Here is a 57,671-nt window from a genome sequence, read left to right as displayed (position 1 = left end):
CGGCGTACCGGGCGGGCCGAAATGGCCGAACATTCATTTGGGGTAAATGTTTCAGAGATTGATGCTCCTTACCAACTGGAAGACCGCTCGCGCGAAGAATTTCTTCACGAAGTTCGGGAAAAACTCAACAGCATCGATGGCATCTCCATTGAAGTTGGCCAGCCCATCAGTCACCGGATTGACGCCATGCTTTCGGGCTCAAAAACCAACATTGCCATCAAGCTTTTCGGAACGGACCTGAATGATCTGTTTCGCCTGGCCAATCAAATTCGCGATGAGATTCAAGACATCGAAGGCATTGGAGACTTGAGCGTGGAGCAACAGATTGAAATTCCGCAGTTGCAAATAAAGCCCCGCCGGGAAATGCTGGCGCGCTACGGCATCTCGGTCAATGAGCTTTTGGAGTTTGTGGACTACGCCTACGCCGGAAAAAAGATATCGGATGTTTTTGAGAATGAAAAAGCGTTCAATCTTGTCCTTCGCTTTGATGATGAATACCGCGACCAGATTGAGGCCATTCAGAATGGTTTAATCGACACTCCGAATGGACAAAAAGTGCCCCTTTCGTATGTAGCCGACATTCAATCGACTTTTGGGCCCAACACCATTGGCCGCGAAAATGTGATGCGCAAAATTGTGGTTGCCGTCAATGTCGCCAATCGTGATGTACGCAGCGTAGTGAACGACATTCAGGATCGTGTTGATGTAAACATCGACCTGCCGGAAAATTACCACATTGAATATGGTGGTCAGTTTGAAAGTGAAGCTTCGGCATCCCGTATTTTGCTCATTGCCTCGCTCGGAGCCTTGCTGATTATTTTCATCTTACTTTATGTGGAATTTAAAAATACACAGCTGGCTCTGATTATTCTGATTAACCTCCCGCTGGCCTTGATTGGCGGAGTGATAGCCATCTGGTTTACTTCCGGAGTAATCAGCATTCCATCCATCATCGGTTTTATTACCCTGTTTGGAATTGCCACCCGAAACGGCATCTTGCTGATTTCGCGCTACCAGTCGCTTTCCGGCCAGCTTGTTAGTCTGAAAGAGCGCATCATTGAAGGATCGGCCGACCGGCTCAATCCGATTTTGATGACGGCTTTAACTGCAGCCCTGGCATTAATTCCACTGGCCCTTGCCGGAGATAAACCGGGCAATGAGATTCAAAGCCCTATGGCCATTGTTATTCTGGGTGGCTTGTTAAGTTCAACCTTGTTGAATAGCTACATCGTGCCCATTATTTATTACTTATTTCAGAAAAAACAGGACGTAAAATCAGAATCATGAAGACCCTCATCCTATTACTATTAAGTTTCATTACACTGGCTGCTTCGGCCCAACCCGGGCTGGACAATTTTTTGCAGTTAGTGGAAGAAAATAACCAGGAATTGCAGGCTGCACGAAAACTGTCGGAGGCCGAAAAAGCTGGATTTCAGACCGAGCTCACCCCCGATAACCCGACCGTAGAATATGGTCGGTTTCCGGGAAGCAACGATGCCATGGGCACAAAAACCATTTATGGAATCAGCCAGTCGTTTGATTTCCCGACGGTTTACGGCATTCGCAAAAAACTGGCAAACAATCGCGGCGAACTCAGCGATATGGAGTATCAGGTCTTCCGTCAGGATAAACTTTTGGAAGCCAAGCTCAAATTCTACGACTATGCCTTTTTATTGAAGCAAAAGGCAGAGTATGAAAATCGCCTGGAGCATTCTACCCGAATTTACCAGTCGTATCAGGCCCGGTTTGACCAGGGAAATACTTCGGTGCTGGATGTCAATAAGGCCCGCATTCAGAATTTAATGATCAAAAGCAATTACCAGTTGCTGCTGCAATCCATTGAAAGCACGCTAAAGGAGCTGGAACTATTGGCCGGCAAAGAACTGACACCACAGGAGTTGCCTTTGCTGGACGACCAAGAACTTCCGCCGCTGGGCAATATACTGGACGAAATTCAGGGCCAACAACCGGAGCTTCGCTACCTGAAACAAGCGCAAAAGATAGCGGATATGAATGTTAAACTGGCCAGAAACAACTGGCTGCCCAACCTTGAAATATCCTATGAAGGCGAGCGTGCCCCGGACGGAACCTATCGCGGATTGAAAGCCGGAGTGGCCATCCCTCTGTGGAAGGATAAAAACAAGGTGCAGCATGCCAAAGCCCAGGCACTGTATGAAACCAACCGCTACAATGCGAGAATTGCGGCCATTCTGAACGAAACCACCAAGTTGTATCAGCAGGTGAAGAAATATGCCACCATACGCGATGAATACCAGCAAACGCTGAAAGAATCTGCCAATGTTGGTTTCCTGGACAAAGCACTTGCTCTGGGACAAATGTCCGTGATTGAGTATTTCAATGAACTGGCTTTTTATTACGAAACCATGGATGCTTATTTGGAAATAGAAAAAAACTATTACCAAACCATGGCGCGTTTGCAAGCCTTTCAGCTCTAAAATAAAAAAGTCCCAGAATGATTAAAAGTAGCTACCATAAATTGAAATAATATATCTATTTTGGCTCCCCTTTCAATACTTTTAAACTGTGTTGTCACTAAATGAAGGAGTATGTATAATTTCACCGGAGAGCTTGAAGGACAGACCAAAGAAAATGAAGATGTACAACAACTAAAGCGACAACTGGAAGAGCAGAAGCTCAAAAATTCCATGCTTGAAAAAAAGCTTTACGAATACAAGAAGAAGCAGACAAGGGTAGCCACATATAAAACCGAAAGCGAATTTAATCCTACTAATTTTGAGGATATCAATTCGCTTTCGGTTCCTGCTTGGGAACAAGATTATTCAAAAGTGTACAAACGAATGGTCGAGTTAAATCAGCAAGGGATCACCAATTTACATGACTATTTTGATCAACATCCAAAGGAATTCTTTGCACTAATCAAACAGGTTCAGGTTACTAGATGCAATCATGCTGCTGATAAATTACTGAATAACCGAAAGATTTCAACCTTATTCGACCTCTTTCATCCATCTGGCTACAAATGCATTATTGAAACACTTGAAACGATCCAACGTCATGAAAAAGAACTGATAACTGAGCTACCTGTAATAAAATCGAATGGGGAGTCTGTCTATTGTCTGATGAAATGGATAAGCCATGAAAACCATTTAAAAAGCTACAGCAATGTACATATTTCTTTATTCGATATTTCAGATCGATATCAAGTAGAAAACCAATTGAGAGAAACCAACCGAAGACTATCCACCTTGCTAGGGAACCTGCATGGTATTGTTTATCAATGTTGTCTCGATACCCACTACACCATGCTATTTTTAAGTAAGATGGTTTATTCCATAACAGGATATCAGGCAGGCGAACTGCTCATGAACCGCGATCTGGCTTTTATTAATCTTATTGTCCCGGAAGACCTGCCATCTATTCAGAAGCAACTTGAACAGGCAGTACTCAACAAGGAACGGTTTACCCTTGAGTACCGGATCAAAACTAAATCCGGAGAGGAGAAATGGGTTTGGGAACAAGGCATTGGTATTCCCAATCAAGACGGGGTTATAGACACACTCGAAGGCTTTATGGTAGATATAACCGATCGAAAGAAAGCCCAGCTAAAACTTCAAAATGAACAGTTGCACCTGCAGACTGTGTTTGAAACAATTCCGGACCTGATTTGGCTGAAAGATCCTCAAGGTACCTACCTCAACTGCAACTACCAGTTTGAGCAATTTATTGGCGCAAAAGAAGAAGATATTATTGGAAAAACCGATTATGATTTTGAGAATAAAACTCAAGCTGATTGGTTTAATAAAAATGATTTGGCAGCCATCCAAGCCAATCAATCAAATACCAATTTAGAATGGGTAACCTTTGCCAGTGACGGACATCAGGCTTTGCTTGAAACAGTCAAGACCCCCATGTTCGATTCCAATGGAGAACTCGTTGGCGTGCTCGGCATTGCACGTGACGTAACCAAAAGTAAACAAAATGAAAAAGAACTAAAAGAGCGGAAAAACTGGTACAAAACAATTTTCAACAATACCGGAACTGCTACCTGCATCCTCAACGAGAAGCATGAGATTGTGCAGATGAACGACATTTTTAAAAAGCTTTCAGGATTTACCCAGTTCGACCTGGACAACAAAATTCAGTGGATGGATTTTGTTTCTCCTCAGGATCTTCCCAGAATGATCCAATACGATAAGGAACGAAGAAGCCCCGGGGAAAATCCCCCCAGACAATATGACTGCACGCTAATTAGCAAACAGGGTACACATCATCATGTTGTAATAAGCATTGATATGATTCCCGGAACTACCATGTCAGTAGCCTCCTTGCTGGACATCACCCTTCGCACAAAAGCCTTACAAGAATTAAAACAAAGTCAGGAAAAATATCAAAACCTGGTCGAAAGTATCAATGACATTATCTATGAATTAGACGATGCCTGGAACTTTAGCTACATCAGTCCAAGTGTTGAAGCGATTACTGGCTACTCTCCTGATTTTTATCTGGGTAAACATTTTATGAGTGTGGTCTCACCCAGTGATGTTTCACGAATGCGCAAGGAGTTCGATCAGTTTTTAAACTCTCCGGATAGTACTCCCTTCGAATTTCAGCCAAACACCAAAAACAATCAAACAGTCTGGCTTCGAATTTCGGTGCATCCCAAAGTGAATAGAGGAGCCATATCGGGGCTTCGCGGTATTGCAAGCGACATTACCAAACAAAAAGCCATTGAAGCCGAACTGATTCAGGCCAAAGAAAAAGCGGAACAAGCCAACGAATTAAAGTCAGCTTTTTTGTCTATCATATCTCACGAGCTGCGAACACCATTAAATGCCATCATCGGATTTAGCCAATTAATGGACGATAGTATTTCAAAAAAAGACTTGCTGGACATGAGTAAGATTATTTTCGACAGTGGTAACCATCTGCTGTCGCTCATTGAGTCTATACTGAATTTAACCATGCTTCAGTCCAAACAAGCTAGAATAAAAGCCGAAACCTTCTGTTTCGATGATTTACTAAAGAACCTGCGTTTTTTCCTCGAAGGTGAACTTCAGAAAAATGGAAATAAAAAGCTATGCACTATATTCCCACTCCCAGATACAAACCATAAGATTGAACTCTACACCGATAAGACCAAGCTGATCCAGCTCTTATCAAACCTGCTGAGCAATGCTGTTAAGTATTCGGATGAAGGGGTCATTGAGTTCAGTTACCGGTTAAAGGGCAGCACCATTACTTTTGCGGTAAAAGATGAGGGAATTGGAATTCCGTTGGATATGCAGGAGCTTATTTTTGAGCGGTTTCGCCAGGTGGACAACTCCAATACCCGAAAATACAGCGGTGTTGGACTTGGGCTGGCCATTTGCAAGGAAATTGCCGGCTTACTGAACGGCAACGTGTGGGTAGAGTCTGTCGAAGGCAAAGGATCCACCTTCTATTTTGAGCTTCCCCAAGCAGCTAAAACACGGAAAATCAACTAACCGGGTGGTTCAAAAATCGAGGGTTAACTGCACGGCTTCCAGGCGCGGATCATCAAAATTGGAGACCGTTAACCCCAAGAGACGCACGCCCTTCACATAAGGTTCCTCGGCCTGAAGCAGCTGCAGCGCCGTTTGGTGCAATACCTGTGCCGATTCAATTTTATGCAACAAGGTTTTGCTACGGGTAATCTGCTCAAAATCGGCAAACTTTACTTTTAGGGTCAGGGTACGCCCAAACTTTTGCGCCCGCTGTAAGCGCTGCCAAAGTTCTTCCTCTATTTTCTGCATCTGCTCCTTGAGGTCAGCCAGTAAATAATAATCCGTTCCAAAGGTATGCTCCGCCCCCAGCGACTTGCGCTCGCGCGAAGGCACCACGGGCCGATCATCCACTCCCCGCACAATGTTGTAGTAATATTGACCCGACTTCCCAAACTGACGAATCAGTTCCTGCAAGCCCATTTGCTTCAAATCAGCTCCAAAGTAAATACCTTGCTTGTTGAGTTTCTCGGCCGTAACTTTCCCGATTCCAAAAAATTTGCGCACCTCCAGCCGCTCAATAAAAGCCTGAGCCTCCTCCGGGGTTATCACAAACAGGCCATCGGGCTTTTTCTCATCCGAAGCAATTTTAGCCAGAAACTTGCAGTACGAAACACCTGCCGAAGCCGTTAGCCCCGTGGCCTCCTTGATCCGTTGCTTGATCTCGCGGGCAATCAGCGTGGCCGAAGGCTTCCCTTTACGGGCAAAAGTCACATCCAGAAAGGCCTCGTCCAGCGAAAGCGGCTCCACCAGGTCGGTGTACTCAAAAAAAATCTCGCGGATTTGCTGGCTCACGGCCTTGTACTTTTCAAAGTTGCCCCGCACAAAAATTAAATCGGGACATTTGCGCTTGGCCACGACCGAGGGCATGGCCGACCGGACACCATAGCGACGCGCCTCGTAACTGGCTGCAGCCACTACCCCACGCGTATGATCACCGCCAACAGCCACCGGCTTACCACGCAGGTTCGGATCATCGCGCTGCTCAACCGATGCAAAAAAGGCATCCATATCAACATGTATTATTTTGCGTAGTGGTGTGTTCATCCTTACAAGCAGCTCAATTGCTGTCCGCAAAAGTAGAAAAAATACCGCCCGAAGGCCTAAAATACCCCTTTTGCATTAAACCAAAATGATCGTTCATGTAGCCGGAACAGCTGTTTAGGGCTTAAAATGCTTCGTTCATGAAATAAACATAGGTTTACTGGGAAATTCAAATGCGATATGCTAAATTCATCAAGCCAATGACTTAACATTTTACCTAAATGAAAACGAAGCGTGCGACTTCTTATCCATTCCCTCTGCATTTGTATGGTCAACAACAGGTATCAGGGCAATTCAAACAATTGTCAGGAATTGCTTTGCGCACAAAAGTTTACCGGAATTTTAAAGGGGCTGTAAATAAAAACTCCCACCGAAGCGGGAGTATAGGAATGTTTTCCTTCGGCATATAGCCTTATTGTGATAAGATGTAAAACAAAATTCGTTTTTGATGCTAACGAAGATAAGCAATAAAAGACATAAAAAACAAACCGAAACTAAAAAAATTTAAACCTATGGCTAAAATACTCGGACTGGACCTCGGAACCAACAGCATTGGTTGGGCAGTGGTTGAAAAAGAAAAAAATGAAGATTTCAAGCTTATCGATAAAGGCGTTCGCATTTTTCAGGAAGGTGTTGGGAAAGATTCAAAAGGCAAAGAAATCTCAAAAGCCGAGAAAAGAACAAAACATAGAGGATCCAGACGATTAAAATACCGCCGAAAATTACGAAAAATTGAGGTTCTGAAAGTCCTTTCTGAATTTGGCTACTGTCCTCCATTAACAAATCAAGAGCTTCGAAACTGGCGCTACAAGGGAATCTATCCAGCCAATCAAGCTTTCCGAAACTGGCAAAAAACCGATGAAGTTGCAAGTAAAACCCCGTATCTGTACAGAGCCCTAGCTGTAGAATCAAAATTCGACTTAAACAACGAAGTTGATCGATTTCGCTTAGGAAGGGCTTTTTATCATTTAGCCCAACGCAGAGGCTTTTTAAGTAACCGAAAAGACATAACAGATCCTGATCAAAAACCTAAAGACTTAGAAATTTTCGAAAAAGAGAAAAAACAACGAGGTGAGACTACACTTGGACAAAGTCTTTATCAAAATTATCTCAATGGAAAGAAAATCAGGCTCACCAAAGATGCTAGCGATGAATCAGTAAATTCATCTAGAATCAGTTATTTAGAAGAATTCAACCGCATTATTGATTTTCAGCAATTGCCATCCGAATTTGTCGATAAGCTCCACAAAGCTATTTTCTACCAACGTCCGTTAAAATCTCAAAAAGGATTAGTTGGAAATTGCCCGTTCGAAAAAAATAAACCCCGTTGCCCGGTATCGCATCCTCGATTTGAAGAATACCGAATGCATGCCTTTATCAATAATATCAAGCTAAAAACACCCGATGATGACCGACTTCGATATTTGAATATCGATGAAAAAGAAACAATTATCCCGCTCTTTATGCGCAAAAGCAAGGAGCATTTCAAATTTGAAGATATCGCCAAGCGGCTCACTCCAAAGGGAGCAAAATACTCTTATATAAAAAGGAAAGAACGTTCTGAGGCAGGTTACTTATTCAACCATGACATACGCACTTCAGTTAGCGGATGCCATACCACAGCTCAATTAATTGCCATATTTGGCGCTAACTGGGAACAAGAGCTTGTCAATTCTTATACATTGAAAGAACAGAAAACGGGACTCAAGTCAACAGAAGAAATCGTAACCGATATTTGGCATGTCCTTTTTTCATTCGATAAGGCGGAGAAATTGGTTGAGTTTGCTCAAAACCGATTAAGGCTGGATGAGCAAGAAATACGAGAGTTCTCAAAAATCAAGTTGAAACACGACTATGGTGCTTTAAGCTTAAAAGCCATCCGTAAAATTCTACCTTATTTGAGACAAGGCTTGATTTATTCTCACGCTGTATTTATGGCTAAGTTAGAAGATTTGGTTCCTAAAGACATTTGGAATCAAGAAGAGAATCGTAAGCTAATTCAAGATGAAATTCTTCACATCATTCAATCCCAGAGTCGGGAAAAACAGCTGGCGGACATAGTCAATGGAATAATAACAATGAACCGGAGGAAAGACATAAGCTGGGGCGACAATGAATTCTGGCAGGCGAACCTTCAAAAAGACATACTCAAAAAATTAAAAGCTGTTATTGGCAATAAAACTTGGGAAGAATATCCAGAAACCGAAAAAGAAGCCTATCAACAAAAAGTTTATGAGCTCGTGAAGCAACAAATGAGCAATAATCTTGGCCGCGGTGAATATCTGAAATCGAAAAGGACGGATGAGCGTATTCGTAATTTCATCACCGACCAATTTGATGTTGATGCCAAACAATTGGAGCAAATGTATCATCCTTCAGCAGTTGAAGTCTATAGAAAGGCTTCAAGGGCAACTGATGGAAACTACTATTTAGGAAGCCCCCTTATTTCGGCTATTAAAAATCCGATGGCCATGCGTGCTTTGCATCAACTTAGAAAAGTAGTTAATGAGTTGATTAAAAATGGAGTGATTGACTCTGATACCAAAATAAATATAGAAATGGCACGCGACCTTAAAAATGCCAATGAACGGAAAGCACTACAGCGCTGGCAAAATAAGAGACGTGACAAGCGTAAAGAATACCAAGAAGAGCTACGCCGAGATTACCTGGCTGCAACAGGAAAAGAGATGGAACCATCAGAAAACGACATCCTTAAATACCAACTTTGGGAAGAGCAAAAACACATTTGCTTGTACACGGGAGAGAATATTGGCTTAACCGAGTTTATTGGCGACCATCCCAAATACGACCTTGAACATACCATTCCTCGCAGTTTGTCATTCGATAACTCTCAGGAAAACCTAAGCCTCTGCAACAGTCATTATAACCAAAAAATAAAGCGCAACCGTATCCCCTCTGAGTTACCCGACCATGAGACCATCCTCCAGCGAATTGAGCACTGGAAAAAATACATTGAAGAGGCGAAAGAAGGAGTTGAAAAAGCCGTTCGCCAAAGTAGGGCAAATGCCGACAACAAGGAAGTAAAAGACGCAGCAATCCAACGCCGACATCTGCATCAACTAAATCTTGACTATTGGAAAAGTAAATACCATCGTTTTGAGATGAAAGAGGTTCCCGAAGGATTTAAGAACAGTCAGCTAGTTGATATCGGGATCATTACAAAATATGCAAGACTGTATTTGAAAACCGTATTCAACCACGTTTATACCGTAAAAGGAAAAACAGTTGCGGACTATCGGAAACTATGGGGAATACAAGATGAGTTTGTCAAAAAAGAACGAATAAACCACATTCACCATTGCATTGATGCCATTACCATTGCCTGTATGAGCAAAGAAGCGTACGAGCAATTGGCAAATGCTTATCACGAGTGGGAAGAATTGGAACAAATGCAAGCAACAGATATGCCCCCGATAAGTCCTCCATGGCCAAACTTTGCATCTGATTTAAAATCGATTGAACACGAAGTATTTATTTCTCATTACACCCCTGATGTACTCCCTAAAAAAACTCGAAAAATATTAAAGAAAAGAGGACAAGTCGTCCGGGACAAAAAAGGGAACTCTATCATTGTGAAAGGGGATTCGGTACGCGGAGCTTTGCATAAAGACACAAATTACGGAGCCATAAAACAAGAAGAGATCAATAAAAAAGGAGAGCTAACTGAAAAAATTGTTTACGTAGTCCGCAAGTCCATCGACGCCTTAACAGCAGGTGATGTTCAAAATATTGTTGACGACAATATCCGTTCGATTGTCGAAAAAGGCAAAAAAGAAGAAAGTAAGCTGCGTAAAGACCTCGAGAAAGCACAGAAACAACTTCGGGATGCTGAAAAACAGGAACAACTAGCAAACTGCCAGCAAACAGTTGACCAACTCTTGGATCAGCTATCAAAGATCTATGCCATCCCCAACAAAGACGGCAGCTATACTCCAATTAAGAAAGTAAGATGCAAAGCAACAACAGTTACTAATCCTTTAAAAATAAAAGCACACCGAGATCAATCAAAAAAGGAACACAAACAATACAGCTATTTTGTAAATGATGGTAACTATGCGATGGTTGTGTATGAGGGCTTAAATGAAAAAGGAGAAATTAAACGGGATTTTTCAATCGTCAACAACCTTGAGGCAGGTAAATATTTTAATGAAAAAGGATCAGATAATCCATTTCCCGACCAACATCCCAAATCAAAAAACTATTTAAAATACATTCTAAAAACAGGTTCTGTGGTTTTATTCTGGAAAGACTCTCCTGCTGAGTTAAAGAAGAAGTCCAAAGAAAGCGTATTGCTATTGTATAAAGTTGCCAAAATGAATAAAGATGGAAGAATTACATTTAAGTTTCACCAGGAAGCCAGAAATGATGAAAACCTAAAAGCTGATTATGAAAGTAAAAATGGCGATAAAGCGCCTAAATCGTTAACTAATGGAGTTTCAACGGTTAATTTTGATTTTCCCGCACCTAAATTATTATTAAGTCCTTCAAAATTCAATTTTTTGGTCGAAGGCTACGAGTTTAAAATTAGTACAACCGGAAAACTAGAATGGTTAAAGTAACCATCGACCCACTTGGTCACATCAAACGAATAAAACAACCAGTCCTTCAAGGCCATTAAAGACCTTGAAGGATTCAACCGAAACATACAAACCAAGCTTTTCCAAAGTTTACTACTTTGGAAAAGCTAAACCACTAAAAACGTGACAGCATGCTAAAAACCAGAGCGGAATACCAAAAACCAGAGCGAAGTGCCATTTCCCGGCGCGAAACGCCAAAATCGGCGGCGGAAGTGGTACAAACCACGGCGGATGAGCTATTTACCAGGGCGGAAAGCAATTTCCGGCAGCGGAGAGCAAAAAACCAACGCGGAAAGCCTCTTAACCCGGTTAAATGCCATTCCGCTGCGGTAGGAAGCATTCCGCGCCCGAATAAACCGTCTCCGCTCGGGTTTAGCCATAACCCATTCCAATAAGCCCCTGAACCCTGGGATACAACGGAATATCGGGCAGTTAATTGCGATTAGTTCTGTTTTCCCGGAATGTTCCCCCTCAAAACTGCTGTACCGGCAGACTACCCTACACATTCTTATCATTTTCAAATTATTCTTATGAATTCTTCAAAATTATCTATCGAAGAGATTTTATTTCAGTCCGGTATCCGAATCAACAACAGCCTTGGAGACCCAATAATTCTGAATGCTGTTACGCCCTTGGGCTATTCTGAGGCCAAACTCAACGAAGGAAAAGCGTTGCTGACCGAAGCAAGCACCTTGGTACAAACGCAGAAAAGGGAGTACGGCGAGCTGGATGCCGCGCAGGAAACCTTTAAAGTAGAAAAGCAGAACGCCGACGAAACCTACAAAAACATACTGGCTATTGGCCGTATTGCTTTTAAGACTGATGTTCAGGCACAAACCACGCTCGAGCTTAATGGGCGCCGGGCTTCCACGCACAGTGGCTGGTTGAAACAAACGCTGGGCTTTTACCGCGCCATACTGGCTAACGACGGGTGGAAGACTGCCCTGGCTACCTACGGACAAACTGAAGAGAAACTAACAGCTGAGGTTGCTGCCATTGAAAGCGTGGCTGCGGCCTCGGAAAACGTTCGAAAAGAAATGGGCGATGCCCAAAATGCCACCCAGGAACGCGACCAAAAAGTGGAAGAACTGGTTGACTGGGTAAACGATTACGAGGTGATTGCCCGCATAGCCCTGGCCGATAACCCCCAGCTACTCGAAAAGCTCGGCATTGTGGTGAAAAGCTAAGTCCCTATTTAACCCTTCAAGGTTTCCAAAAACCTTGAAGGATTAAAACAGATCGAAAAAAGAAAAAACGATGAGCATACCTCCTCTCGAACACAATCACTTTTACCACATCTACAACCGCGGAATAAACAGCTGTAACCTGTTTCAGGAAAACACCAACTACGAGTATTTTCTTTCACTTTATGCGAAATACATTTCACCGGTAGCCAATACCTATGCGTGGGTGTTAATGAGGAATCATTTTCATCTGCTGGTAAAAATCAAAGGAGAGGACGAAATTCAGTCATTTTTTCAGAACCTTCAAGGTGTCAAAGACCTTGAAGGTTTGAAAGGAACCAACCGAACCCGGGTAAATCAACAGTTTTCAAACCTGTTCAATGCCTATACCAAGGCTTACAACAAGCGTTATTCGCGTACCGGAAGCTTATTCGAACATCCTTTCCGAAGAATAAAAATCGAATCGAATGCCCATCTGAAGTACCTGGTCTATTACATTCATCACAACCCCATTCACCATGGTTTTTGCGAACACTTCCTCGAATATCCATGGAGTTCTTACCTAAGCATGCTTTCGCCAAAAACAACAAACCTCAAGCGCGCAGAAGTGCTGGAATGGTATCGTAACAAGAAAAACCTGGTTCAACACCATACGAAAGAGCAGCTTGAAAAGTATAACGACCTTAAAATTGAACGAAGTAATGATCGGTGAGTTATAGCAATCTTTTCCAAAGTTCGAAACTTTGGAAAAGGTCATCCCAAAACAAAAAACCAAAAAACCATGCTCAAACGAACCTTATTCTTTTCCAGTCCCTATTATTTAAGTTTGAAGGACTGCCAGTTGGTGGCGCAGTCGAAAGACCAGTTGACCAACAAAACCATTCCGGTTGAAGATATTGGCTTTATCGTGCTCGACCATCCACAAATCAGTTTTAGTATGAAACTGGTGGAACAGCTGAATGCCAATAATGTGGCCCTGGTGTTTTGCGATAGCAAGCACATGCCCTCCTCCATGTTGCTCAACCTTGAAAGCCATAGTTTACAAAGCGAATTGTTTCGGGCACAAATCAGCGCTTCGGAACCGCTGAAAAAGAACCTGTGGAAACAAACCATCGAAGCCAAAATACGCAACCAGGCCGCTCACCTCGAAAAGCAAGGCCATAAAGCCCACGAGCTGCGTGCTTATGCCAAAAGCGTAAAGAGTGGCGATATGGAAAACCGCGAAGGACTGGCCGCACGCATTTACTGGAGCCGGCTGATTGGGCAGGGCTTTTACCGCGACCGCTACGGCGATCCGCCCAACCACCTGCTGAACTATGGCTACATCCTACTGCGCTCGGCTGTTGCCCGTGCCCTGGTGGGTTCCGGCCTTTTGCCCACCCTGGGCATCCATCACCACAACAAGTACAACGCCTTTTGCCTGGCCGACGATATCATGGAACCTTACCGCCCTTTTGTCGACCAGCTGGCCTTAGCGGTTTATGGCGATTACCCCGATGAATTATTCCTGAACAAAGAAATGAAAGCCCGGATGCTGAGCCTGATGGCTGGCGATGTGTGGCTGGACGGCACCAGGCGCCCGTTGATGGTTGCGCTCTCGCAGACCACCGCCTCGCTAAGCCGGTGTTTCAATGGCGAAAACCGAAAAGTTGTCTATCCTCAATTTAACTAGCCAGATCTTCAAGGTTTCGAAAACCTTGAAGATCTTAAAGAGACCTCATGGAACAAACCCGTTTAAATGCCTATCATATCATGTGGTTATTTGTCTTTTTCGACCTGCCCGTGACTTCCAAAAAGGAACGCCGGCAAGCCACCCGATTTCGGAAAGACCTGATGAAAGACGGCTTTTCGATGATGCAGTTCTCGGTCTACATCCGCCATTGTGCCAGCCGCGAAAGTGCCGAGGTACACCTCAAGCGCGTCAAGGATTTTGTGCCAGAAAAAGGGCAGGTCAGCATCCTGGCCGTTACCGACAAGCAATACGGGAACATTAGCAACTACTGGGGCAAAAAAGACGATCCTTTGCCCGAAGGCCCCAAACAACTGGAAATGTTCTAATTTCGAATCCCATTTTCTATAGGTTTTGGAAAAGCTAAAAAAGAGCGTAACTTCCCCACTCCGTTCATTGACATATTGGCTTATTCTTGCTAGTTTCGTACCGATAGGATTAAAAAAACCGTGCATCCAACCACTTCTTTGGCGTAAACCAGGCGTTTTTCTCATTAAAAAATCGCCGCAAAACCCCATTAAATAAGGGCATAAAAACCCAAGGTTGTGGTTTGATGTAAAACAAGTAAGACTTTCAACGACCGGAAGGATCGTATTGCTTTCTGTTATGTTGTGGTTTGATGTAAAACAAGTAAGACTTTCAACGGAGCGGGCTGTTTTATAGGATCACATTATGTTGTGGTTTGATGTAAAACAAGTAAGACTTTCAACGAAGTTGCAGTAAGTGCAATGAAAGAAATTGTTGTGGTTTGATGTAAAACAAGTAAGACTTTCAACTAGTTGTATCGTCAAGCGTTCCAACTCCGGGTTGTGGTTTGATGTAAAACAAGTAAGACTTTCAACAAGGAATGCGAGCGATGAACTATCAAGATAGTTGTGGTTTGATGTAAAACAAGTAAGACTTTCAACCAGTCTTTGTATCAATGCTTTCAATAGCTGGTTGTGGTTTGATGTAAAACAAGTAAGACTTTCAACTTTAAAAGATGCTAAGACAAGATTTCAATTGTTGTGGTTTGATGTAAAACAAGTAAGACTTTCAACCTTCTTTAAATTCAGACTATAAAGTAAAATGTTGTGGTTTGATGTAAAACAAGTAAGACTTTCAACTCAGAGACTTGTGGAAGAAATAACTGCAAAGTTGTGGTTTGATGTAAAACAAGTAAGACTTTCAACAGCTTTTAGTTTACCACCAAGTATCCATGGTTGTGGTTTGATGTAAAACAAGTAAGACTTTCAACCCACTTATGACCCACACGCAAGCAATATTCGTTGTGGTTTGATGTAAAACAAGTAAGACTTTCAACGATTTTCCGGTTTTGTTTTCCTTCGAAACCGTTGTGGTTTGATGTAAAACAAGTAAGACTTTCAACACCTCCTCCGCTGACCCGGCAGGATCACCAGTTGTGGTTTGATGTAAAACAAGTAAGACTTTCAACAAAAACGTTAAGCGCAAGCAAACTGTACCGTTGTGGTTTGATGTAAAACAAGTAAGACTTTCAACCAGGTTTATTTCTTTAAGAAGTAGGTTGTAGTTGTGGTTTGATGTAAAACAAGTAAGACTTTCAACTGATTCATTCTGCCTGCTCAACTTCGGCATGTTGTGGTTTGATGTAAAACAAGTAAGACTTTCAACAATAGAGTCCCTTGATCAGCTCCAAGTTCGGTTGTGGTTTGATGTAAAACAAGTAAGACTTTCAACCCAGTGCCGCCGAACAAGCAGCGATTAACGGTTGTGGTTTGATGTAAAACAAGTAAGACTTTCAACGCTGGCATCGTGGGTGTGTTCGGCTGGCGTGTTGTGGTTTGATGTAAAACAAGTAAGACTTTCAACAAACCCAACTGTACTGGTATATGAATAGTAGTTGTGGTTTGATGTAAAACAAGTAAGACTTTCAACACTATACGCTGACTGCTGGAATGCCGGCAGGTTGTGGTTTGATGTAAAACAAGTAAGACTTTCAACCATAATCGAAATCGAATTAAACGTTAAAGGGTTGTGGTTTGATGTAAAACAAGTAAGACTTTCAACGGGTGCGTATCAAACACCCCTCAGTCCCTGTTGTGGTTTGATGTAAAACAAGTAAGACTTTCAACCCTCTTCTTTTTCAAAGTACTTAGTAAGATGTTGTGGTTTGATGTAAAACAAGTAAGACTTTCAACATTATAGAGATTACTCAATTCAGAAGTGAGGTTGTGGTTTGATGTAAAACAAGTAAGACTTTCAACAACCCAGCTGTAGCCCTTGGAAAGCTTCGTGTTGTGGTTTGATGTAAAACAAGTAAGACTTTCAACTAACCTTGATTTTTTATTAACAGCAGATCAGTTGTGGTTTGATGTAAAACAAGTAAGACTTTCAACGTAGTGCCGGTTTGTTTCAATTGTAGTGCAGTTGTGGTTTGATGTAAAACAAGTAAGACTTTCAACACGTAGTTGCGGTAAGCTTTGATAGCTTCAGTTGTGGTTTGATGTAAAACAAGTAAGACTTTCAACCGGTGAATGTCCACACCGATGCAGCTATTGGTTGTGGTTTGATGTAAAACAAGTAAGACTTTCAACCCCGGCAGATGCAAGCGACACCACCGCCTAGTTGTGGTTTGATGTAAAACAAGTAAGACTTTCAACTAAGCTAAGTAATGATAAGAACAGAATGCAGTTGTGGTTTGATGTAAAACAAGTAAGACTTTCAACTCCGACCAACTGTTCAAAGACTTCCCTGTCGTTGTGGTTTGATGTAAAACAAGTAAGACTTTCAACTTATAGTATTGGTGTTAGCTTTTCAATTGTGTTGTGGTTTGATGTAAAACAAGTAAGACTTTCAACAATGTTAACTCTAAGGACATATCTCGGTGGGTTGTGGTTTGATGTAAAACAAGTAAGACTTTCAACTATCTCATTTGAGTTTAGAGATATAGAAGCGTTGTGGTTTGATGTAAAACAAGTAAGACTTTCAACTAGACAGTTCAACAGTAGACCTATCCCTTAGTTGTGGTTTGATGTAAAACAAGTAAGACTTTCAACAAAGAACGCAGGCGGCAAGTGTTCCCATAGGTTGTGGTTTGATGTAAAACAAGTAAGACTTTCAACATTTGTTCATGACAATCAAAGCATGTCCTCGTTGTGGTTTGATGTAAAACAAGTAAGACTTTCAACTGTTTCATTGGTTAGTCCTCCAGATAGCTGTTGTGGTTTGATGTAAAACAAGTAAGACTTTCAACAGGTATCGGGTGGTTTAGCATCGATTTCGGGTTGTGGTTTGATGTAAAACAAGTAAGACTTTCAACAAGGTATTAATCACAGTCGGTGCGTTATTAGTTGTGGTTTGATGTAAAACAAGTAAGACTTTCAACAGGGATATTTTGAAGTCAATACTTTCGGATAAATCTGAGGTCAACACCTCGCGGGCGATGGGGACAGCAGAGGCTGGACAACAGCGAAAGTATTTGATCAACCCGCAAAAGACCGGTCAAAAGCCGGTCTTTTTATACAGAAAATCATAGATAGCATAGTTATCTACTAATGGCTCACCGGCCCTGAATGGCGTTGGGTGCCGTTGCATTCAAGCTGCAAGGTGATGTGCTGAATTCCAAATTCATCTTTCAGAATGTGGGTAAGCTCCTGATTGATGGATTCGGTTTCCGACAACTTCAGGTCGCGATTAATCACCACATGCCCTTCAAAATGAATGGTTTTATCAGTCAGGCGCCATATATGAATGTGGTAGGCCCGCTCTACCTGCTCCAGCTCGGCAAGCCGGGCAGCAATCTCTTCAGGCAAGAGGTGATCCGGCGCAAACTGCATCAAAATTTCTGTCGATTCCTTTAACAGTTTATAGGTATGAAACAACAGGTAAATGCTAATCAGCAAGGTCACCGTGGGGTCAATCCAGTACCAGTCCCACAACCAGATGCACACTGCTCCCAGCACCACGGCGACCGAAGTCAGCGCATCGCCCATCAGGTGCAAGTAGGCAGCTTTTATGTTCAGGTTCTGATGCTTGTGTTCGTGAAGCAGAAAGACCGAAAAGCCATTGGCAACAATGCCCAGCAAGCCCAACCACAACATCCATCGGAAATCGACAATCGCCGGATTAAAGTAGCGCTGAACCGCTTCAATCATCAGGTAAAAGGAGATTCCGACCAGCACCAACGCGTTGATAAAAGCGGCAAGAATTTCAGCCCGCTGAAAGCCAAAGGTGCTTTTCACCGTTTTTTCACGAGAGGTTAGTCGGTTGGCCACGTAGGCCAGCACCACAGCCAGGCTGTCACTAAGGTTATGCAGCGCATCTGAAATTAAAGCCAGACTACCGGAAATTAATCCACCAACAACCTGGGCCAGCGTAATCACCACATTCAGGACAATGGTTATACCCAAACGGTTATGTGCCTGTTGATGTTCCATATTGCTCCCTAACAAATCGCTCATAGGAAAGTTTATTTTCTTATATTTGATTAACAGTAACACCTGAATAAAAACTAAAAAATGAAAAAATCAGCCATTCTTCTTTTTCTTATCCCCCTAAGCTTAACATGTGACTTCGCCTTTGGCCAGAAATTTTACACCCGTGATTTATTTGATTTCTACAATGAAATTGGCATGCCAGATGCCTCCAAGCATAATGAACAAACTTACGATGCTATTGATGGCTCTCCTTATCTTACGGAAGAATTTGTGAAAGGGAGTATACAAAAAGACCGCACTTCCTATGAGGGAGTTCCTTTACGATACAATGCCTTTGATGACCGGATGGAGTTTTTGTCTAAGTCAGACTTGGTGCTGTACGTGACCAATCCGGAGCAGTACCAGAAATTTATTCTTCAGGACAAAACCTACATCTATCGGAAAGCTCCGGGAAGCAAGTCTGAAGAACAAGGATTTTTTCAACTGCTGGAGGAAGGAACCGTGAACCTGCTCAAAAAAGAAAGCATTAGCCTTCTGGAATCTCAGCCAGCCAAACCCTTCAGCGATCCAAAACCGGCTAGTTTCAAAGCCCGCCCAGCTAGTTATTATCTTTCCCTCTCAAATGGAGAGCTTATCCAAATTAGTAAGGAAAAAGATTTGCTGAAGGCCCTGAAATCCCAAAAGGAAGCTTTAGAATCCTATATTGATCAACACAAAATGAATGTAAAAAGGGAAGATGACCTTCAAAAAGTGATCGCTTATGCGAACACGCTTTAGGAAAAACAGCCTGAAAAGTACAGCCTGCATTGTCTTTGTGCGATACAGGCTGTATTTTTGTCCTTTTTTCAACCAACACAAAAGAGTAATAAAAACAAGGATATCAGATCATTATCATTGAAATCCGTCTTCAAATCATAAATTTTATCAGAAACAGGATCAACTGATGCAACAATTTAAAAGCACCAATCGTCTTTCAATCAGAAACACCAACACTCTTGGAAGCACTTTATAAAAATATTCATCAAGATGTGATTGACCGCTGTCGGGCGGGAGAACGCGAGGCTCAGTTTCAGTTGTACAAAATCTATTATCAGTCGATGTACAACACCAGCTTGCGCATTGTTGGCAATTCAACAGAGGCTGAAGATGTGATGCAGGAAGCTTTTTTAAGTGCATTCAAGAAAATAGAAACTTACGCTGGCCAAGTAAGTTTTGGAGCCTGGCTCAAAAAAATAGTGGTGAACCGTTCATTGGATTACTTAAAAAAGCGCAGAGTGCAGTTTGAAGAACTGGATGAACGCCTGGCTGACGAAACGGAAGCGCCAATGATGGAGCCCCAGGGGGTGGATGTGCAAAAAATTAAAAAAGCCATTTTTAAGCTGCCGGAAGGCTACCGGGTGGTACTTAGTCTCTACTTGCTGGAGGGTTACGACCATGATGAAATTTCGGAAATACTAAACATTAGCAATTCCTCATCGCGGTCACAACTGCTAAGGGCCAAAAAGAAGCTTAGAGAGTATTTATTAAAAGATGAAGTTTTTTCAATTAACTAATACCGGATGCTATGAATGATTTATTGGAGAAGATAATTCGGGAAAACAAAGATGCCTTTGAAGAGGACGCGCCCCAGGGACACTTTGAGCGTTTTGAACAGAAACTGGACAAAGAGTTTAAGCATCGCAGCCGCTTCAACCGCAAGTTCTACCTGCAACTGGCAGCCTCCCTGCTTTTTGTCTTATTACTCGGCAACCAGGTACGCATGTACTTAGCCAGCAATCAGCCAGAACCTGTTACACTGGCATCGGTGTCGGAAGAATATGGTGAGGTGGAGTATTATTTTACCTCATCCATCAATCAGGGGCTGAAAGAATGGGAGCAACTCAGCAAAGACGGGTTCATCAGCGAAGCAGACCAACGGATGATGACACGAGAAATGGAAGAGTTTGACCAGATGCAGGCCCAGCTTCAAAAAGAGTTAGAAGCCAATCCTGATGACGAACGGGTGATTAATGCCATGCTGGAGTACTACCAGGCAAAACTCAGTGTGATTACCCTGATTATTGACAAGTTAAAAGAAGTAAAACAACAAAAATTGACACATAATGAAACTCAAATTTAACCTCCTGATGCTGCTTGTGGCATTTGGAATGATGGCTGCTCAGGCAGCAGATTACACCAAGCAAGAACATACCTCCTACCTGAGATCACAAATTCAGGCGCTGGATGTGACCAACAAGTTTGGCTCCATTACCATCAACGATTTTGGCGGCGACTCGGTGGTGGTTGATGTGCTGATTACTGTGGAAAACGCCAATGAGAAAAAAGCAAACTACCTGCTCGATCAAATTGAGATTAGCATGCGCCGCGTAGGACAGGTTTTAACCCTGGAAACCCTTATCAAGGATGACTTTAAAACCAAAGGAAATTTCTCCATCGACTACACGATCAATATTCCGGCCGACCGGGACCTGGAGGTGACCAATAAATTTGGCAATCTTATTCTTAACAACCTATCGGCTAAAGGGGTATTCAACATCAGTTACGGCAATATGACAGCCGGCTATTTAGAAGCCCCGGAAAACAGTCCGGTCAGCCTTGAACTAGCTTATTGTAAAGCCGATATTGAATCGGTTAATAACCTGCAAACTGAACTTCGCTATTCCAAATTATTCATTGGGCAGGCTCAGTCCATCCGTGCTGATTCGAAATATTCGGGTTTGAATGTCGAAGAATTAGGGCAACTGGTTCTGGAATCAAAATACGATGGGATCAATGTTGAAGAACTTGGCAGTCTTCAGGCCAACTCCAAATATACCAACTACGATATCGAGGAACTCAAACAACTGGTTGTACTGGATACGCAATATGGCTCTGTGCGAATTAATGAAGTTTCAGACGACTTTGAAAGCATTGAAATTATCAACAGCTACGGCGGTCTGGAAATTGGCCTTGACGACCAGGATTACGCTATTGACGTGTCTTGCGACTATTGTGATGTGAAATATCCGGAAGATGAATTTGTGGGCAACCGCGAAGAAAAAAACCACAGCTTTTATGTGCAAGGCACCATTGGCGAACAAACCAGCAAAAAAGTACAGATTAAAAGCCGCTACGGAGGAATAAAGCTTTATTAAGCCTTTTGAAGCACAAAATAAATGACCGTAAGTTTAAAACTTGCGGTTTTTTTTTACTTTTATTCTCCACATGACGAAAAAATTGCACATAGTTAGTTTTAATGTCCCCGACCCTCCCAATTATGGCGGCATTATTGATGTGTATTATAAAATCAGATCGCTGGCACAAGCCAATATCGACATCATCCTGCATTGCTTTCAGTACGGAAGAGACACCTCTTCGGAACTGGAAAAACTATGCCAACAGGTGCATTACTATCCACGTAAGAAAGGACTTCTCTACCTGCTTTCCACCTCTCCCTACATCGTGAATACAAGGCGATCAAAGCAGTTGCTCGAAAATTTACAGCAAGAAATTGTTCCCATTCTGTTTGAAGGGCTCCATACCTGTTATTACCTCAATCATCCACTGCTGGGCGCGTTCAAAAAAATTGTGCGCACCCATAACGTCGAACACGATTATTACCATCACTTGGCTCTTTCAGAACAAAATCTGTTTCACAAATACTACTACAAGCAGGAGGCGCTCAAATTACGTTGCTTTGAAAAGCGATTAAAAAGAGCCTCCACCATTCTGAGTATTTCGCCTGATGATACCCGCTACTTTAAAACTCACTATCAGATGGGCGATTTCATTCCGGCATTTCACCCTTTCGACAAGGTAGAAACCCGAAAAGGCCTGGGTGAGTACATTCTTTTTCATGGGAATTTGAGTGTCAATGAAAACCAACAGGCTGTGCGTTATTTGCTCGACCGGATTTTTACAGAAATTACCTTGCCGGTGATGATTGCGGGAAAGAACCCACCAGAATGGTTAATCCAAAAGGCTGCGGAAATTCCACACGTCACGCTTATCAGCAACCCCTACATGGAAGTGATGAATCATCTCATTCAGCATGCCCAAATCAACCTGATTCCAACCTTTCAATCAACAGGCTTAAAACTGAAATTGTTGGCCTCGCTGTTTCTTGGGCGACACTGTATCACCAACTCCCCCATGGTTTCAAACACCGGATTAAGTCATCTTTGCTATCTTGCAGACAATATTGCGGATATGATTCAGTTAATTCAACAAAAGTTTGAAGAAGAAATCACCACCGAAGAGATTAACCAACGCAAAGAAGTTCTGGAAAACCAATTTTCGAATGAAAAGAATGCTCAAAAAATTTACGCACTTATTTAGTTTATTTGTTCTCCTTGGCCTGGCTACAGTTGGCTACAGCCAGCCCTTCTCCCTTCAGCTCAGTTTCCCGGATCAGCCCAACGACACCGTTGTTTTAGCCCATTATTACAATGGGAAAATTTATGCCAACGACAGTCTGATGCTTGATCAACACGGGCAGGCCAGCTTGCTGAAGAGTAAGTCGTATCCACAGGGAATTTACACCCTTATTTTGGGGCAGAAACAACAAGTCGATTTGCTGCTTGGCGAGGATCAACACGTGCAAATCAGCCAGCAACATGGGCACACCAAACTCGAAGGTGCAAGTGAAAGCGAGTGGTTTCAGGCTTATGTTACTTTTCTGAAGACAAAGCAGCAGGAAGCTTCACGCCTGCGCCAGCAGCTAGCCGAATCCGGAGAGCAAACGGAGTTGCAGGAACCAATCAGAAAGCGCTTGGCCCAACTGGATGCAGAGATGCAGCAAAAATGGCAAAGCGAAGCCGAAAAAGGAGCCGGTTTGTTTTACGGCAAATTTATGGCTGCTAACCGCCAAAAAGTCCTCAACAAAGCGGATTTTCCCGCAGAAGTGCAAGCCAACGATAGCTTGATGTTTGTGTACTCTTATCAATTCAATAAAAACCACTATTGGGATTACTTTGACTGGCTGGACACCCGAATGTGGCGCACACCAACCATTCATTCCAAACTGGAAAACTATTTCAACAAGGTATTGATTCAACATCCGGACTCGGTGTTACCGGTAGCTGTTGAGATGATTGAAGCCAGCAAAACACAGCCGGAAATCTTTCAAAATCTTGTTTCTTTTCTTCTGAATAACAGCGTGCAGTCAGAATACCTGGGAATGGAAAATGTGTTTGTGGCTTTGGCCGAAAGATACTATTTGAGTGGACAAGCGTTCTGGGCCAGTACCAAAACACTGGAAACCATTCGCCGCGAAGTGTACTTCCGGAAAAACAACCTGGTGGGAAGCACCGCTGCCGAACTGTTTCTGCCCGACGAAGAAGGCCAATACCATAGCTTACTCCAGCAAAGCACTGCTTATACGGTTGTGGTTTTCTGGGAACCCGAGTGCGGCCATTGCAAGCAACAAATCCCGGCACTGTTCGAGGAAGTTTTTCTCCAAACAGACCCTTCAAAACTAGCTATTTTGGCTGTTTACACGCAGGACAATCAGGAAGAATGGCTAAATTTCATCGCAGAACATGAACTTAATGGCTGGCTGAACTTATGGGATCCGGACCGGTTAAGCAACATGCAGGTTAATTACAACATTCGAACCACACCCATGATTTACCTGGTGGATCGGGATAAAAAAATCATCGCCAAAAAGCTAACAGTGGAAACTTTAAAAACGATTTTGAAACAGTTGCTGAATACGCCATAGCCGTCGAACCGGCAGCAACAACATAAAAGTGGCTAAAAACAAGGAAAGCTAGTAATCGCCCAGGTAGATTACTTTACTGGTGTAACGACTCTTCGGATCGGCCTCCAGAATATTGATAATGTAGTTTCCGGGCACCAAGCCGGCAAAATCAAAACGAAGCCAATTATCTCCCAGCTTGCGATATGGCACACTTACCTGGCGCCCCATGAGGTCCACCACCTGAACCAAGTGAGGATCGATGGTTTGCTGAAACTTAAAAAACAAATCTTGTCCGCTACGAAATGGATTCGGAAAAACGTCGAAATCCAACTCTGTATTTTTCAGGTCATCCTCGGACGGTAAAGCATCAATGTTGCAAAGAACCACTTCCATTAATAAAGCAGAACCTCCTCTACTTGCAGTTTTTTCCGGATAGGTATACCATTCACTCCCGTCTTTTATTAGAAAGGAATTCAATGGATCCATTTTCCGATCAGCCAAAAAGACGGAAAACACATCCTCCTCTTCAAGCAACTCCAGCGAGTAAGCGATATAAAATGGCCCTTTGGTTTTCACTTTCTGATCAAAGGCAAGATAATTCATTACCCCTTCATCCAAGTTTTGCAGGCTAAAGTCCTGCGCGTACAACAAGGTGTCCGGCAGCCATTCTCCCGAATAAACCTTAACCGTAATCATGCCATCAGAATTGAGTCGTCCCAAAGACAGTTCGCCAACGCCCATCGATACGCCAATGATTTCAGAGCTGGCCGTTTTTTCAAATCGTTCGGCAAACTCCATATAGCCATAAGTATTATTCCCACTCCAATAACCTTTTGAAACGCCTCCCTCTACAATTTCGAGCTTGGCATGCGAATCATCATCCCGAAAATTGGTATAAGCCCCACACTGCAATTCGTGTTCGTAAGGTGTAAAACCGTTAATCGACGGCACATTGATATTGGTTGGGTCCAGCCACCGTTTAAGCTGTTTACTTTCCAACGGAAAGTAATCCCAGGCAATTGCCAGCCGGGCAAAATAGTCTCCATAAGGGCGTTCACAGGTTGCTGCCCCACCGGTCAGAGAGCCAATCAATAATTTATCCGGATTCAGCAGCGGAGCACCGGACGATCCTCCTTCTGTAGTACCTTCTTCCCAGTTTCCAATGTAAAAAAAGGCATCCTTAATGTAGTCATAACTGTAGGTTCTGATGCTCGGAGCATGTTGGTCAATTGAAATCTTTTTCACATCGCCCTGAGGATGATGAATCGTAGCATTGGAGTCTGGCACTTGCAGGCTTCGCTCCCACCCTAAATAATAAGGACGATACTCGGCTGGTGGCTTTGTTCCTAATTCAACCAGACTAAAGTCAAGGCTATCAGACATAGCCCGCAAAGCACTCCCACTGAGCGAGTGGCTTGCATCACCATCGATCTCACCGCAGTAGGGCGATTCGTAGTTGAACAGGAAAACCGACTCATTGGCTTCTTTGTTAGTGGAAATGCAATGTCCTGCCGTATAGACATAAGGAGTTCCGTCATTTTGAGTATTGTTGACCAAAGCTCCGGTACAAAGATCGATGCCACTCACAATAATCCGACATATGGCATTTTTTTCATCTTGGTAAGCACTTACCCAATCGCAGTTCACGTTAATGTTGCACGATCCGGCCATGTGTCCCAACGGACGCCGCCCATACTTCAAGGCTTTCACACCAACAAAATCATGATTCACCTGGCTGATCGACAATTCTCCTCGAAAAGTAGCATTCACCGGTTCTTCATACTGAACCACCAACCGGTCGCCAAGTACCGGCGAGCTGGCAAAACCGCCATACGGCTGATTGTTTTTTGATGTAAAAGCGCCGAGTAAATCAGATTGATCGGCCGAAAATAAAAACAAACGAGCACCATCAGGCAGGTGATAACGGTCAAACAAAAGGTTTAACGACTTGGCCTCCGGTGACACCAAAACCAACTGCCAAATACGATAGTCCTCCATCTCAATCCAACGCCCCGAGTTTTCAGGATTTAAAGAAACCGGCAGTGGCACGGCAAAACGAAAAGGTTTTAACTGGTTCGAATCAGCCTGGGCCAGGCTGTTTTTTAGAAGCAAGTTGTTGTTCTGCGGCGGTAAAGCAACGACTGAACTACTTTTCAGTGAAGTGGGAAAGGATACATCCAAAGGCATTCCGCCATCCGACAGTTGTCCTTGAGCGGAATTGGCAATCCATATCAGCAGTGCAAAAAATATCAGTCGATAACCAGCCATGTAGTTCAAATTCAGTCAAAATTAGGAAAATATAATAACACTTGTTCTAATTTAAAGGTTTTAACCTGAAAGATGATAATTTTGACCATCGAATGTTTAATTCTAAAAACAAATTCGAATGAAGGTTTTAGTGATGTATGTCCATGAGTTCAGTTATAAGCCTGCAGAAAAGAACCTGGAGGAAGCAGAAACCATCAACCATGGAGATACCATAACTGATGCGATTCTGGCCTTTGTGCAGGTAGAGCAGGAAGATGAAGAAAAAGATGTAAAAAGCCGTGAAAAAAAGTTGGTCAACCACCTAAAGTGGACAGCCCGAAAAAACAATTGCAAACGGGTCATTCTGCATTCCTTTGCACATCTTTCTGAGTCAAAAGCAAGTGTTGGCTTTACCAAAGCCCTTTTTGATCAGGCTGAAATACGCTTACAGAATGCGGATTTTGAAACTACACAAACCCCCTTTGGCTATTTTCTGGATCTAAAAATTGATGCGCCGGGTTATTCCCTCGCACGCATATGGGCCACCCTTTAGCTTATGCCATTGGTCAATATACATACCCACCACCAGCAGCCCGGCGGTAGCATCCAGCTGATCAACCATCTGCTCCAACATGCTTTTCCGGAGCATTCGGATGCAAGCTATTCATCCGGCTTGCATCCCTGGCATATTCGGGACACAGATAGCAATGCCCTGCTTGAAAAGCTCGAGTTGCTGGCGGCTCAAAATCAAATCATGGCAATTGGCGAGTGTGGCTTGGACCGAACAATTGAAACACCACTTCAGCTGCAGGAAGAACTGTTCATTCAACAGGTGGAGCTGGCCGAGCGCTATCAAAAACCTTTAATTCTGCATGTAGTAAAATCCTACCCCGACATTATCCGCATCAAAAAAAGCCGGAAGAGCTCCATTCCATGGATTCTTCATGCTTATCAGGGCAATCAGCAAACGACTCAACAACTTCTAGCCCACGATTTTTACTTTTCATTTGGAACCCAATTACTGAGAAAGCCCCAAAAGCTGCAGAACTCACTCAGACAGATCCCCTTGGAAAAACTTTTCTTTGAAACCGACGACAGCACCGAAAAAATTGAAACAATTTATATTTTTGCAGCCCAAATTCTTGGTTTGACAGTCACTGCGCTGCAAGAATTGGTATTCAATAATTATCAAAGAATTTTCGGAAATGACTAAATGGCAAGAACGTACGGCATTGATGGTGGGTGATGAAAACCTGGAGAAACTGCAAAATTTCCATGTGTTGGTGGTAGGACTTGGTGGAGTTGGTGCTTATGCAGCTGAGCAACTTTGCCGGGCTGGTATCGGGCAAATGACCATTGTTGATGGCGACGTGGTAGAACAAACCAACCGAAACCGTCAGCTTCCCGCCCTTATTAGCAATGAAGGAAAACCCAAAGCAGAAATTCTGGGGGAACGATTCAGAGACATCAATCCCGACATTAAGCTGCGTATTGTCAATGAATACCTGAAAGACGAACGCATGATTGAGCTTTTGAACGAAACAGACTATGACTACGTGGTAGATGCCATTGACACCCTGTCACCTAAGGTATTTCTGATTTATCACAGCGTGAAAGCTGGCTATTCGATTGTCAGCTCGATGGGTGCCGGCGGAAAATTTGATCCGGCCATGGTGCAGCAAAGCGATATCTCCAAAAGCTACAACTGTAAGTTGGCTAAGGTTATCCGCAAACGTCTTCACAAACTGGGGGTGCACAAAGGAATTAAAGTCATTTTTTCACCAGAAGAAGTTGACCCCAAGCGTGTTCGGGCGGAAGAAGGACAAAATAAGAAATCTGCGGTAGGTACCATATCGTACATGCCCCCTTTGTTTGGGTGTTTTTGCGCTTCCGTTGTTATTCGTGATTTGTTGGAAAAATAGACGTGTTTGGCATTGGTTTTGGAGGAAGGCCACAAAAAACACCATCCGTCATGAAAACAAAACTGGCCTTTAGCTTTATTGCATTTATCGCGCTTATCTTTTTCCAGTCTTGCTCCACACCTCAAGCAATCATTAAACTGCAACCAGAGCGAGAAGAAGTTAAATGGCTTTTTGGTCAATCATTTGTGGTCGATTCGCTTTATGGAATAATCTACGAAGTAGGTTTTAACCGGACTATTAATGACCAATACTGGTTCGATTTCCACATAACCAATCGATCCAATATGCCAATCCTGATTGATCCGGTAAACTTTGCCTACATGGCTTACGACTCGTTACTAAACGTTAAAACACCAAATCCGGTGCAAGCCATTGATCCCGAAGAAGAATTGCTAGCCATTGACCAGGAGTTATCTTCCAACAAGGCCCGCGCCAAAAATCACCTGGGCATCAGCATTCTGGCAGCCGGGGTAGATATTGCTACCGGGGTGGCTACCCTCAGTGATGATAATCCCCACAACGACTATTTACGTACCGATATGTATGGAGCCGTTCAAGCCGGTGCGGTTGAAAACGCCATTGAAACCGATAATTTAAATGTGCTGCGTGAAGAGTGGGCCTCAAGCACCATTCGACGCACCACGCTTGAAAGTAATTATTCCATGCACGGGAAAGTATTTTTTAAGGCCTTGCCCAGCGCCAGTTTCATCAAGTTGCTTTTGCCTGTAGATGATCAGCAAATCGAGATGACTTTCAAGCAAGTACAATAACACAACATCTAAGCCACGGCCATTTCAGTAGCTGTTCGTGCATAAAATTAATTGTTGCCTGACTTAAACTTTTCGGAAACTACTTTTGTTTTTTAGAAAAAATATCTAGGTTTGCATCAACATTAAAGGCAACAAATGGACATTCAAGTAACATATCAGCACAATTCTTCTACGCTTTTCCTAAGCGCTGCTGTCATGTCTATGCCATCCATGTCTATGTGTATGCAATAGCCTTCATCTGGTATTGTATGTATACTGCGTGAAGGCGACCCCCGATTTTTCTAACTCATTTACTTTTATTTTTCGTTTAACTTAACACTCAAATTATGCCTGTGCATGTCATTCGGCTTGGTGGAAATAATATCAATCAGCCTGAAATTATCCAGTCTTTACTCGTCATTTTGAAAGAAATTGAGCAGGAGCACCTGCTTGTTATCTCCGCTTCTGAAGATATCCAGCAAGTCCTGGTTTCCGGCTTGGAGCTTATATGTGCCTCTTCCCAAACGTACAGTGGTTTGCTCAACCAGTTGCGTGAAGAAGCCCAGAAGGTAGCGCAAAGTAACCAACTTCAAAGCCTTCCGGTTTTTGAACAGAACTTGCTCCCGCTGGAACGCTTGCTGCAAGGAATTCAGTACACCGGTGATTACTCGCTGGCCCTACGCGACCAAGTTTTAAGCTACGCTGAAATCATCACCACCGCCCTTCTTCAAGATATTTTAAACCACCATAACCAGGAAACAAGCTTATTGTATCCTCAAGATCTCGGGCTGGTGGTCAGTGCAGAATATGGCAATGCCAGCATTCTACGATCACCCTCGATTGAGAACATTCGCAACCGCAACTGGGATCGGATAACTTTAATTCCAGGCTCATTTGGGCGCACTTCGGAAGGAAAAATTGCACGGGTTGGCGAACGTGCAGCCGACTATACAGCAGCGGCGTTAGCTTCCATCCTTGAAGTTGATCAGCTGGAGCTTTGGGAAATCAGTAAATCATTCAAAACCGCCGATGATGAAATTATCCCTCATTCCGCGTACATTGAAAACCTGACCTATGCCGAAGCTTCTGAATTGGCTTACTTTCACCACTCCTCCATTCATCCCCGCATTGTAGAACCGCTGATTGAACAGCACATTCCCATTCAGGTATTTGAGTTGAGCGAAGGCAAAAAGATCCTGAAAACCACCATCAACTCCACGCAAAAGCAGGGAAGCCAAAACATTAAAAGTGTAGCACACAGTGACGACATTGCCATCCTGAAACTCAATGGCCCGGGAGTTGGCTTTAAACCCGGAATCCTTTCCATTGTTACCACTGCTTTTGCTCAGCATCAAATCAATATTCGTTCAGTAATTACTGCCCAAACCAGCATCAATATTATTATTAATAGAAACGATATTGCCAAAGCAGAAAAAATTCGTCAGCAGCTCGACCTGAGTTCAGTGAACCAAATTGAATTTGTTTCGAACATCTCCCTTATCGCCATTGTTGGACATGGTATGCAAACAAACCATGGCATCTCCGCTCAACTGTTTTCAGCCGTGGCCAAACATGCAATCAACGTTTTGCTCAGCGGCTCGGGGGCTTCCGACCTGGTAAGCTACCTGATTGTGGATGATGCAGACAAGCATAAGGCAATTCAGGAGATTCATAAGATATTTTTTAATATTTAACTCAAAAGTTTAGTAACATGACTACCGAAAATTTAAAATTTGAGACCCTGCAACAACACGCAGGGCAACAGCCCGATCCAACCACCGGGTCCAGGGCTGTGCCGATTTACCAAACCACTTCCTACGTATTTAACGATGCTGACCATGCAGCCAACCTTTTTGCCCTTAAGGAGTTTGGCAACATCTACACCCGCATCATGAACCCCACTTCGGATGTATTTGAACAGCGCATGGCGGCACTCGAAGGTGGTGTTGGGGCCTTGGCTGTTGCCTCCGGACATGCTGCTCAATTTTTGGTTTTCAACACCTTGCTTGAGCAGGGCGATAACTTTGTGAGCTCCCCCTATCTCTACGGTGGTTCTTACAATCAATTCACCGTATCTTTCAAGCGCCAGGGCATTGACGCACGACTGGCTAAAGACTTGCAACCGGAGTCGTTTGAAAAACTGATTGATGAAAAAACCAAAGCCATTTACGTAGAAACCATCGGAAACCCGGCTTTTGCTATTCCCGATTTTGATGCGCTGGCTGCTTTGGCTAAAAAATACGATATCCCTTTCATTGTTGACAACACCTTTGCCGGAGCCGGTTATTTGTTCCGCCCCATCGAGCATGGTGCCAACATTGTGGTTGAATCGGCCACCAAATGGATTGGAGGACACGGAACCAGCATTGGCGGTGTAATTGTTGATGGTGGAAATTACAACTGGGGCAATGGCAAGTTCCCCGGATTCACGGAGCCCTCACCTGGCTACCATGGCCTGAAATACTGGGACATCTTTAACTTTAACGGCCCCTTTGGCAACATCGCTTTCATTACAAAAGCACGGGTTGAAGGCTTGCGTGATTTTGGTCCGGCCATCAGCCCTTTTAACTCCTTTTTATTGCTGCAAGGATTGGAAACCTTATCTTTGCGACTCGACAGACACGTAGCCAATGCACAGGCACTGGCCGAGTGGTTGGAAAAACATCCGAAAGTTGAGGCGGTAAACTATCCAGGCTTAAAAAGCAGCCCGGATTACGAACTGGCTAAAAAATATTTGCCTAAAGGCCCGGGAAGCATGCTTTCCTTTGTAGTAAAAGGCGATGTGGAAGATGCGAAAAAAGTTGTTGACAGCCTGAAACTAGTCAGTCACCTGGCCAATGTTGGAGACACTAAAACACTCATCATCCAGCCAGCGGCAACCACGCATCAGCAACTATCGCCCGAAGCCCAATTGGCAGCAGGCGTTTTACCATCACAACTGCGTGTTTCTGTTGGAATTGAACACATTGACGATATTATTGGAGACTTTGAACAAGCCTTCAGTCAATTGAAATAAAATGAACACTTTCCCGGGTGCTTCAAGCGCATCCGGGAAGTTATATAACTTGAAAAGATGCCATTAAATATTCCAGATCAACTGCCCGCTATTGAGCTGCTTCGCGAAGAAAACATTTTCGTGATTGATAAAACAAGAGCTTCTCATCAGGATATCCGTCCGTTGAAAATTGTCATTTTAAATCTGATGCCCTTAAAAATTTCGACGGAAACCGACTTGCTGCGTTTGCTTTCAAACACCCCACTTCAGGTTGAAATTGATTTCCTGAAGATCAAGGGACACAAGCATAAAAATACGTCGGCCAAGCACATGAAGACGTTTTACACCACCTTCGATAAGATCAGGAATAACAAGTACGATGGCATGATCATTACCGGTGCTCCGGTTGAACAAATTCCTTTTGAGGAGGTGACTTACTGGGAGGAAATAAAGGAAATCATGGATTGGTCGGTGCATCATGTCACCTCGTCCATGTTCATTTGCTGGGGCTCACAAGCCAGTCTTTATCATTTTTATGGCATTCCGAAATACGATCTGGATAAAAAAATGTTTGGAGTCTTCAAGCATCGGGTGTCAGATAACAAACTGCCCATCTTCAGGGGCTTTGATGATGAGTATTACGTACCCCATTCCCGACACACTGAAATCCGCAAAGAAGATATTGACCGGGTACCCGAGCTCGAAATTATTTCTTCCTCTGAAGAATCCGGGATCAACATGCTTATGGCCAAAAACGGCCGGCAGTTTTTCATCACCGGGCACTCGGAATATTCGCGAAACACCTTGCGCAATGAGTACCTTCGCGACCTCGAAAAAAATCTACCGATCGAAGTGCCAAAGAACTATTTCCCAGGTGATGATCCCTCGGAAAAACCATCAATGAAGTGGCGCTCGGCAGCAAACCTGCTGTTCACCAATTGGCTGAACTATTACGTTTATCAGGAAACGCCTTATAACCTGGACGATATTGGCTAAGGCACTTTTCGCTCCTTTCATCGTTCTCAAAATTTCATTATTTTTAAACGAATTAAAAAATGAAATACGATGTCCGAAAAGAAAAAAATAGCCGTCGTTCTCTCCGGAAGCGGCGTTTATGATGGAGCAGAAATTCATGAAGCAACCTTAACCATGCTGGCCATTGCCCGCCAGGGAGCCAGCTACGAAATCTTTGCTCCCAATATTGAGCAGGCTCATGTGATCAATCACCTTACGGGAGAGGAAATGCCCGAAACCCGCAATGTCTTGGTTGAATCAGCCCGCATAGCACGTGGACAAATAGCCGATTTAAGTACTTACCAAGCCCATGCATTTGACGCACTGGTATTTCCCGGTGGCTTTGGTGCAGCCAAGAACCTCTGTACTTTTGCCTTCGAAGGCCCGGAATGCCAAGTCAACCCGGATGTTCAAAAGGCTGTGGAGCAAACCGTTCAGGCCGAAAAACCCATTGGAGCACTATGCATTACTCCGGCAGTAATCACCCGAATTCTGAAAGATGTAAAAGTAACCATTGGAAATGACTCGGGCACCGCTGGCGCCATCGAACGTATGGGCGGAACGCATGCCAACGCTACCCATGGCGAAGTGATCTTCGATTCAAAATACAAGGTTTACAGCACCCCCTGCTACATGCTGGATTCCACCATCGATCAAATTGCTGATGGGGCTGACAATATTATTCAGGCCATCCTGAAGTCTCTTTAACCTGGGAATCTTTCCAGGAAGAACACCTGAAATTGTCCTTCAGGTCAGAAAAAATAAACCTTTATTGGGCGGTTCTGCAACCAGCTTAAGTTTCAATTTTGTCTGGCCTGAAGTAATTTACTCTTTAGCTACAATCTTAAATTCAGTCCGGCGGTTTTGGGCCCGCCCTTCTTCTGTTTCATTGCTGCCAACCGGCTCTGAAAAGCCATAGCCCTGGTAAGTTAAGCGGGAACCGTCCACTCCGTTCTCAAGCAAGTAATTATAAACCGCCTTAGCCCGGTTTTCCGACAGTTCCTGATTCATCTTCTCGCCACCAACCGAATCCGTATGTCCGCCGATTTCAATCTTTACTTTCGGATTATTGATCAAAAAAGCAGCTAACTGATTCAGTTCAGCTTTCGACTGACTCAACAAGGTGTATTTTCCGGTTTCAAAAAAGATATTTCGAAGCACCGTAACATTTCCGATTTCAATGGCTTGCAAAGGAATATCCAGCAAGATCGGGTCTGAGACCTGACGAACCTGTTTCAAGGCAAAATTCTCAGAATGGAACAAATAGCCCGGTTTGGAAACATTAAAGGCATAGGTTTTTCCCAAAGGCAGGCACATCAAGAACTCACCTTTTTCCCAACACGATTCGGTGGTTGAAACAACCCGGTTGGCATCCACATCAATCAGCTCAATTTGGGCGCACAAAGGCTGATGGCTAAACGAATCATACACCAGTCCCTGCACATAGGAAACCGCTGTTGGACGAATATTGGGCGGCAATACAAACTGGTAAATATCCAGCCCTGCAGAACCGGGCCGATCAGACGAAAAATAAGCATATTCTCCAGCTGCATTTACAATCAGTCCCTGCTCATCTTTGTTGGTGTTGATTGGATAGCCCAGGTTTTCCGGCTTTTGCCACACCGAATCTCCATCAAAGGTGGCGTAGAAAATATCGGAACCTCCCAAGCCCAAATGCGTATCTGAGGCAAAATAAAGGGTTTTTCCATCCGCATGAATAAAAGGCGAAGTTTCATTGCCCGATGTGTTAATGGAGTCGCCCAGGTTTTCAGCCTCACTCCAGCGCGGTCTCCCCGTCGGACTGAATCCGTTTAAACGGCATCGCCAGATATCCATCCCTCCTTTTCCTCCTTTGCGGTTGCTGGCAAAGTACAAGTACTCGCCATTCGCTGTAATTGAGGGTTGCGACTCCCAGGCTCCGGAGCTTACCGGCTCGCCCGCATTTTGAGGAACAGACCAGCTTCCCCCATGGTTTCTGGAATAATAAATATCGCAACTTCCATAGCCATCATTTCGTGTACAAGCCGTAAAAAACAACAGTTTTCCGTCGGCAGAAATACTTTGTGCCCCTTCATTATTGCGGGTATTGATTGTGGTCATTGGCTTGGCTTCCTGCCATTCGCCCTCCTTCAAATGCGACAGGTAAAAATCTTCCTGATAATGGCGGCTTGCTGCTGAGGCTCCTTGAGGCGGCATCAGTCGGGTAAATACCATCGTCTTGCCGTCAACAGTAAGGCTGGGCCAATAGTCATTGTATTCCGAATTGACTTTATCTCCAAGGTTCACCGCATCCATCTCAATCGCCTGGGCACGCATGTCGAGGGCAAACCGACAAAGCGGTATTTTTTCCGAAGCTTTGGCATAAAACGGATGGTCAGTAGATTCTTCCGACAAAAAAGCCTGAAAAGCCTCCAGCGCCCGTTGGTATTTTCCCATCCGGTAACAGGTATTTCCAAGCACATAATTGATTTTAGCCGATTGGTCGGAGTCAAGTGCAAGTGCTCTTTCCAAGGCAACAACCTGCATACTGTCTTGCTTCATTTCGCCATAAATATCGGCCATAAGCAGCAGGGCCTCTACAAACTGGGCATCAGCACGCAAGGCTTTTTCCAGCTCTTCAACAGCTTGCTGATTATCCTGCTGGTGATAAGCAGTGGTGGCACTCTCAAAGTATTTTTTTGCTTTCTTGCTGCTTGTTGAAAGTTGCTGTCCTTGCAGCCCTAAAGCCAGCAACAGCGCCATGATTGTGCTGAGTAGTTTCATACCAAAAAGTTAATTAATAACCGGTTGTTCTGAATCGCAAGCAACTCGACCAGCCTGCCTTTTTAGAGTTTTATTTCACAAAACATTGGTGAAGATACCATTAATCCTGAAGGAATTTAAACTGAAACCGAAAAATCAGTTTAACAAATGTTTGCCCAACCAATCAAAAAGCTATCCTCAAATAGTAAGTTTAAAACGATAGAATATGTCTATTTTTGACATCTAAAATAAAAACCGTTTTGAGTACCTTACGAAAGATATTCCATTTCAACCCGACCTGTGAACTGGCTTTGGTCAATGGCTCACCCTATTACCAGGCGCCGGCTTTGCTGCGCCAGTTTGAGGAAGAGCTTGCTCCCATCATGCTTTTTTTTGCCACAGCCAATGACCATGTGTTGAAAGAAAACCCGATTTCAGAAGACTTTAAAAACCAACTGAACTTACTCGGACTTCCTGCCAACTCGATTGTGTCCCGGAAAGAATCGTTGGAAATTGTACAGCACGAACCAGTCCTCCTCCATCCTTGGGGCTGGAGTCCGGCCGAAAGCAACTATTTATCCGCTTACACACAGCCGGCCGAACGCGATGATCTGACCCACCATCTTGCCAATAGCAATCTTTTTGAGCGTAAACATGCGGTTAGTTTTTGTCATGAACTGATGGCAGAACATCCTCTTGATATATTTCCGGAAGAAGAAAAGCGCCCAAGACTAATTCAGGATTTACCTGCGATTGAAGTATTTCTGAATCAGCATAAACAGATTGTACTTAAAACGCCACTAAGCTCGAGTGGACGTGGCCTGCAAGTGATTCGGAAACAACAGTTGAATGAATCCAACAAACGCTGGATAAAAACCATGCTTGATCAGCAGGGTTACCTGGTTGCCGAACCTTTATTTCAGAAGAAAACAGACTTATCGTTTCAATTTCAATTGAAAGCTTCCGGTGAATTGGTCTATCACGGTATCAGCTATTTTGAAACCAATAGCAATGGGCAGTACCAGGGTCATCATATCAATCCTTCGTCCAGCATCAGCAATCGTTATTTTTCAAAAGAAACCTTGGCAGATGTTGCCCAGTTGCTGAAGAACCAGCTCAAAAAAAGCAACTATTATAAGCAATATCAAGGATTTATAGGCATCGATGCGCTGATCTATGAAACGGAAGGTAAAATAAAATTGCAGGCCTGTCTTGAAATTAATCCGCGATTCAATATGGGAATCCTAAGTCAAAAAATTTCTCAAAAGCTTCATCCCGAAAGCCAGGGCATGTATCAAACCTATTTCCATCCTAAAATCAGTTATAAAAAATTCGTGGAAGAACAGGCAAAAAAAAATCCGCCACTAATGGCAGATCTTCGTCTTCAAAAAGGCTTTGTGTCACTCAGCTCGCCTAGGGATAACAGTAAATTTGGGGCCTACCTGCTACTTGATTAAAAAGAGGGAGCAAATACGTACAGTAGAAATATCATTTTGCCAAGTAGCGCTCCAGCACCTCGACCAAGGCCGTCAACCGAATTGGTTTGGCCAAAAACTCATCACAGCCGGCTTCTTTGCTCCGGGAATCTTCTCCGGATAAAATGTAGGCACTTTGCGCAATAACCGGCACTTCGGGGCGAATTGATTTGATCATTTTAGTTGCTTCAAAGCCATTCATCTCAGGCATATTCAAATCCATCAGTACCAAGTCAATTTGTTTGTTTTCACGAAACAGCTGAATGGCCTCTTCCCCATTCCGGGCCATGATGGATAAAGCCCCTTGCTTGCGTAAGGCTGCCTTGAAATAACTGGCACTAACCTCATTATCTTCAACAACAAGAATCGTTTTACCGGACAAATCAGCGTTCATACTGGTCATAGCCATTAACTTTTTTTTGAAAAATAAGCAAAAAAACGGAGTATCACACCAAGTTCTATTCTGGAACACATTCTGCCCTTCCCCGGCAGAACGAACTTACCTTCTTATCCATCCATTCCTTTTCTTAAGACTTCAATTTTTATTCAATAAAAAAACCGAAGAAGCTACTCCGGTTTCAGTATTTAATCCAGTTTTCGTTTGATGCTGCAGCCAACCGGCTTGGTTTCTGATTCTGCAATCGCCTCCCCCGCAACCAAACTATGAATCGCTGCTTTCAGATAAGCCTTTTTAACCTTCGAAGCATCATCGTAGTTATCATCAATGGCCCCTTTGTAAACCAATTTGTAATCTTTATCAAATAGGAAAACATGAGGTGTGGTTTGACCTCCAAAGGCATTGGCCAGCAAACTGTTTTTATCAACCAGGTAAGGAAAATTGTATGCTTGTTCCTTGGCATGTTGCTGCATCGCTTCATAGGAGTCTACCCCATTGCGATTGTTGTAATTGGAGTTTAAGACCACTAAACCCACATCGTGGTCATCAGCCCATTGCTTTAAGCCATTGTATCGTCCTTCCCACTTTTTAACAAACGGACAGGTATTGGACGAAAAAATAACCACCAGGCCATTGGCATCCCTGACATCGTCAAGCGATAGTTTTTCGCCTGACACATCCAACATCTTTACGGAGGTGTGCTCGGCACGATCGCCAACCTGTAACTTGGAGTCTCCTGCTAAAGCCAGAAAACCCGACAAAATCAAAATAAACGAGAATAAGGTTTTCATATCTACAATTGTATTGGTTATGAAAGAATAACAAAACCTTTTTCCAACTTGTTTGTAAATATGCTTAAACAAATGTAAATGCTACGAGATATCCGCAATAATTATCAAAAACACAAACTGGAGGAAACCGACTTGCCAGCCCAGCCCTTTGAGCTGTTCAAGCGTTGGCTGGAGGAGGCGATCAGGAGCGAGGTTGATGAGCCGACAGCTATGACTTTATCCACCGTATCCGACGGAATGCCAGATTCCCGCATTGTGTTGCTAAAAGAAGTGCTGGACGACCGCTTTATTTTCTTCACCAACTACAGCAGTTCCAAGTCCCTCCAAATGAAGGCCAATCCTCAGGTGGCCCTCAACTTTTTTTGGCCCGAACTGGAACGACAAGTGCGTGTAAAAGGAGTCGTTTCCAAAGTAGATGAAGCGCTTTCTGAAGCATATTTTCAATCCAGGCCACGCGAGAGCCAGTTGGGAGCTTGGGCATCAGCACAAAGCCAACCAGTAAACGGACGCAAAGAGTTGGAGCAAAACTTCCACAAGCTGGAAACACAGTTTGAAGGGAAAGTCATCCCCAAGCCCAAACATTGGGGGGGCTTTCAGGTTGAAGCCCTGGAAATTGAATTTTGGCAGGGACGCCCCGGAAGACTTCATGATCGGATTCGCTATTACAACCGGCAACAAGGGCAATGGGAGTTCAAACGACTGTCTCCCTGAAAACAAATGATACTTTCAATTTCTAACAAAAATCATCATACCGTAAAATGAAATTTGGACAAGTTGACCAACCCGATGAGGTAGATTTCACCCTTCCCCAAGATCACCCGGATACCCACGTCACCCTGAAGAAGGAAAAGGGAAATAAAAACCTGCAAATTTATGTTGGTTGTGCCAAGTGGAACCGGCAGGATCTAAAGAAATTTTATCCGCGCGGAACCAAAGATGAACTGGCTTATTACGCCACTCAGTTTAACTCCATTGAGCTAAACGCCACTTTCTACCGTATGTTTGGAGCCGACCAAATGAGAACCTGGTATGCCAAAACACCTCCTCATTTCAAGTTTTTCCCGAAAGTAACGCAGTCCATAAGTCACATGCGACGCTTAAACAAGGTGGAACAACTGACGGAAGAATATTGCGATAATATCATTCAGTTAGAGGAAAAGCTCGGCATGGTTTTTCTGCAGTTGCACAATAACTTTGGGTACAAAAATTTTGACAGGCTTCAAGCCTTCCTCAAAAAATTTCCCAAAGCGATTCCTTTGGCTACAGAAGTTCGCCATCCGGAATGGTTTGGCAATCCCCAAATTGCCAATGACTATTTTTCTTTATTGGAAAAACACGGTGTTACCAATATTCTGGTTGATACGGCTGGCCGCCGCGATCTGCTGCACATGCGATTAACCACTCCTACCGCTTTTGTGCGCTATGTTGGTGCCAATCATCCCGCCAGCGAATACAAGCGATTGGAGGACTGGGTATCACGGCTTGGAGAATGGGTGGACCAAGGACTTCAAAACATTTACTTTTTTGTGCATCAAAACCTGGAAAAAGAATCGCCAACGCTTTCTGCTTACTTTATCCATAAGCTAAACGAACGGCTGGGAACCAATTTAAAACCGCCTCTAGTACCAAATAAAAACGGGAGTCTGTTTTAAAAACTCCCGCTTTTTATTTTGATGTAAACTTATCCTTTTTTTCCTGTCATCAGAGCTTTACAATGCGTCCAATAGCCATTTCCTGGCTGCTTTTTTCCAGGCAGGTATATAAATAAGCTCCTTTTTTCGATTCACTGGTGTCTTTCGTATTCGATCGTTTTAAGATTCCAAGCGACAATATCTTCTTTCTGAAATTCCCCGGATCCAATTCACGCTGAAAAATGGCTTCATATAAATGACGCAACTGAGTAAGCGTAAACATCTCTGGCAACAGCGCAGCACCCACCAAATGAGCCCCTGCCTTAACCTGCAATTTGCTCAAAGCTTGTTCCACCATTTCGGAATGATCAAAAATCAGTTTTGGCATTTCAAACAACGAATACCAAGCTGCACCATATTCTTTCAGCAGGCTTTCATCGTACCGATCAAGTTGTACAAGCGCATAATAAGCCAAGCTAATCACTCTGGCTGCCTTTTCCCTGTCGGGATTTGTAAAAGCCGCAACCTGCTCCATAAAGATATTATCCAGGCCGGTCGTTTTCTTTAAAATACGCTCAGCAGCCTGGTCAGACGATTCATTTTCCTGAATAAAACCACCCGGCAGTGACCAGTCCCCTTTTGATGGTTCAAAACTACGCGGATATAAAAGCAGTTTCAGTTCTCCCTTGTCATAACCAAATATGACACAGTCCACTGCCACGTAATGTCTCGGATGTTCCTGATACGTCTCTGGTAAAAATTTATCTGGCAACTTCATAATAATTCAAAACTATAAAAGATCCTGCACACATCTTCCTGTTTGTGCAGGATCTTTTGGGATTTTTTACTTCGAAAAGCAAAATTTATAAGTAATCGTTTGCAAAACAAAAATAAAGATCAATTTATAAACAACCACTATCCCTTTTGATATCATCGTCTTATAGCATCCAGCTATTGAGCGAATTTAACGATTGACAAATTTTCGCCACTGGAGATCGAATAATTCCTCTTAAAAGCAGACAAAACAAAGACAATTTTTTTATATTTGCATCGCTTTTAACGAAAAGCCGAATCACCAAATAGCTTATTGTAAGCAATCAAAAAATTGGTTCGAATACAGAGTTTATTGCCCAGATGGTGAAATTGGTAGACACGCCAGCTTGAGGGGCTGGTGACCGCTTTTGGTCGTGCAAGTTCGAGTCTTGTTCTGGGCACTTTTAGAGATTCAAATTAAAACAAAAGCGCTTAAATTCAATTACTTAAGCGCTTTTGTTTTTTTGAGGGACCAAATCAAAAATTGGTTGCGGAAAACAAATAAAACGCATAATGGGGTTCCCTATCTTTGCTTTCTTATTTTTTCTCCAGCATTTTAATAAAATAACCACCTACTACCGAGCGAGCCTGGAATCCAACCTGCGTTGCTGTTGGTGTTTCGTACCAGTCGGTCATCGGGACACGATCAGGCGTTTTAGTAACAAAAGCATATACCGGATCGATAAATTTCTGGAAAGTTTCGGTATCGTCAGCTAAAGTAGCTATCCATACAATCCAGTCTGATTTAGTATACGTTCTGCGGTTATCCAACGGTAAACCGTATGTGTTCTGTTTGGTCAGGTAATAAGCAATTTCTGTTTGAGCCACTTCTTTGGGGAAAATTCCAAGGCCGAGTAGTTTATCCCATACAATGTTGTATTTCTGGCTCCAGGTTCCTGGTTTATCAAACGTTAAGCGATAGTGGTCGCCGTCATCAGCCATTTTCATCCACTCCTGCGCCATACTTTTTGCTTCGGAAGTATATTTTTCAGCGACATCAGTTTTACCCAACATTTCGGCCAGTTTTCCATAACCGGCTATTCCCATAATTGCCTTTGCGGAAAGGTTTACGTTGTGTGCAAAGTGACCAGCAAAATCGTCGGTACAAAGCTGATTTTCCGGATCAAGTCCGTTTTCCATCAGGTAGTCCGCCCAAGTGGTTAATACCTCCCAGTGCTCGGCTGCATAACCAGCATTTCCTTCCACATCGGCAATGGCCGTTGTCAGAATCAGCATGTTACCACATTCTTCAACCGGCATATCGCCTCCGTAAGTTTGTCCGTTGGCTTTCGGATAAGTACCAACATCGTGCGCTGCAAAAGGCTTGGTCCATTTTCCGCTTTCAGAATAATAGAAAATCGGGTTCAGCATTCCTTTTAACAACTCAGGGTTGTATTTCAGGAACAAAGGTGCCGACGGATAAGTAACATCAACGGTCCCAATTGATCCGTTGCTAAAGTTTTCTTTTGAAAGGAAAAGAATATTTCCCTCAGTATCTTTCACCAATTTGTGTGCCGCAATTGCCTGACGGTAAGCCAGCAAACACAAACGTGCATAATTTTCGCCACCTGCAGCCAAAGCTTCGTCGTAAATCTTTTTATCCGCTAGATCGCAACGCTCCATAATACTTTGGTAATCGTTGACAGCAGCAGTTAAAACCTGATCAAAACTCACCTGACCATCTTTTGTCCACCATGCTTTCAGGTTTTCGCCAAAATACTGAATGGATTCGATATCATCGTAAGCAAGCATTACATAACCTTTGGCCGGCTTGGCAGAAACATTTTCGAAAACTTCAGCACACGCCAAAACAGGCATTTCTTTTGAAAGAACAGCAGTGGTTTTATCTTGTCCTGACATCAGTTTTCCGCTTTCAACAAATGTTTTTTTCATATCTGAAAAGTCGCCAACTGCCAGCGCTTTGTCTTCATTGTCAGGCGATGCCAGGTAGAAATATCCCCAATCAATGCGCACATTGTCGCCTTTCTTTTCCAAAACAGGTTGCTGAGTAGTTCCTGTTTTTAAGAAGTTGATGATACCGTTTTTTCCATTTGTTACTTCTACTTCCTGGTTTAACTCGTTAACAGCCCACTCTGGAGTGGCTTCAAAATAAACTTCTACGTGGTGCGATTTTCCGTCGGTTGAAACTGCTTCGTAATTAATGTAGTTTACCGGGCGCGAAAGCAGATCCAAATCGTCCATCAACAGCGGTGAAACAAATTCAACACGCAAATCAACCGGGCCACAGGTAAAATCGTATTTGGTTTGCGTAGCCGTAATTTTCACACTGTTTTGAATTGCTGTTTGCGCAAAAACAGGTTGGATGTCGCTTTCTTTAAAAATTCCAAAATCAACATAAGCCAAACCTCCACGATCCCAGCAATGAGCCGCGATCGTATTCTCGCCACCAATATTCAGTAAGCTTTTATCCAACTTCATCACAACATTGCTTTTGGCACGGTTCCCGGTATTTATAATTTCTTTTCCATTAAGATATAATTCAAAATCGTCGTCGTGCGAATAAACCAGGTACAAATCACTTTCGCTGTTTACTTCAGGCATAGTAAATTCGCGGCGTACCCAGATATGTTCGGTTTCCCACGGCGTAGCCGTTTCTGCGGTATTTGGTGTTCCAAATGCTGCTTTTCCACTTTTCCACGATGCAGCGTTAAAACCCGGTTTTTCCCAACCTGATGCGGGCTTTTTGGTAAGGTATTTTCCTTCCCAGGCTTCGAATTTCGCGCTCGGAACAACCGGCTCGAGCGGAATTTCTTCTTTACCTAGAAAACGATAAGTTTCTCCATCAACACGAACCACGCCAATCAACGAGTGATTTTTACCTGTCCAGTGTTTTACCGGCGTGTCGAATAACTGGTCGGACATTGACCAAGCACTGGTATAAGGATCAATTGTTATTAGCGGGTAAGCCGGCGCGCGGAACTCCTGCCCAGCTTCTTCCTTTTGGATTTCTGACTGGGTGCTGCACGAGCAAAACACTAATCCGGTCAAGATTATTCCTAAAACATTAACTGCAAAAAACTTATTCATAAAAATGTATTTATTATTGTTACTATGGTGATTTGATTACTTTCTGATGATATTTCACCTACTTATGCCTAAAAGTTACCATCTCAACAGGCATTTTTCTTCGCCACGATAGCAGATCTGATGCAAGTTGCCCAGCCAAATCTACATTTTCATCAACAAGATTATTACTCTCTTTGGGATCATCTATCAAGTTAAATAACATTACATTGGTAGAGTCTGTATTCATAAGTAGTTTCCAGTCCCCTTTTCGTATAGCAAGATTTGGCGAGATATTGTCTTTATTTCCTGGTAAAATAGATCCTCCGGGATTACTTGCATATTCCCACATTACCGCAGGAGTTTCGGTCATCATATTCCCTCTGAAAGCGTTGCTTTTATCGGTTCCGTCTATTTCTTTTGGAGGTTCAATTCCGAGTAACGAACAGATAGAAGGAAAAATATCCATAGCAGCTACAACTGTTTCATTATCGACTTGATTGGATGGAAAGTGCCCTTTCCAGAATACAAAAAACGGTTCGCGAATCCCCCCTTCGAACAAGCTCCACTTTCGTCCCGACAATCCACCGGTAAAGCCGGGAGCATAAAGTTCTCCGTCGTAGGCTTCAGGGTAACTTCTTTCCTTATAATAATGAGGCCAATCGGTTGGTCCGTTGTCACTCGCAAACAATATTATGGTATTTTCGAGCTTGCCCATTTTATCCAGCTCTGTAATAAAACGGCCAACTTGTTTATCCAATTCTTCCAGAACCGCAAAAAACTTTTGTTCCCAAGGATTTTTAGTTACTTTCTTCCATTTTTCAACACTGACAGAAGGAGGCAAATGAGGATCATGCACATCATTCGGACACAAATTGATGTAAAATGGTTGTTCGTCGCAATTCCGTATAAAAGTTAGGGCACTGTCGATATAAATAGAAGTTGAAACATGCTTTGGCGCCCATACAATATTTCCTTTTCCAAGTTTAGCACTTGCTTTACTTAATCCATCGTCGGGAAATAAAACCCGGTCTCCAATTCCTTCAAAAGAAACCAATGATTTATCGAAGCCATAATCAGTAGGATATGGAACATCGCCAAGATCTCTGCCTCCGCCCATGTGCCATTTACCAAAATGACCTGTTGCGTAACCATTGTTATGCAGGATACGAGCAAGTGTCATTACTGAAGGATCGAGATAATTGGCCATTGCCCGATTTTCGTTTTCTCTTGAGCCAGCAATGTAGGAATGTATCTTATGCCTCATTGGGTAAGTCCCGGTATTTAATGCGACACGTGATGGGGAACAAATTGGGGAATTTACATAGAAGTTTGTAAATCGAACTCCCTGACTAGCTAAGGCATCAATGTTAGGTGTTTTTACTATCGTGTCACCATAGCAACTTAAATCGCCATAGCCCATATCATCAATAAAAATAATGGCTACATTGGGTTTATTACCTTCTTTTGTGTTTTTATCTTTTTGAGCACAACCATACGCCAAAAAGAAAGTAATACTTAGTATCAGAATCAGCTTCATTTCTGTTATTGTTTAGTAATAATTATCGAGCCTTGTATTTAAATCAGGTATCCAAATCCGGGTTCTCATTTTTTGTCGGAAGTTTTGCATGTACCGATTTTAGCCAGTTTTTCAATTCGCGAAGAAGACTGTCTGCCAGTTGAGATTTTACTGTTGATAAATTATTCGACTCGCCTGCATTAGTCTTGTTATGACACAATTCAATTTATTCCCCTAAAATTAGTTTACTATAGGATTTATTCTATACGACAGAAAAGCCATCCGTATCAAGATAATCGCCACAATAGTAAATCAGTTACAACCGTATTTTTGTCTAACCCCATTGAAAATAGACGATCCTGCAATTTTCCAGCCTGACTGTCTGGCAATTCTGTCATTGCCAAGTATTCTGCACTAGGTACTTCTGTAACATCTCCAAATCGATTCATTGATTTTTTATACCCCATGCTAAACTACTATTCGAGAACGGAGCTATTCATTCGCTAAATATTTATTTACAAAGCTCTCTTAGATAAAATCCGTCATTACTTTAATTTCCTTTTTGGCACTCCTTCAAAAGTAATTTTTACCGGTTTAATAAGGCCGTTCTCGTCAAAATACATGCGATCAATACAGGTTACGCGGTGGTTTCCGTCGGTTTCGCCCAAAGGCCGGCGATGATACACAATGTAATATTCATCCGTCCCGGGAACTTGAATCACGGAATGATGCCCCGCTCCAGTTGCCACATTCGGATCTTGCTTCAGAATCTTTCCGATCCTTTTGAACGGACCAAAGGGCGAATCGGCAATGGCATAAGCCACGCTGTAATCGGGACCTGTCCAGCCGCCTTCGCTCCACATAAAATAATACTTGCCGTTGCGGATAAACATAAACGGGCCTTCCACATAGCCTTCGGGTGTAATTTCCTTAAAAGTGGTACCATCTTCGAAAGGAACAAACCCGGTAAAATCGTCCTTCATTTTGGCAACATTGCAATGCCGCCAGCCGCCGTAAAACATATAGTATTGACCGTCTTTATCCTGAAAAACAAACTGATCGATGGGCTGAGCGCCGTTGTGAAATTTATCTAACAATGGTTTACCGAGGTAGTCTTTATAGGGGCCTTCGGGCTGATCGGCCACGCCAATCCCGATTCCGCCTTCCTCGTTATCGCTTTGAATATCGTTGGCTGCAAAAAACAGAAAATACTTGTCATCTTTCTGAACAATCGCCGGTGCCCACATCGCACGCCAGGCCCATTTTACTTCGGTAGTGTCAATAATCCGTTCGTGCTTTTCCCAGGTTACCAGGTCACTTGAAGAAAAACAGTCCATAAAAACCTGTTCGTTGTATGGAGCGGAATAGGTCGGAAAAATCCAGTATTTATCACCGAAAACAATTCCTTCGGGATCAGCATACCAGCCTTCAAAAACCGGATTATGGTTGTTGCCCATTCTTTTTTGCGCCATTCCCGTGAGGCACGACAAAATAAATGAGGACAGAAGTATAAGATGCGAAATCTTGTGCATAGTCATATTTTCCTTTAATTTTTAATTATAGTGATACTTTATTGTTACTGATGAAAAGTGGAATGCGTTTTTACCGCTTCCTTTGGTAATAAAACCAACGCGGGGAGAAAATCCCCATTGAGCCAGAAAGGTCCCGTCAACCAGTTGTTGCTGATCCACCTGTACCGGAATCCAGTCTTCACCGTTCTCCGACCAGAGGAACTGAAAGTAGCGTCCGGAAACAGCTTCATACTTTAAGAACACTGACGCAGGTTTATTCAATGCCATCTCTGAAAGAATTTGCTCTTCGCCATTTTTCACCTGGTAAAGCACCAAGCCTGACTGGTCAACTGCAAGGCTCAACAAATAATTTGTGTTGCTATAAATACCGATTCCATTTCGTCCTTTTGCTGGAATTACTTCTGCTACCAGCTCATAATTCCCTTTTTCGGGGCGCAGTCCCAAGAAAGAAATACCGCTTTCCTGCGGAGTAATTATCAGTTCACCGTCTGCTACTTTCGCATCAGGTTTCACTCCTATTATGTCCCATTCCAGAAACGATAAATATTCGTCAGTTGAGAAATCGTCTGTAAAAACGGAATCAATTCTTTGCACTTTATTTTCAAACGGAACCGGCGCACTTACCGAGGCCGTGCCATTCTTAAAGTATGGCCAGCCCGTTTCTTCGTTCCAGAACATTTCATCCAGCATTCCCTGCCGCCCGATAAACTCAAAATCGATGGCATTGTATGAATGATACATGTAAAAATACCGTCCGTCGGGAGTATTCACCAACGTTCCATGCCCCGTGCAACGCCAGGTTTCTCCTCCCTGCAAAATAGGTTCCGGATTTTGTTCCCAGCCCGCTCTTAAATTTTTAGAACGCGCCACCATAACATGGTAATCGCAGCGATTATCGCAGCAACCACCTGCCGAATACAAGAGGTAATAATAGCCGTTGCGTTTTATCAGACACTGGCCTTCGTGTCCAGGGCCTTTCCAGCCTTTTGATTGATCGGTCAGCGAAAAATACTCACCTTTTAAACTCAATCCGTCTTCGCTTAATTCAGAAGCTAAGATTTCAATTTCGCGGCCTTCGGTCAAGCCATATGCTTTCCAGGTAATGTAGAACTTACCATCCTCATCCTGAAACACAAAAGCATCAATGGCCTCGTCCCCCCATTCGATGATAATTCCGTGATCGGTAAATCCTTCATAAATATTTTTTGTACTTGCCACTCCGATGCAAGCAATTCCGGTGTCTTTTCTTTTGGTGGTGTAATACACAAAAAAAGTTCCGTTTTTATAATACAGTTCGGGGGCCCAAAAATCTTCTGAAGACCAAGCGGGCGGTTCGCTAAAGACGGCACCAATTCGCGTCCAGTTGATCAGATCCTTTGATTCGTAAAGCGGATAATTGGGTGCAAAATCATTACTGGTGCCCGCGGCATAATACACATCCCCCACCCTAATAATTGTAGGGTCGGGGAAATCTCCTTTAATAACCGGATTTTGATAAGCTGCCTGCTTCCTTTCTTTCTGAGGTGCCGCACAAGCCGTAAAAAACAAGGCGGCAACTATTAATGTAAAAATATGCTTCATGTTGTATTTTCTGAACTATTTTTTATTAACGATCCAACCTTTTTTCATCGTTTTTCTTCTTTTGTCGTCGGTCCATAAACAATCAGTTTTCCATTCGTGTCAATCTCCATCGGATCGATGAAAACCACCCGTTCGTCACCCGTTTTCGAAGTTCTTCCGTGATACACACACAGCAATGTTTCCCCATCGGGAGCCAGTGTCACCGAGTTATGCCCGGTGCCGGTTACTACTCCTCCCTGTTCCACATTTTTTTGTAAAACCGGGTTGTTAGCTGCCTTTTGAAAAGGCCCTAAGGGTGAATCGGAAGTGGCATAACCCACTGCATAGTTTTTTCCGCCAAAGTAATTGGCCGAATACATAATGTAGTAGGTATCCTTGTTTTTCAGCAGGAAAGAACCTTCGGTCCAGCGGCGGTTTACTTCACCCGAAGTTACCGAACGGCTTTCCCACTCGGCCTGCTGGTCGTCCATCTTTACCGGTGGACGCAGCAATAGTTTGGGGTCTCCGATAATTCCAGAAAAGTCAGCCCGAAGTTCTACCCCGTAAATCCAGCTCTCTTCAATCTCCTTGAACATCCCTTTCTCACGAGCCCAGTCGGCCACTTCGCTTTCTACCGGATTTTTATAGCAACATCGCGAATAATACAGGTAAACTTTGTCGTTTTCAAACCAAAGGTTTCCATCAATAACAGGATATCCCGGATCAAAAATCGGTCGATCCATCAGGTCGGTGTAAGGACCAGTTGGCTTGTCGGAAACCGCCACTCCGATACGAAAGTTTTCGAGTTCGTTGGTGGGATTTTCACGCCAGTCGGCACTAAACAGCAAATAAAACTTCCCGTCTTTTTCGTACAATTCAGGAGCCCAAAAATTGGCAATATTCCATGAGTCATCTGTGTTCCCCTGATAAATACGGCCTTCGTCTTTCCAGCTCTTTAAATCGGTCGACGAATACATTTTGAAGCCATCCTTCACACCTCCGGTGCCGACCATGTAATACATCCCGTCCGATGCTTTCAGAATATATGGATCCCCAAATTCAACGGGCAACGGGTTGTCAAATTTCAGCTGTTCTTTTGCCGGCTGACACCCAGTAAAAAAGGTTATTAGCCCCAAAAGCATTACAAGCGCCAATTCACTTAAACTAATTTTAATTTGTTTCATTATTAGGTTTGACTTATTCAAACTTAAAGATTGTGAGACCTTTAGAAACCGATCTTTCCTCATAAGCATTATTCTCTGATTTAGTATTATTCTCTGATTTAGCATTATTTTTGGAGTTCATAGCTTGATAAGACTGCATATTCAGCAGCAAAAGCAAAACTGAACATGGCTTCTGTGTTATTCTTATCATGCTCAGAGTTCCAGCCAGCCAACAAGTTTGTAGGAAGAACCCCCTTGAAAAGGAAGTTTTCATATCCATAATCCAAGATCTTTTGGAAACTATCGATGTATTTTTCAACATTATCATATGCCGGGAAAATATCAACATAAGCTCGCATCAATACACCGTTAAACCAGTTTCGAAAACCACTGGTGTCGTATGTGTAGTATCCAGGTAAAGTTTGTTCTGGTTTTGCAAAATAGTTGAAGCTGGCATCGGCTAATTTTCTTGCATCATCAAGGTAATGTTCATTATTTGTCACACGATACAAATCTGTGGCACCAGAAAGCATGGTTCCACTGTTGTAAGTAATAGCAGGCCCTACACGATCGCGACAAACAATCCCTTTACGAAAAACAGTGCCATTTACAATCTCTGTTTCAGGAGTGCCAGGAACACACCCTCCCATCATATCATCATATACACCATCTTCTCGTAACAAATGTTCTTTCTGCCAATGATAAATTTTCTTTGCAAATTCGAGATAATAGTCGCTTTTTTTAACCAAGATGGTTTGACGGGTTTTATTATCCTTTGCATCAATAAAGTTGTAGGTAATTTCGTCTGGTTTGTTTTTATACAATTCAGATAACCAAACTAAGGGACTTACCATTGGGGCATTACTACAAGCATGTTTAGTTACATAACCCGGCCCCCACGTTATTCCTCCAATTTCATTTCCATGACCATCTCGAGTACAATCCCATCCATCCAGAATATATTCAGTTAGATATTCAGCTTTCTGTAAGTAGACTTCATTCTTCGTAAGTCTATAAGCTTCAATCAGCTCACGAACCAACCACATTTGATCATCATAAACGTTCTCGATTCCCGCAACCTTTGCAGCTCCCTTTACATTGTGCCGATTTACTCCGTATACCGACCACTTTCGAGTTTGAGTATAGGATGTCAACTCAAAAGTCCCTAAATAATAATCAGCATTTTCATACAACGAGTGCAATAATTGCACATAACGCTCAAAATTTGCATTGTAAAGCGATACATCTCCTTCTGATTTTTGAGCTTCAAGCCCATGAAGAATTGCATTTATGGCCTCAATAGCACTCGTATACATCCAAATGCTCCCTTTTTCTTCTGAACGTACGCCGGTATATGGGTTATAAAACCTGGCCATCGCCATCTCTTTCCCTGTAAAGTGAGCAACGATTGCACTGTCGGTTAGCGCCATTGCTCGCCGAAGGTTTTCTCCAGACAAAGTAATACTCTCTTTCGAAGAGGTGTGCGAACTATTTTTAGATGCTGCATCTCTACACGCTATCGCAATAAACAACACCAAAACACAAGTTGCAATATTGATTTGTAAAAGTTTCATATTCTATTTGCTATCATTTCTATTCAACACTGAACTTGTAAATGGTGGATGTATTATACTCCTCACCCGGGTTCAGGATAATTGATGGAAATAGTGCTTGATTGGGACTGTCTGGAAAGTGTTGAGTTTCCAATGCCAATGATTCCCGATAGTCAAATGATCTTCCATATTTCCCAACATCAGCCCCATCCATGAAATTTCCTCCGTAAAACTGGAGTCCAGGTTCTTTTGTAAAGACCTCCATTTTCCGGCCACTCACCGGCTCGTAGACGGATGCAGCCCATGTCATTTCTCCCCGACTCTCTTTATTCAAGACAAAATTATGATCGTAGCCAAGGCCATTGTTCAGTTGCTCGTTTGTCTTCTGAAAATGCAGATCCTGTCCAATCGGTTTTCTTTTTCTAAAATCAAATGGAGTGCCCTCAACCGATTCATTCTTTCCATAAGGAATCAATGTTGAATCAACAGGAGTATAATAATCAGCATTTATCGTTAACAGATGATCGTTAATTGTACCACTTGCTTCACCTGCCAAATTAAAAAAGGCATGATTCGTCAAGTTCACAGGTGTAGCTTTATCAGTCGTTGCCTTATAATCAATTCTCAATGCATTGGATGTTGTCAGCGTATACTGAACAGTAACTGCCAGGTTCCCCGGATAGCCCATTTCTCCATCTTTTGATAAGTAAGTCAACGTAACAGACGAATCAGTCTTCATTTTTAAATCCCACACAACATTATGAAACCCCTTAGGACCTCCGTGCAGATGATTTACACCATTGTTTAAAGGAAGTGTATATATTTTTCCTTGCAACTCAAATTCTCCTTTTGCGATTCGATTTCCGACTCGTCCAATTAATGCTCCATGAAACACTTCTTTTGCATTTAAATACCCATCGATCGAGCCAAACCCCAATACGACATCAGCATATTCACCTGTTTTATCGGGTGTTAACAGACTAACAATGCGTCCTCCATAGTTAGTAATTGCTGCAGCCGTATTTCCATTCTTCAGAAAGAACAGGTCAGTACTCTTCCCATCAACAGTCTTCTGGAAATTCTCCGGATTAAGTTTAATCTCAGGAGATCCTTTTAAAATCGGCCTATTGCAGCTCACACCAATTAATAGCACCACTAATAGAATTATAAGATTGTTCGTTTTCATTTTTCAGTTTCAATATTAAAATTCAAAAAATCATTCGGTTGTAATAAATAGCTTCTTCCCTTTCTTCAAGTTGCCATGTGAAATAAAATACCCGTCAAGTCGTTCATCATCATAACTTATCTGGGTCATTTTCCGACCAGCACCCACTTTATGAATCGTAAAATAGGTTTCATTATCCAGCTCAATAGTAACCTGATCAAACAAAGGAACCGATACAATATACTCAGCATCGCCCGGAGAATAAGGATAAATCCCCATGGCCGCAAACACATACCAGGAAGACATTTCGCCTGCATCATCCATACCGCAAAGCGCCAAACCGTGTTCGCCCATTCCGTAAAAATGATTCATAATACTATCAAGCATCACCTGCGACTTTTCAGGTTTATCAACGAAATGGTAAAGAAATGGGAAACTATGAGCAGGTTGATTTCCATGGCAATACTGACCGATAAAAGATGAAACATTGCGTGCAATATAATTACCGTTCCAGGGAATTGTAAACAACTGATCGAGCTTTTGCTCAAACGCATCCTTGCTCTCATACAAACCGATCAATCCTTCGGTGTCATGTGGTGCAAAGAAAGCAGACTGCCACGCATTAGCCTCGCGGTACATGTATTCGTAATAGGGATATTCCGGATTAAACTCAGCAACCCAATCGCCATTTTCCAATCGCCCGCGCATCAATCCGGTTGACGAATCAAACAGGTTTTTATAATTTGAAGCTCGACTCATTAACATCTGGTAATCGTCTTCGCGGTTCAACTCTTTGGCCAACACAGCCAGCGAATAGTCATCATAGGCATATTCCTGCGTTTTTGTCACCCCTGCTTTGGCTTTCGTTTCAACATGTGGATTTTCCACTTCGGGCGTCGAAATGTAGCCCTTCTCGATGTATTCCAAAATATGTGGGCGCGTGCCGCCTTCTTTCGTAGCATTATTCATAAGCAACTCGTAAGCACTTTGTACATCGTAGCCACGAATACCTCGCAGGTATGAACCTGAAATAAAGGGTGCAGCATGATCGCCATGGAAAAAGGTTGGCATAAAACCTGTTTTCTCACCTTTATCAATCAAGGACTGAATGACATCATTAGTGACATCGGGCGACAGCATGCCCAGCAACACCAGCTTGTTCCGGTAGGTATCCCATAATGAAGGATTGGTGTAGTAGCGGAAATTCTTTTGTACCACCTTCCCGGTGGCATCTGTAAATTCGCCATTCACATCACTACGCAAAGCCGGCCACAGGAACGAACGGTATAGTGAAGAGTAGAACAGTTCTTTTTGACGCTCTGTTCCACCGGTCACCTGAATTTTAGACAGTAGGTTTTCCCAGGTTTGGCTGGCTTCACTTTTCACTTCTAAAAAACTTTTTGAGCCCACTTCTGCTTCGAGGTTTTCTTTGGCATTTTCGGTACTCACAAACGAAAGGCCGACTTTGATTTCCAAAGGCTGATCGGATTCTTTAAAGTTCACTACCGAGATTTCGTCTCGTCCTTCGCCCAACGATTCGATGCCTTTTATGGCATGATTGGCTTGTGCGTAAAAATAGATTTTGCCACCGGTTTGCTGATAGCCCTGAAAGGCTTGCTCGCCTTGTTGCTCAATTTGCCAGTCGCTCACCCTTTCATTGGAACGATTCAACTGCGCAACCAACTTCTTCGGCTGATTAGCTTCGAAGGTATATTTATGAAATCCAGTACGCAAAGTAGAAGTTAATTCCACATCAATGTTATAACGCTCCAGCCAAACCTGGTAATAACCAGGTTTGGCCGACTCGTTTTCGTGGCTGAAAGCCGAAGCAAAATCGTAGGGATCCACCTCACCTGTGACTGGCAAAAACGGAATGTGACACAGATTCCAGTGTCCCTTATTGGTATGCGTAAAAGCCAGTATTTTCTCATCTTCGTATTCATAGCCGGAACCGCTGCGCCATTCGGTAATCGGACTTAACTGAACCATCGCATTGGGAAGCGAGGTTCCCGGGAAGGTTAAGCCGGCCCAAACACGCCAGTCTTTGGGTGGAGTATAGCCCACATCAACACTATCCTGCAACGGAGCCGTTCCTAAAAAATGATTGACATAATCAGTCAATTGTTTGGAAGATTCTTCACAAGAAAAAAGAAATACCAGAACTGCGATTACAAAGGCATGCTTAAATAGCATAATTAAATGATTTAAAGTTTAGTTGGTTTAGGTTATCAACAATAGTATTGCTGGTAACTTAAATACAAGATGAACTCCTTATCCACTCACGCCAGAATAAAATTAAATTCGGGAGTTATTTCTTCATTCTGCCTTTCAAGCCATTAGCCAAGTAATCCTACCTCTTTTGAAAGCCCACAGCAACAAGTGATATCCCCCCATCTGGCTGTGCTATCTAATCAGAGAAGCACCTTGACTGTTTCTTCAGTTTAGATCAAGAAAGACAATGCTTCATTAATACTTTATTTCCTGAAAACTTTAGTATGATATACTTTTAAATACTCAGCAATGCCTCTTGATGTAAAGTCTTAAAGTCTCGATTCCCCATTTCTGATTCCTAAAATCAATCTACCTTAAGATTATTTCACCCTCAAAATTGTTGTGCTTCATCAGGTCCAGGGTTAGCATAATTTGGATCTTTTGCCCGAATGATAAGTTCATTGTTGACCATTTTCACGTCTAAAGGAACAAGTGTTACCCCTTGCTCATTGATGGTTTAGGCATTTTGAGACAGATCCCGGGATTGAATGTCTTTTTTTGCAAGAGGAGGAACGTTGGCATTAAAAAAAGCTGTACACCACCATTTTCCTACCTCATCTTGAAATGGCGTTCCATGCCCCAGAAAACGTCCCACGAATTTCCGTTCGCTATAAGGCCCTTCAATATTATCTGCTGTAGCGTAATATAGATTATAACTCCCTTTTCGCATGATTCCTGTTGACCAACCAGTGCCAAAAAGAACATATTTCCCATGTATTTTCCTAATCAAACATCCCTCATGCCCCATTTTCCTATTTTCTCCTGAAGGACCAATTTCCACCGCTTCTCCGGAAAAATAAGAAAGATCAGGTTTTAGCGGAGCAATTAACGTGGCTCCCCAAATCATCCACCAGGTACCATCATCATCTCTAAACAAAGAAGGATCATGTCGTCGTCCAATCTTTGTACCCATCGGATTAACCCAAGGCCTTTGAGGCTCAATACTTGAAGCAACAGACATATTTGCCCCACCAACAGGAGAGGGACTCGTATGAACCACGACTACCTTGTTGTCAACAAAGTAAAACTCGGGTGCCCACAGCCGCCATGACTCTTTGGGAGTGGAATTAAACTTTTCGGGCTTTGTCCTGAACCAAACACCATCTTCCAGTGTATAAGGAACTCCCAAAGATTCCCAGGTAATGAAGTCTTTCGTTCTCCAAGCCTGAAGTTCATAACCAACAAGGCTCGAATCCCCAAGTCCGATGTTGTATTTCGTCTGTTCTGTCTCTTCCTGCTGCGAGGACTGAGTCGTTCCGGTAAGATAGAAAAAGTTGTCTGGTCCCTTCACCAGATAGGGATCACGTATCCAGCCATCTTTTACATGAATGGCACGATCATGAGCCAATAAAGCAGCCTTTATTTCCCTAGGTTTTGACAGGGAACTCGTAACTATATCGCCATCTCCTGAAGAAAAAGCTAATAATAGAAAAAGGAATAGTTGCATGATTCAGTTAATTAAAATTCATTTTATCGAAATTGTTATCGCTTACTTGGATTCCTCTCCAATTCGTGCACTTTTCTCCAGTCTTCAACTCGATGATTCAAGGCCCACTCCTCCCACATTTTTCTCATCTCATCAACTTTATCCGAATATCGACCGGAAAGATCATGTAATTCTGCCGGATCCGCTTCCATATCATACAATTCCCACTTTTCATGGTTGTTGCTCCATGCCAAAACCAACTTAAACCTACCCAGACGAACAGCCTTATTCCCCTCATGTTCCCAGAAAATAGGTTCTGTATGAATTGGTTTATCCTGGCTGATTGTCGGAAAAATGCTTTTACCCACCAATTCCTGAATCTGGTTCCCTTGATGGCTTTGGGGATAATCGGCTTTTGTCACTTCTCTGATTGAGGCAAGTATATCTGGCAAAAATCCATATTCTTCTACCCACTGACCATTTTTAACCGAAGAAATTCCATTAGGCCAGTGAACAATCAATGGTGTATTGATTCCCCCTTCGTGCACCCAGTGTTTATAGCGTTTAAAAGGCGTACTGGAAACATTAGCCCAAGCCTCTCCATAAGAGAGGACAAAACCTCGTTGACTTTCCAGGTCGTCAGCCTTTCCCCCTCCTAGCATTCCCCCTTCGGCACAAGCACCATTATCGGATAAAAAGAGAATAAGAGTATTCTCCAGATCACCACGTGCTTCCAGAGATTCGACCAACTTGCCGATATTCTGATCCATCCGATCAATTTGAGCCGCATAAATAGCCATTCGCAAATCCATCTCCTCCTTTTGTTCTTCTGACAAAGAATCCCAATCAGGCCCTGCCTGATCTGACAAATCAACATCCTGCTGAAGTAATCCAATGGCCTTCATTTTCTCCAAACGAGCTTTCCGGGTTTCGGTCCACCCTTTCATATATTTGCCACGATACTTATCAATATCCTCCTGCAAGGCATGTAAAGGCCAATGGGGACTGGTGTAAGCCAGATACAGGAAGTAGGGTTTGTCTGCATCCGATTCATCAATAAACTGAATAGCGTAATCGGTAAAAGCATCGGTAATGTAATAATCACTTTCTGGCTCAATGGGATCGTTATCCAAAGTCAATCCTCTGGGAGCCTTCGGATTAAAATAATTGGCTCCCCCCGAAATTATTCCATAAAAGCGATCGAACCCACGCTGCAAAGGCCATTTTTCCTTTCCATGATATCCCAAATGGGTAATGTTCATTAAACTGTGTCAATTGTATTTTTTGCTATTAGAGTTTTAGTTTGCATCGTTCTCCAAATTTGATAATCAGTTCTTGTTTTACTTGCCCCCAGTAAGGAGGTTTGCTGACCCAGTTTTTTGTTATTTGTTGTTGAGCCAGATAAAGTATCTTCATTAAGGCCATATCACTGGGGAATGCGCCTTTGCGCTTAGTAACCCGTCGTATCTGTTTGTTGAATCCTTCAATGGTATTGGTGGTGTACATGATGCGTCTCAAGTGCTTGGAATAATCGAAAAAGCGGGTTAGG

44 protein-coding genes, 1 tRNA gene and 1 CRISPR repeat array (1 of these 46 running past the window's edge) are annotated in these 57,671 nt (G+C 43.1%); of the genes, 26 read left to right on the top strand and 19 right to left on the bottom strand.

Annotated features, from left to right (window positions below; translation table 11 throughout):
- The 3 genes from ACRD6K_RS02160 to ACRD6K_RS02150 form a co-directional block, all read left to right on the top strand.
- Positions 1-1,287 carry the 3' portion of an efflux RND transporter permease subunit gene (locus ACRD6K_RS02160; RefSeq protein ID WP_430971892.1) on the top strand. It extends 1,812 nt beyond the left edge of the window, so 1,287 of the gene's 3,099 nt are visible here — the last part of the coding sequence; the start codon falls outside the window, past its left edge; it ends in the stop codon at positions 1,285-1,287.
- Positions 1,284-2,456, top strand: a complete 1,173-nt coding sequence (locus ACRD6K_RS02155) for a TolC family protein (RefSeq protein WP_430971891.1) — start codon at positions 1,284-1,286, stop codon at positions 2,454-2,456. The genes ACRD6K_RS02160 and ACRD6K_RS02155 overlap by 4 nt, the downstream gene beginning before the upstream one ends.
- A 111-nt stretch (positions 2,457-2,567) precedes the next feature.
- On the top strand, positions 2,568-5,465 hold the full coding sequence (locus ACRD6K_RS02150) for a PAS domain-containing sensor histidine kinase (protein ID WP_430971890.1): 2,898 nt from the start codon (positions 2,568-2,570) through the stop codon (positions 5,463-5,465).
- 9 nt (positions 5,466-5,474) lie between these two features.
- On the opposite strand, the gene dinB is transcribed toward ACRD6K_RS02150, so the two are convergent.
- Positions 5,475-6,548, bottom strand: coding sequence for a DNA polymerase IV (gene dinB / locus ACRD6K_RS02145; RefSeq protein WP_430971889.1), 1,074 nt, complete (start codon positions 6,546-6,548; stop codon positions 5,475-5,477).
- Positions 6,549-7,057: 509 nt separating this feature from the next.
- On the opposite strand from dinB, the gene cas9 reads away from it, so the two are divergent.
- The 5 genes from cas9 (at position 7,058) to cas2 (ending at position 14,385) form a co-directional block, all read left to right on the top strand.
- A complete protein-coding gene (gene cas9 / locus ACRD6K_RS02140; RefSeq protein ID WP_430971888.1) occupies positions 7,058-11,125 on the top strand; it encodes a type II CRISPR RNA-guided endonuclease Cas9 in 4,068 nt (1,355 codons plus the stop codon).
- A 548-nt stretch (positions 11,126-11,673) separates the two neighbouring features.
- A complete protein-coding gene (locus ACRD6K_RS02135; protein WP_430971887.1) occupies positions 11,674-12,330 on the top strand; it encodes a PQLLE family protein in 657 nt (218 codons plus the stop codon).
- Between the two features lie 70 nt (positions 12,331-12,400).
- Positions 12,401-13,039, top strand: coding sequence for a transposase (locus ACRD6K_RS02130; protein ID WP_430971886.1), 639 nt, complete (start codon positions 12,401-12,403; stop codon positions 13,037-13,039).
- A 69-nt stretch (positions 13,040-13,108) separates the two neighbouring features.
- Entirely contained in the window at positions 13,109-13,999 is an 891-nt protein-coding gene (gene cas1, locus ACRD6K_RS02125) for a type II CRISPR-associated endonuclease Cas1 (RefSeq protein ID WP_430971885.1), read from the top strand.
- A 47-nt stretch (positions 14,000-14,046) separates the two neighbouring features.
- Positions 14,047-14,385, top strand: a complete 339-nt coding sequence (gene cas2, locus ACRD6K_RS02120) for a CRISPR-associated endonuclease Cas2 (RefSeq protein WP_430971884.1) — start codon at positions 14,047-14,049, stop codon at positions 14,383-14,385.
- 213 nt (positions 14,386-14,598) lie between these two features.
- Positions 14,599-17,402: a CRISPR direct-repeat array (repeat unit 36 nt; unit sequence GTTGTGGTTTGATGTAAAACAAGTAAGACTTTCAAC).
- 166 nt (positions 17,403-17,568) lie between these two features.
- On the opposite strand, the gene ACRD6K_RS02115 is transcribed toward cas2, so the two are convergent.
- Entirely contained in the window at positions 17,569-18,477 is a 909-nt protein-coding gene (locus ACRD6K_RS02115; RefSeq protein ID WP_430971883.1) for a cation diffusion facilitator family transporter, read from the bottom strand.
- A 57-nt stretch (positions 18,478-18,534) separates the two neighbouring features.
- On the opposite strand from ACRD6K_RS02115, the gene ACRD6K_RS02110 reads away from it, so the two are divergent.
- The 6 genes from ACRD6K_RS02110 to ACRD6K_RS02085 all read left to right on the top strand — a co-directional run bounded on the left by ACRD6K_RS02110 (position 18,535) and on the right by ACRD6K_RS02085 (position 24,154).
- The gene (locus tag ACRD6K_RS02110; RefSeq protein WP_430971882.1) at positions 18,535-19,230 is read left to right on the top strand and encodes a hypothetical protein; all 696 of its coding nucleotides are present in this window, start codon (positions 18,535-18,537) and stop codon (positions 19,228-19,230) included.
- A 218-nt stretch (positions 19,231-19,448) separates the two neighbouring features.
- On the top strand, positions 19,449-20,006 hold the full coding sequence (locus tag ACRD6K_RS02105) for an RNA polymerase sigma factor (protein ID WP_299577556.1): 558 nt from the start codon (positions 19,449-19,451) through the stop codon (positions 20,004-20,006).
- Between the two features lie 11 nt (positions 20,007-20,017).
- A complete protein-coding gene (locus ACRD6K_RS02100) occupies positions 20,018-20,572 on the top strand; it encodes a hypothetical protein (RefSeq protein WP_430971881.1) in 555 nt (184 codons plus the stop codon).
- Entirely contained in the window at positions 20,556-21,587 is a 1,032-nt protein-coding gene (locus ACRD6K_RS02095; RefSeq protein WP_430971880.1) for a hypothetical protein, read from the top strand. The genes ACRD6K_RS02100 and ACRD6K_RS02095 overlap by 17 nt, the downstream gene beginning before the upstream one ends.
- A gap of 70 nt (positions 21,588-21,657) precedes the next feature.
- Positions 21,658-22,770 carry a glycosyltransferase gene (locus ACRD6K_RS02090; protein ID WP_430971879.1) on the top strand — a complete coding sequence of 371 codons (1,113 nt, stop codon included), beginning with the start codon at positions 21,658-21,660 and terminating at the stop codon, positions 22,768-22,770.
- Positions 22,733-24,154 carry a TlpA family protein disulfide reductase gene (locus tag ACRD6K_RS02085; protein WP_430971878.1) on the top strand — a complete coding sequence of 474 codons (1,422 nt, stop codon included), beginning with the start codon at positions 22,733-22,735 and terminating at the stop codon, positions 24,152-24,154. The genes ACRD6K_RS02090 and ACRD6K_RS02085 overlap by 38 nt, the downstream gene beginning before the upstream one ends.
- A gap of 48 nt (positions 24,155-24,202) precedes the next feature.
- Here ACRD6K_RS02085 and ACRD6K_RS02080 read toward each other — a convergent pair whose 3' ends face one another.
- Positions 24,203-26,401, bottom strand: coding sequence for a trypsin-like peptidase domain-containing protein (locus tag ACRD6K_RS02080; protein WP_430971877.1), 2,199 nt, complete (start codon positions 26,399-26,401; stop codon positions 24,203-24,205).
- 118 nt (positions 26,402-26,519) lie between these two features.
- On the opposite strand from ACRD6K_RS02080, the gene ACRD6K_RS02075 reads away from it, so the two are divergent.
- The 8 genes from ACRD6K_RS02075 to elbB all read left to right on the top strand — a co-directional run bounded on the left by ACRD6K_RS02075 (position 26,520) and on the right by elbB (position 33,768).
- Positions 26,520-26,933: a threonyl-tRNA synthetase editing domain-containing protein gene (locus tag ACRD6K_RS02075; protein WP_299577544.1), complete on the top strand. Its 414-nt coding sequence runs from the start codon at positions 26,520-26,522 to the stop codon at positions 26,931-26,933.
- Positions 26,934-26,936: 3 nt separating this feature from the next.
- Entirely contained in the window at positions 26,937-27,593 is a 657-nt protein-coding gene (locus ACRD6K_RS02070) for a TatD family hydrolase (RefSeq protein ID WP_430971876.1), read from the top strand.
- Entirely contained in the window at positions 27,586-28,302 is a 717-nt protein-coding gene (locus ACRD6K_RS02065; RefSeq protein WP_430971875.1) for a tRNA threonylcarbamoyladenosine dehydratase, read from the top strand. The genes ACRD6K_RS02070 and ACRD6K_RS02065 overlap by 8 nt, the downstream gene beginning before the upstream one ends.
- Positions 28,303-28,352: 50 nt before the next feature.
- The gene (locus tag ACRD6K_RS02060) at positions 28,353-29,072 is read left to right on the top strand and encodes a hypothetical protein (protein ID WP_430971874.1); all 720 of its coding nucleotides are present in this window, start codon (positions 28,353-28,355) and stop codon (positions 29,070-29,072) included.
- A 326-nt stretch (positions 29,073-29,398) separates the two neighbouring features.
- Positions 29,399-30,745 (top strand): ACT domain-containing protein, encoded by a 1,347-nt coding sequence (locus tag ACRD6K_RS02055; RefSeq protein WP_430971873.1) that lies wholly within the window; start codon positions 29,399-29,401, stop codon positions 30,743-30,745.
- A 17-nt stretch (positions 30,746-30,762) separates the two neighbouring features.
- A complete protein-coding gene (locus ACRD6K_RS02050) occupies positions 30,763-32,067 on the top strand; it encodes an O-acetylhomoserine aminocarboxypropyltransferase/cysteine synthase family protein (RefSeq protein ID WP_430971872.1) in 1,305 nt (434 codons plus the stop codon).
- A gap of 57 nt (positions 32,068-32,124) precedes the next feature.
- Positions 32,125-33,042, top strand: coding sequence for a homoserine O-acetyltransferase MetA (gene metA, locus ACRD6K_RS02045; RefSeq protein WP_430971871.1), 918 nt, complete (start codon positions 32,125-32,127; stop codon positions 33,040-33,042).
- Between the two features lie 69 nt (positions 33,043-33,111).
- Positions 33,112-33,768 carry an isoprenoid biosynthesis glyoxalase ElbB gene (gene elbB / locus ACRD6K_RS02040; protein WP_430971870.1) on the top strand — a complete coding sequence of 219 codons (657 nt, stop codon included), beginning with the start codon at positions 33,112-33,114 and terminating at the stop codon, positions 33,766-33,768.
- Between the two features lie 117 nt (positions 33,769-33,885).
- Here the strand turns inward: elbB and ACRD6K_RS02035 are convergent, their stop codons facing one another.
- A complete protein-coding gene (locus ACRD6K_RS02035; RefSeq protein ID WP_430971869.1) occupies positions 33,886-35,823 on the bottom strand; it encodes an OmpA family protein in 1,938 nt (645 codons plus the stop codon).
- Between the two features lie 239 nt (positions 35,824-36,062).
- Between ACRD6K_RS02035 and ACRD6K_RS02030 the strand changes: the two genes are divergently transcribed.
- The gene (locus ACRD6K_RS02030) at positions 36,063-37,259 is read left to right on the top strand and encodes a hypothetical protein (RefSeq protein ID WP_430971868.1); all 1,197 of its coding nucleotides are present in this window, start codon (positions 36,063-36,065) and stop codon (positions 37,257-37,259) included.
- A gap of 31 nt (positions 37,260-37,290) precedes the next feature.
- Here the strand turns inward: ACRD6K_RS02030 and ACRD6K_RS02025 are convergent, their stop codons facing one another.
- Together ACRD6K_RS02025 and ACRD6K_RS02020 are read right to left on the bottom strand one after the other, a co-directional pair.
- Positions 37,291-37,680, bottom strand: coding sequence for a response regulator (locus ACRD6K_RS02025; protein WP_299577523.1), 390 nt, complete (start codon positions 37,678-37,680; stop codon positions 37,291-37,293).
- 182 nt (positions 37,681-37,862) lie between these two features.
- On the bottom strand, positions 37,863-38,465 hold the full coding sequence (locus ACRD6K_RS02020) for a thioredoxin family protein (RefSeq protein WP_430971867.1): 603 nt from the start codon (positions 38,463-38,465) through the stop codon (positions 37,863-37,865).
- A gap of 78 nt (positions 38,466-38,543) precedes the next feature.
- Between ACRD6K_RS02020 and pdxH the strand changes: the two genes are divergently transcribed.
- The gene (pdxH, locus tag ACRD6K_RS02015) at positions 38,544-39,176 is read left to right on the top strand and encodes a pyridoxamine 5'-phosphate oxidase (RefSeq protein WP_430971866.1); all 633 of its coding nucleotides are present in this window, start codon (positions 38,544-38,546) and stop codon (positions 39,174-39,176) included.
- A gap of 47 nt (positions 39,177-39,223) precedes the next feature.
- On the top strand, positions 39,224-40,117 hold the full coding sequence (locus tag ACRD6K_RS02010; protein WP_430971865.1) for a DUF72 domain-containing protein: 894 nt from the start codon (positions 39,224-39,226) through the stop codon (positions 40,115-40,117).
- 49 nt (positions 40,118-40,166) lie between these two features.
- Here ACRD6K_RS02010 and ACRD6K_RS02005 read toward each other — a convergent pair whose 3' ends face one another.
- The gene (locus ACRD6K_RS02005) at positions 40,167-40,868 is read right to left on the bottom strand and encodes an NUDIX hydrolase (protein ID WP_430971864.1); all 702 of its coding nucleotides are present in this window, start codon (positions 40,866-40,868) and stop codon (positions 40,167-40,169) included.
- 356 nt (positions 40,869-41,224) lie between these two features.
- Between ACRD6K_RS02005 and ACRD6K_RS02000 the strand changes: the two genes are divergently transcribed.
- Positions 41,225-41,310: transfer RNA gene (locus tag ACRD6K_RS02000), tRNA-Leu, on the top strand.
- A gap of 136 nt (positions 41,311-41,446) precedes the next feature.
- Here the strand turns inward: ACRD6K_RS02000 and ACRD6K_RS01995 are convergent.
- The 12 genes from ACRD6K_RS01995 to ACRD6K_RS01940 all read right to left on the bottom strand — a co-directional run.
- A complete protein-coding gene (locus tag ACRD6K_RS01995; RefSeq protein WP_430971863.1) occupies positions 41,447-43,957 on the bottom strand; it encodes a glutaminase domain-containing protein in 2,511 nt (836 codons plus the stop codon).
- A gap of 58 nt (positions 43,958-44,015) precedes the next feature.
- Entirely contained in the window at positions 44,016-45,473 is a 1,458-nt protein-coding gene (locus ACRD6K_RS01990; RefSeq protein WP_430971862.1) for a sulfatase-like hydrolase/transferase, read from the bottom strand.
- A 266-nt stretch (positions 45,474-45,739) separates the two neighbouring features.
- Complete coding sequence (locus ACRD6K_RS01985) at positions 45,740-45,919, bottom strand: hypothetical protein (RefSeq protein ID WP_430971861.1); 180 nt, start codon at positions 45,917-45,919, stop codon at positions 45,740-45,742.
- 78 nt (positions 45,920-45,997) lie between these two features.
- Positions 45,998-46,909, bottom strand: a complete 912-nt coding sequence (locus ACRD6K_RS01980; RefSeq protein WP_430971860.1) for a glycoside hydrolase family 43 protein — start codon at positions 46,907-46,909, stop codon at positions 45,998-46,000.
- Between the two features lie 96 nt (positions 46,910-47,005).
- Positions 47,006-48,565 (bottom strand): glycoside hydrolase family 43 protein, encoded by a 1,560-nt coding sequence (locus ACRD6K_RS01975; protein WP_430971859.1) that lies wholly within the window; start codon positions 48,563-48,565, stop codon positions 47,006-47,008.
- A gap of 44 nt (positions 48,566-48,609) precedes the next feature.
- Positions 48,610-49,728: a glycoside hydrolase family 43 protein gene (locus ACRD6K_RS01970; RefSeq protein WP_430971858.1), complete on the bottom strand. Its 1,119-nt coding sequence runs from the start codon at positions 49,726-49,728 to the stop codon at positions 48,610-48,612.
- 104 nt (positions 49,729-49,832) lie between these two features.
- Positions 49,833-51,281, bottom strand: coding sequence for a glycoside hydrolase family 76 protein (locus tag ACRD6K_RS01965; protein WP_430971857.1), 1,449 nt, complete (start codon positions 51,279-51,281; stop codon positions 49,833-49,835).
- A gap of 19 nt (positions 51,282-51,300) precedes the next feature.
- Entirely contained in the window at positions 51,301-52,446 is a 1,146-nt protein-coding gene (locus ACRD6K_RS01960) for an aldose epimerase family protein (protein ID WP_430971856.1), read from the bottom strand.
- Positions 52,447-52,476: 30 nt separating this feature from the next.
- A complete protein-coding gene (locus tag ACRD6K_RS01955) occupies positions 52,477-54,618 on the bottom strand; it encodes a GH92 family glycosyl hydrolase (protein ID WP_430971855.1) in 2,142 nt (713 codons plus the stop codon).
- A 535-nt stretch (positions 54,619-55,153) separates the two neighbouring features.
- A complete protein-coding gene (locus tag ACRD6K_RS01950; RefSeq protein WP_430971854.1) occupies positions 55,154-56,143 on the bottom strand; it encodes a family 43 glycosylhydrolase in 990 nt (329 codons plus the stop codon).
- A gap of 35 nt (positions 56,144-56,178) precedes the next feature.
- Positions 56,179-57,384, bottom strand: coding sequence for a sulfatase-like hydrolase/transferase (locus ACRD6K_RS01945; RefSeq protein ID WP_430971853.1), 1,206 nt, complete (start codon positions 57,382-57,384; stop codon positions 56,179-56,181).
- Positions 57,385-57,412: 28 nt separating this feature from the next.
- A partial coding sequence (locus tag ACRD6K_RS01940) for a transposase (protein WP_430971852.1) occupies positions 57,413-57,671 on the bottom strand: 259 nt, incomplete at its 5' end.

Origin of the sequence: Sunxiuqinia rutila, from assembly GCF_050589705.1 — a bacterium.
GTDB classification, from domain to species: Bacteria; Bacteroidota; Bacteroidia; order Bacteroidales; family Prolixibacteraceae; genus Sunxiuqinia; species Sunxiuqinia rutila.
Note: the sequence above shows the minus strand (reverse complement) of the source record. Positions and strands in the feature narration are given on the sequence as shown.

What these genes read in the sequence shown, in the direction of transcription:
- ACRD6K_RS02155 (WP_430971891.1), top strand. Translation starts at nt 1,284, where the DNA reads ATGAAGACCCTCATCCTATTACTATTAAGTTTCATTACACTGGCTGCT.
- ACRD6K_RS02150 (WP_430971890.1), top strand. Translation starts at nt 2,568, where the DNA reads ATGTATAATTTCACCGGAGAGCTTGAAGGACAGACCAAAGAAAATGAA.
- dinB (WP_430971889.1), bottom strand. Translation starts at nt 6,548, where the DNA reads ATGAACACACCACTACGCAAAATAATACATGTTGATATGGATGCCTTT.
- cas9 (WP_430971888.1), top strand. Translation starts at nt 7,058, where the DNA reads ATGGCTAAAATACTCGGACTGGACCTCGGAACCAACAGCATTGGTTGG.
- ACRD6K_RS02135 (WP_430971887.1), top strand. Translation starts at nt 11,674, where the DNA reads ATGAATTCTTCAAAATTATCTATCGAAGAGATTTTATTTCAGTCCGGT.
- ACRD6K_RS02130 (WP_430971886.1), top strand. Translation starts at nt 12,401, where the DNA reads ATGAGCATACCTCCTCTCGAACACAATCACTTTTACCACATCTACAAC.
- cas1 (WP_430971885.1), top strand. Translation starts at nt 13,109, where the DNA reads ATGCTCAAACGAACCTTATTCTTTTCCAGTCCCTATTATTTAAGTTTG.
- cas2 (WP_430971884.1), top strand. Translation starts at nt 14,047, where the DNA reads ATGGAACAAACCCGTTTAAATGCCTATCATATCATGTGGTTATTTGTC.
- ACRD6K_RS02115 (WP_430971883.1), bottom strand. Translation starts at nt 18,477, where the DNA reads ATGAGCGATTTGTTAGGGAGCAATATGGAACATCAACAGGCACATAAC.
- ACRD6K_RS02110 (WP_430971882.1), top strand. Translation starts at nt 18,535, where the DNA reads ATGAAAAAATCAGCCATTCTTCTTTTTCTTATCCCCCTAAGCTTAACA.
- ACRD6K_RS02100 (WP_430971881.1), top strand. Translation starts at nt 20,018, where the DNA reads ATGAATGATTTATTGGAGAAGATAATTCGGGAAAACAAAGATGCCTTT.
- ACRD6K_RS02095 (WP_430971880.1), top strand. Translation starts at nt 20,556, where the DNA reads ATGAAACTCAAATTTAACCTCCTGATGCTGCTTGTGGCATTTGGAATG.
- ACRD6K_RS02090 (WP_430971879.1), top strand. Translation starts at nt 21,658, where the DNA reads ATGACGAAAAAATTGCACATAGTTAGTTTTAATGTCCCCGACCCTCCC.
- ACRD6K_RS02085 (WP_430971878.1), top strand. Translation starts at nt 22,733, where the DNA reads ATGAAAAGAATGCTCAAAAAATTTACGCACTTATTTAGTTTATTTGTT.
- ACRD6K_RS02080 (WP_430971877.1), bottom strand. Translation starts at nt 26,401, where the DNA reads ATGGCTGGTTATCGACTGATATTTTTTGCACTGCTGATATGGATTGCC.
- ACRD6K_RS02075 (WP_299577544.1), top strand. Translation starts at nt 26,520, where the DNA reads ATGAAGGTTTTAGTGATGTATGTCCATGAGTTCAGTTATAAGCCTGCA.
- ACRD6K_RS02070 (WP_430971876.1), top strand. Translation starts at nt 26,937, where the DNA reads ATGCCATTGGTCAATATACATACCCACCACCAGCAGCCCGGCGGTAGC.
- ACRD6K_RS02065 (WP_430971875.1), top strand. Translation starts at nt 27,586, where the DNA reads ATGACTAAATGGCAAGAACGTACGGCATTGATGGTGGGTGATGAAAAC.
- ACRD6K_RS02060 (WP_430971874.1), top strand. Translation starts at nt 28,353, where the DNA reads ATGAAAACAAAACTGGCCTTTAGCTTTATTGCATTTATCGCGCTTATC.
- ACRD6K_RS02055 (WP_430971873.1), top strand. Translation starts at nt 29,399, where the DNA reads ATGCCTGTGCATGTCATTCGGCTTGGTGGAAATAATATCAATCAGCCT.
- ACRD6K_RS02050 (WP_430971872.1), top strand. Translation starts at nt 30,763, where the DNA reads ATGACTACCGAAAATTTAAAATTTGAGACCCTGCAACAACACGCAGGG.
- metA (WP_430971871.1), top strand. Translation starts at nt 32,125, where the DNA reads ATGCCATTAAATATTCCAGATCAACTGCCCGCTATTGAGCTGCTTCGC.
- elbB (WP_430971870.1), top strand. Translation starts at nt 33,112, where the DNA reads ATGTCCGAAAAGAAAAAAATAGCCGTCGTTCTCTCCGGAAGCGGCGTT.
- ACRD6K_RS02035 (WP_430971869.1), bottom strand. Translation starts at nt 35,823, where the DNA reads ATGAAACTACTCAGCACAATCATGGCGCTGTTGCTGGCTTTAGGGCTG.
- ACRD6K_RS02025 (WP_299577523.1), bottom strand. Translation starts at nt 37,680, where the DNA reads ATGACCAGTATGAACGCTGATTTGTCCGGTAAAACGATTCTTGTTGTT.
- ACRD6K_RS02020 (WP_430971867.1), bottom strand. Translation starts at nt 38,465, where the DNA reads ATGAAAACCTTATTCTCGTTTATTTTGATTTTGTCGGGTTTTCTGGCT.
- pdxH (WP_430971866.1), top strand. Translation starts at nt 38,544, where the DNA reads ATGCTACGAGATATCCGCAATAATTATCAAAAACACAAACTGGAGGAA.
- ACRD6K_RS02010 (WP_430971865.1), top strand. Translation starts at nt 39,224, where the DNA reads ATGAAATTTGGACAAGTTGACCAACCCGATGAGGTAGATTTCACCCTT.
- ACRD6K_RS01995 (WP_430971863.1), bottom strand. Translation starts at nt 43,957, where the DNA reads ATGAATAAGTTTTTTGCAGTTAATGTTTTAGGAATAATCTTGACCGGA.
- ACRD6K_RS01990 (WP_430971862.1), bottom strand. Translation starts at nt 45,473, where the DNA reads ATGAAGCTGATTCTGATACTAAGTATTACTTTCTTTTTGGCGTATGGT.
- ACRD6K_RS01985 (WP_430971861.1), bottom strand. Translation starts at nt 45,919, where the DNA reads ATGGGGTATAAAAAATCAATGAATCGATTTGGAGATGTTACAGAAGTA.
- ACRD6K_RS01980 (WP_430971860.1), bottom strand. Translation starts at nt 46,909, where the DNA reads ATGGGCAACAACCATAATCCGGTTTTTGAAGGCTGGTATGCTGATCCC.
- ACRD6K_RS01975 (WP_430971859.1), bottom strand. Translation starts at nt 48,565, where the DNA reads ATGAAGCATATTTTTACATTAATAGTTGCCGCCTTGTTTTTTACGGCT.
- ACRD6K_RS01970 (WP_430971858.1), bottom strand. Translation starts at nt 49,728, where the DNA reads ATGAAACAAATTAAAATTAGTTTAAGTGAATTGGCGCTTGTAATGCTT.
- ACRD6K_RS01965 (WP_430971857.1), bottom strand. Translation starts at nt 51,281, where the DNA reads ATGAAACTTTTACAAATCAATATTGCAACTTGTGTTTTGGTGTTGTTT.
- ACRD6K_RS01960 (WP_430971856.1), bottom strand. Translation starts at nt 52,446, where the DNA reads ATGAAAACGAACAATCTTATAATTCTATTAGTGGTGCTATTAATTGGT.
- ACRD6K_RS01955 (WP_430971855.1), bottom strand. Translation starts at nt 54,618, where the DNA reads ATGCTATTTAAGCATGCCTTTGTAATCGCAGTTCTGGTATTTCTTTTT.
- ACRD6K_RS01950 (WP_430971854.1), bottom strand. Translation starts at nt 56,143, where the DNA reads ATGCAACTATTCCTTTTTCTATTATTAGCTTTTTCTTCAGGAGATGGC.
- ACRD6K_RS01945 (WP_430971853.1), bottom strand. Translation starts at nt 57,384, where the DNA reads ATGAACATTACCCATTTGGGATATCATGGAAAGGAAAAATGGCCTTTG.